This is a genomic window from Rhodocyclus tenuis, from assembly GCF_014197755.1.
In the GTDB taxonomy this organism is placed as follows: domain Bacteria; phylum Pseudomonadota; class Gammaproteobacteria; order Burkholderiales; family Rhodocyclaceae; genus Rhodocyclus; species Rhodocyclus tenuis.
On the sequence record NZ_JACIGE010000010.1, the window covers coordinates 110295 to 165382 of the forward strand.

Genomic DNA, 55088 nt, shown 5'->3' on the forward strand with positions numbered 1-55088 from the left:
TGGCCATCGCCGATCCATTCGATTTTGCCGTCGCCGACTGGGCGCGGCAACGTGCCGGCCGGCCGCTGGCGCTGCGTCTGGCGCACCGGGGCGACATCAGCGCCTTCCTCGCCTCTTACGAGGAATCGCTGCACGCCATGGACGACATCGTCTCCGACGCCGGCAACGCCGACGACGACAGCGGCGGCGAGGAAATTTCGCTGAAGAGCATCGGCGAGGACGCCAGCCCGATCGTCCGTCTGGTCAATTCGACCTTGTATGACGCGCTGAAAGCCGGCGCCAGCGACATCCACCTGGAAACCGCGCCCGGCGGCATCTTCATCAAGTACCGCATCGACGGCGTGCTGGTCAGTGTCGGCGGCGTCCAGGGGACGGAGACGGCCGAGCAGGTCATCTCGCGCATCAAGGTGCTCGCCGAGCTCGACATCGCCGAGCGCCGCGTGCCGCAGGACGGACGTTTCCGCATCCTCGGCGGCGGCCGGCGCATCGACGTGCGCGTCTCGATCATGCCGAGCATCCACGGCGAAGACGCGGTGCTGCGTATCCTCGACCGGCAGCGCATCAGCGACAGCGTCAGCGGTCTGCGCCTGGAAACGCTCGGCTACGAGGGCGCAACGCTGGCCTCGCTGCGCCAGCTGTCGAACGAGCCCTACGGCATGCTGCTGGTGACGGGGCCCACCGGCAGCGGCAAGACGACGACGCTCTACGCCGCCATCGGCGAAATCAATCACGGCCACGACAAGATCGTCACCATCGAAGACCCGGTCGAATACCAGCTGCCCGGCATCCTGCAGATTCCGGTCAACGAGAAGAAGGGCCTCACCTTCGCGCGCGGCCTGCGTTCGATCCTGCGCCACGACCCGGACAAGATCATGGTCGGCGAAATCCGCGACGGCGAAACGGCGACCATCGCCGTGCAGGCGGCGCTCACCGGCCACCTGGTGTTCACCACCGTGCACGCCAACAACGCCTTCGACGTGCTCGGCCGCTTCACGCACATGGGCGTCGATCCCTACAGTCTGGTCGCCGCGCTCAACGGCGTCGTCGCGCAGCGGCTGGTGCGCATCAACTGCCCGCACTGCGTCGAGGCCGAACAGCCGTCACGGCAACTGCTCGACCAGGCCGGCGTCGACGACATCAGCGGCTTCGACTTCCGTCGTGGCCGCGGCTGCGCCCAGTGCCGCGGCACCGGCTTCAAGGGACGTCGCGCCATCGCCGAAGTGCTGATCCTCGACGACCTGCTGCGTGAAATGATCTCGGCGCGCGAACCCGTGCGCCAGATCAAGGAGGCGGCAAGGCGCAAGGGCACGCGCCTGTTGCGCGAAGCCGGACTCGATCTGGTGCGGCGCGGCCAGACCAGCCTCGCCGAACTCGACCGCGTGGTGGCCTGAGATGAACGGCACGCTGCTCCCCGAACGCATCGACGCGCATCTGGCGCCGGACGAAATCGTCCTGCGCCGGCGCACCGGCAGCTGCCGCCTCGCCGTCTCCCCCGATCCCGACGCACCGTCCTGGTACGCCGCACTCGCCGCGCTTGATCGCGCACTGCACGCCGAAGCGCCGCGCCACCCCGGCAGCCGCCTGCCGCGGGCGCTGGCGACGGCCGTCGCGCCGCGCCTGCACATCGTTCTCGCCGGGCAATACGCGCGCTGGCTGCTGCTGCCCTGGCAGGCGGAAATCGCCTCGCCGGTCGAAGTCGATGCGCTGGCGCGGCTGCGCCTGCGTGAAATCTACGGCGACACGGCGCGCCACTGGCAGGTGAGCTGCGCCGAACGTCCGCCCGGCGAAGCAACGCCGGTCTGCGCCATCGACAAGGAACTGCTCGACGGGCTGCGCGCGCTCGCTGCACAACATGGCTGCCGGCTGGAGAGCGTCCGGCCGCTCTTCGCTGCCGCTGCCGATCACTGGCGCAAGAAGCTGCCGCGGGGTGTCGTCTGGTTCGGCCTGCTCGACAAGGCCCACCTCAGTCTCGGGCTGCTGCACGACCGGCGCTGGCTGGCGCTGCACAGCGAAAGCATCGATCCCGCGGACCACGCCGCTGGCGAGGCGATCGCCGGTCTGATGGCGCGCAGCGCCCTTGCCGCGGGCGTCGCCACCGATGCCGCCCGTCTGCTGCTCTGCGGCGACGGCGCCGGCGAGTGCGTGACGACGCTGCCCGGCGCCGCCGTCAGCCCGCTCGGTGCCGCCCTGCCCTGGTTGCCGGCAGCGGCGGCGAACAGCCAACGCGAAAGCGCCGCATGACGCCGCTCGCCATCGATTTTGTCGCCGCGCCGCGCCGTCAGATCGGCGTCGTCGGCTTTGTCCTCTTTCTCGCCGGCGCTGCCACGCTCGCCGCCGTCAGCTTCGACCTCGACGACAAGGAAGAGCAGCGGGCGTCTGCCGAAGCGCGCCTGCGCAGCCTGACGCGCGCCATCGCCGCGCACCAGCCGGTGAAAACCGCCGCCGTCGCCCCAGGACGCAGTGCCAACACCGCCGCCAGCGCCAGCGGCCCAGCCGGCAAGATCCTGCCGCAACTGAAAGCCCCCTGGCATACGCTGCTCGGCGAACTCGAGAGCGCGTCGGGATTGCCGGTAGCGCTACTTGGCGTCGACGCCGACGCGCGCAGCCGGCACCTGCGTCTGACTGGCGAGGCGAAAAGCATCGACGACATGCTCGCCTTCGTCGAACGCCTGCGCGAGAGCAAGCATCTGCAGGACGTTTTCCTGCTCGGCCACGAGGCACGCACGGTCGGTGCCGTCAGCGTCATCGCCTTCACGGTCGCCGCCAGCTGGCCCGAAGCACGGGATGGCGCCCGATGAGCAGGCCGCCGGCAAGGCCCCGTGTGCCGCTCGCCGCACAGCTGCGCTATCTGCTGCGCCGTGCCGGCTGGCCGGCGCTGGCCGGGCTGGCGCTGTTCGCCGGCGCGCTGGCCATGCATTACGCCTATGTCGAGCCGGCCGAGCAGCAGATCGGCGAACTGCGCGCGAAGATCGCCAAGGCGCGCAGCCTGCCGCCGGTGGTGAACACCACCGCCACCGACGCCGACAGCGTGCTCGCCGCGCTGCCGGCGCGCGACACGCTCGAACACGCGCTCGGCGTCATCCATCAGGCGGCGGCCGCCGACGGTTTGAGCACCGCCGTCGCCGAGTATCGCGCGCGCCAGGAAGGCGAATTCACGCGCTACGAGATCGCCCTGCCGGTCAAGGCCGCGTGGACGCCGCTGCGCCACTGGCTGGCAGCGGTCGTCGACACCCAGCCGGCACTGGCGGTCGACGAGCTCTCGCTGCATCGCGACAACGCCGAAGGCGAGCCGCTCGCCGGCCGTGTACAGCTGACGCTTTACCTGCGCAGCGCGGCCACCTCGGGCCAGTCGGGCGAAAGCACCCTGCCCGAGCGCAGCGAACTCGCGGCGAGCGCCGTCGACGCGCCGCAACTCTTCGCCGCCCGCTCCTGGCAACCGCCACCACCGCCGCCACCACCCATACCGGCACCGACCGCGCCGCCGCTGCCCTTCAAGTTTGCCGGCCGGCTGATGGAAGAAGACGGACTGAAGATATTCCTGAACCAGAGCAACAAGACGATCCTCGTCAAGCAGGGCGACCACCTCGGCAATTACGACATCGAACGTATCGACAAGAGTTCGGCCGTGTTCGTTTACCGCCCGCTACAGGAAAAACAGACCATGATTTTTGGAGGTGACGATTGACCAAGCCGCCCCGGGCCGCACGCCTGCTTGTTGCCGCCGTGCTTGCCGCGAGCCTGCTCGCCGGCTGTGCCAGCCACCCGGCGATCGAAGCCAGCCGCCAGCTGATGGCCAGCGGCAATACCGACGCCGCGATGCAGCGCCTGCTCGAAGCGACGCAACGCTCGCCCGACGACATCGAGCTGCGCGCCGCTTTCCATCGCCAGCGTGACCTTGCCAGCGCGCAGCTGCTGGCCAGCGCCGACGGCGCGCGCAGCAGTGGTCGCGAGGAAGAGGCCGAAGCGCTCTACCGGCGCGTGCAGCGTTTCGACGAGAAGAACGCCCGTGCCGCCAGCGGCCTCGCCGCCATCGCCGCCGACCGCCGGCGCAACACGCTGGTCAGCGAAGGCGAAGCGGCACTGGCCAAGGACAAGCCGGCGCTCGCCGAACGCAACGCGCGCACCGTCCTCGCCGAAGCACCGGCGCACGGCGGCGCACGCGCGCTGCTGCGTGCCGTGCAGGAAAGGCAGGCGCGGGAAGAAGCCAAGGCATTGGCGCCGAAATCGCCGGCACCCAAGCCGATTTCGCTCGAATTCCGCGATGTGGCGCTGAAGGCCGTCTTCGAGGTGCTGGCGCGCTCGTCGGGGATCAACTTCGTCTTCGACAAGGACGTGCGTTCGGACACCAAGGTCACCATCTTCATCCGCAACAGCAACGTCGATGAAATCGTCCGCCTGATCCTCGCCACCAACCAGCTGGAGAGCAAGCAGCTCAACGAAAACTCGCTGCTCATCTACCCGAAGACCGCGGCCAAGGCCAAGGAACACCAGGAAATGGTCGTGCGCAGCTTCTTCCTCGCCAACGGCGACGCCAAGCAGGCGCAGACGATGCTGAAGAACGTGCTCAAGGCCAAGGACATGTTCATCGACGAGCGCCTCGGACTGGTGGTCATCAAGGACACGCCGGAAGTGGTGAAACTCGCCGAGCGCCTGATCGAGTCGCTCGATCTGGCCGAGCCGGAAGTGATGCTCGACCTCGAAGTGCTTGAAATCAGCCGCAGCCAGCTCTACGAGCTTGGTCTCGATTTCCCTGACCAGATCGGCTACGGCAAGATCACGCCGGATGTGGTCAACAAAGTCACCGACACCAGCGGTGTCACCATCAGCCAGACGACCACCTTCGGCGGCGTTCTCGCTCCTGGCAACATCGATCTGCGCAGCCGTGTCGGGCTGACGACCTTCGTCGCCAATCCCGGCCTGCTGCTCAACCTCAAGTCGAACGGCGGCGACAGCAAGCTGCTCGCCAACCCGCGTATCCGCGTCAAGAGCCACGAGAAGGCAAAGATCCACATCGGCGACAAGCTGCCGGTGTTCACCACCACCGCCACCGCCAACGTCGGCGTTGCCGCGTCGGTGTCGTACATCGACGTCGGCCTCAAGCTCGATGTCGAGCCCGTCGTGCATATGGAAGACGAGGTGGCGATCAAGGTCGGCCTCGAAGTGAGCAGCGTGGTCAAGGAAATCGCCGGCCCGTCGAACTCGACCGCCTACCAGATCGGCACGCGCAGCGCCGCCACCTCGCTGCGTCTGCGCAACGGTGAAACGCAGGTGCTCGCCGGTCTGATCAGCAACGAGGAGCGCAACAGCGCCGCCAAGCTGCCCGGATTCGGCGACGTGCCGCTGCTCGGCCGGCTGTTTGCCAGCAACAAGGACAGCAGCAACAAGACCGAGATCGTGTTGCTGATCACGCCGCGCATCATGCGCAACCTGACGCCGCCGCAAAGGAGCGACCCGGCACTGGCCGCCGGCACCGAAAGCAATGTCGGTGCGCCAGCGCTGCGCATCAGCCCGTCGGCGCCGCGCAGTCTGGGCGTCGGCATGAGCCGCAATGCCGCTCCCGCGCCAGCGGCAGCAGCGCCCACCGGCGACGCCGGCCAGCCGCCGGCAGCGCCCGAAGCGCCGGCCGACAACACGCCCGGACTGCCGCCGCCGGAAGCGCTGTCGCCGCCCGACGAGATCAAGGTCAACGCGCCACCGCCCTTCGTCAATGCCGGCGACCCGATCAACCCGGCGCCGCCAGCCGCCAACCCGGCGCCGGGCGCCGCCAACGAAAGCCCGCCGCAGTGAAACAGCGGCGACACGCGTCCGGTTTCACGCTGATCGAACTGGTGGTCACCGTCGCCATCGTCAGCGTGCTCGCGACGATGGCGCTGCCGCTGGCCGAAACGACGATCCAGCGCAGCAAGGAAGCCGAACTGCGCAGCGCCTTGCGGCAGATCCGCGAGGGCATCGACGCCTACAAGCGCGCCGGCGAGGAAGGCCGCATCCAGCTGCGCGCCGACGCCTCGGGCTATCCGCCAAGGCTGGAAGTGCTGGAAAACGGTGTCGAGGACATTCGCCGCCCCGACCTCGCCAAAATCTATTTCCTGCGCCGCCTGCCGCGCGACCCGTTCAACGCCGACCCGAGCCTGCCGGCGGCCGAAACCTGGGGCAAACGCAGCTACGCCAGTGCGCCCGACAACCCGGCGCCCGGCGACGACGTTTTCGACGTCCATTCGCTGGCCGAAGGGCGCGGTCTCAACGGCATTCCCTACCGCCAGTGGTGAGCGCATGAAGAAACAGCGCGCCTTCACGCTGATCGAACTGATGGTGGTGATGGCCATCGTCGCGCTGCTGCTAAGCATCGCCGCACCGCGCTACTTCAATCACCTTGAGCGCGCGCGCGAAGCGACGCTGCGCCAGTCGCTGGCGGTGATGCGCGACGCCATCGACAAGTTTCACGGCGACACCAGCGCCTACCCGGAAACGCTCGAAGACCTCGCGGTCAAGCGCTACCTGCGCGCCGTTCCCGTCGACCCATTGACCGACAGCGCCGAAACCTGGGTGATCGTGCCGCCACCGCCGGCCAACGGAGCCGGCCGCGTCTGGGACGTGAAGAGCGGCGCCGAAGGCAACGGCCTTGACGGCAGCGCCTACAGCGAGTGGTGAGTTGATGCCGCCGCGAAACGCGCCGGTGCACAGCGTGATGCGAGGAGCGCGCCGCGCGCGCCAGCGTGGCTACACCTATCTGCTGCTGCTTTTTGCCGTCGCCGCGATGGGCCTGCTCACCGGTATCGCCGCCGAAAGCTGGACGACGCTGGCGCAGCGCGAACGCGAGGCCGAGCTGCTCTTCGTCGGCAACCAGTATCGCGAAGCCTTGCGCCGCTATGACGAAGCGCTGCCCGGCACCGATCTGCGCGGTCCGGCTAGGCTGGAAGACCTGCTGCGCGACCCGCGCTTTCCCGACACGCGGCGCTACCTGCGCCAGCTCTACGCCGACCCGGTGACCGGCCGCTTTGACTGGGTGCTGGTGCGCGAGGGCGGCCGCATCGTCGGCCTGCACAGCCGCTCGACGCAGGCACCGCTGAAGAGCGACGGCTTCCTTGCCCGCGACAATGCGTTGCGCGGCGGTAAAACCTATGCCGACTGGCTGTTTGGCCGCGGCGCGATCAGCCCGGCGAGCACCAGCGCGAGCACTGGCGCGGCATCGGCCGGCACGGGCGCCGCCGATAGTCCTAACGGGCTAACTCGCTAGGGCAGCGGCATAGCTTCAACGTAACAGTCGGCGTTTAACTTTCATTTACGCTTTTTCGCCCTTGCCAGACCCGACAGGTTACCCGCCATGCCAAATCAGCCTCACGCCATCCCTTGTCCGCAGCACCCGGCCGCCACGGCCTTACCTGCTGCGACAGTGCGCCGACACGTGACATGAACCTGCTGCTCGCGTCACCCGAAAAGAATCTGGTCATGCTCTCCGAGCGCGAGCGGGAATATCTCGTTCGCGCCATCGAGTCCGGGCTGTATGTGCGCAAGCGCCATCAGTTCTTTCTCTGGGCGCAGGGTCAGCTGCACGGAATCCTGCCGCACGAACTGCTCATCTGCCTGCGCCTCGACGACGACGGCCACGTGCTGCAGATGGAGTGCTTCAACAGCTGCCTGCTCGACGAAGAACGGCAGGAAGTCATCTGCCATCCGGCCAACGGCATCGCCGTCCGCCTGGCGCGCCTGTGTGGCGAGCACGGCAGCCCGCTGATCCTCGCCTGCGGCGACGAGCCGCAGCAGCTGGAACTGGGCGCCGACTTCCGCCGCTGGGGACTGCGCAACGCCATGGTCTGCGCCTCGGACTACCTGTTCGGCAGCATCTGCGTATTCGTTCTCTTCGACCTCAAGGAAGGCCCGACGCAACGCCACGCCTACCTGCTCGAACTGATGCTGCCGCACCTGCAGATCGCGCTGCTGCGCCTGCTGACGCCGAGCAGCAGCGTGAACGAACCGCGCATCGGCACCGGCAACCGGCTGATCACCGCGCGCGAAGTCGAAATCCTGCGCCTGGTGCAGCAGGGAAAGAGCAACCAGGACATCGGCTCGGCGCTCGGCATCAGCCCGCTGACCGTGAAAAACCATGTGCAGCGCATTTACCGCAAGCTCAACGTGCAGAACCGTGCGCACGCCGTCTCGCGCGGCATTTCGCTGCGCCTGCTCGACTCCGCCGCCGGACTCAACGCATGAAGCCGCCCCGCCGCCCCGCCATCCTCTGCCGCCTGGCGCCGCTGCTGCTGGCAATACTCGCCAGCAACGCCAGTGCTGACGACTCGACGCCCGACCTCGACTGGCTGCGGGACGGCCGCAGCATTGCGCCGCAAACCCGACACGGCAGCGATCTGCCGCCGGTGTTTCTCGCCGGCCTGCCGCAAAACGCGCCGAACGCGATTGAAATCAACGGCGAAACCGACGCACTGCTCGCCGCCGTGCGCGCCGGCGATCTTGCGCGCGTGAAAGCCCTGCTCAAGGACGGCGTGCTGGTCAACGCCGCCGATCTGCGCGGCGAACGCGCGCTGCCGCTGGCGGTGCGCGCCGGCCGTCTCGAACTCGTCCGGCAGTTGCTCAACGCCGGCGCCGACGCCGACCTGCGCGGCGCCGACGGCATGGCACCGCTGTCGCTCGCCGCACTGGCCGGCAATGTGGCGCTGACCCGGCTGCTGCTCAAGGCCGGCGCCGACATCGACCGGAAAAGCGCGCACGGCAACACGCCGCTGCTCGACGCCGTGCTCATGAACCGCGTCGACGTCGTGCGCGTGCTGCTGGCGGCAAAGCCCGACCTCGAACGCTACGACCGCGACGGCCTGCACGCGCTGGCGCTGGCGGCGCGCGACGGCCGCGGCGAAATCGTCGACCTGCTGCTCAAAAACGGCGCCGCAGCCGAATTCCCCGACCGCAGCGGCCGTCCGGCGCTGTTCTGGGCGATCTACCGGCAGCAGCGGCAGAGCACCGACCTGCTGCTGGCCAGCGGCGCCAACCCCGGCGCCATGTCGACCGACTTCTGAGTTGCCGGGCGCCGCCGCGGGCATGGTCCGTTCGCCGCGGACGTAGTGCTAAACGACTACGAAAAGCTGAAACCTGAAATACCAAGGACGTAAAGCGGGCCATGCAAAGTGCGAGTCAGGACTCGTGCAAGTGGCGGGCCTGCAGTACCCAACCCAACCTTCAGGAGAATCAAGCATGAATTTCAAACTCAAGATGATCGCCGCCGCCGCGGCGATGGTCGTCGCCGGCGGCGCCAACGCCGCGTTTGAGGATTTCGCCTCGGGCAACAGCTCGCTCGGCTTCTTTGCAATCGACAACACCGGCACCAACAAGTCGTCGACCTTCATCGACCTGCTCTACAACTACGAGGACTTCAAGACCGTCGCCGCGACCGCCGGTACCAAGATCGTCTGGAACTTCAACACCAACTCGCTGACGGTCAATGGCGTTTCGCAAACGGCCGGCAGCTGGTCGAGCGCCTTCACTGCCTTCCAGAACGCTGGCACGCTGGCTGGCTCCGACAAGGTGCAGTGGGGCGTCTATGGTGGTGATTCGGTCTCTTCCGGTGACGTTCCCGGCGACTATGGCTATCTGGTCACCTCGACGTCCACCTTGAGCACGATCAAGACCCAACAGCAAAACAATATGTCCAGTTTTTCGTTGGCCAACTCCTTGTACATCCCGGCGAACCAGAAAGCGGACGGCGATGCGAGCACGGCGCTGAACGGAACGGCGATCAATTTCGTCGGCGCCAGCTACAAGTTTGGCACCCAGCTCAATTTCCAGGGCAAGGCCGCGTTCAAGGTCGCCGCCAACGAAGGCGTCGACCAGTCCTTCTACCTGGTCGACAACAGCAACATCGTTGATGACAGGTACGCCGGTGTGACCCAGTTCGGCGCCGGTAGTCCGTTCCAGGCAGCGAAGTTCAGCTACTCCGCTGGCGTGCTGACTTACACGGTTCCGGTTCCCGAACCCGAAAGCTACGCGATGCTGCTCGCCGGCCTCGGCATGCTCGGCTTCATGGCGCGCCGCCGCCTCGGCAACCGCGTCTGATTTCGCTCCCGCCTTCGATCCACACCTGTACTGACGAGTCCCCGGCGCCGCCGGGGCTCGCCTGCCTTCGACCCCCCTCAAGGAAAATCCCATGAAAGTCAAATACCTCGCTCTCGCCCTCGCCGCGATGTCCGCCGGCGCCGCCAATGCCTACACCGACAATGAAACCAACCTCTACATCACCGGCGCCTCGGCGATCCGCAACAACGTCGCCGCTTCGATCAAGAAGCTGTGTGGCGATGCTGGCGGCGCCCTGACCGTCTACAAGAACGGATCGGGTGTTTCTTCGCTGGCCAACCAGATGGCCTACGTGTGCACCGAGCCCATGGCCGGCACTTCGATCACGACGGTGCTGCACACGACGACCGGCGGCTCGCTGAACTCGATCCTCGGCATGTCGTCGAGCACGACCAACAAGGCACCGGACGGCGCTTTTTATCAACAGCAGCCGATGTCGTTTTCGGGCTGCGATGCCAGCGCCAACGCCGGCACCGGCGCCCTCGCCGGCTACTCGGTCAAGGCCAACTGCGGCCTCGATACGAAGGCGGCGTCGAACGGCGGTTTCTCCGACGTCGAATACGGCCCGGCAATCGGTCTGGTCGAAGGGCTCGACGCTGACGCCGACGGTTTCACGATCGGTGATGTGAGCGCCAAAACCACCGGCGTCGCGCAGGCCTTCGGCGTCGCCGTCAACAACAGGATGTACAAGGATCTGCAGACCGCGCAGGGAATCGTCGGCAAGGCGATCAGCACGCCGACCGACATCAACGGCGACGGCGATACCAGCGACAGTTCCCCCAACGAATCCGGCACCTGCGATCTCGGCAACCCGCTTCCCGATTGCCAGCCTTCGCTGAGCAGCTTGCAAATCCGCGCGCTGATCAGCAGCAATCTGTCCACCGCCGAGAAGAAGAACGCCTCGGCGCTCGGCCTGACCGCCGGCACGCCGATCACCTACCTTAAGCGCCCCGTGACCTCCGGAACGCAGACCTCGGCGCAGGTGTTCTTCCTGAGCAAGGGCTGCGCCAACGGCCCGGCTGGCGGCGAACTCGACGTCGTCGCTCCCGGCCCCTCCTATAACGGTGGCAAGTTCATCGTGACCAACAATTCGGGCACTGGGAACGTACTCAACGCGCTCGCAACCGCGACCAACTACTACTTCGGCATCGTCTCCGCCGAGAACCGAGCCCCGGTCACGATGGGTACCGACGCCTGGCGCTTCATCAAAGTTGACGGGGCAGCGATTTCCGATGGCACGGCGACCGGCCTGAACAAGAAGACCGCGATCAAGGGCGACTATCCGTTCTTCTTCGAACCGGTCGGCTACAAGGGACCGGAAGGTAAGACCAGCACCGACGAAGCCGCGCTGATCGACGCAATCGCCGACAAGATGGCCTTGAAGCTTGCCGACGATGGCCCGACGACGGTCGGCCTGTTCATCAGCCCCGTCAACCCCAGCGGCTACGCCTACGATGGCGCCGAAGTCGGCAAGCTGGTTCGTGGCGGCTCGTCGCCGAGTTCCTGCCAGCCGCTGCAAGCGTTTTAATCCGGTATAGCCGGACCGGCAGCAAAAGGCTGACGGCCTGAAATTGCAGGCCATCCTGCCCGCAATACCCGCAACAGCCCTTCCCCGTGACGGGAGGGGCTGTTGCATTCATTTCGCGCGCCATGGCGCATCAGTCCTGCCCACGCTCACCGTTTCTTCATGGAGCGACGAGCTCCGGACCCACTCATGATCGACCCATATCGCTTCTCTGTACTTTCCGCGACGCTGGCACTGCTGCTGGCGCTGCCCGCCGTGCATGCCGCCGACCTGCCGCCGGCAAGCACTGAAGCCCCTCGTTTCGACGTTTTCGAATACGTCGTCGACGGCAACAGCGTGCTCTCGCCGCCAGCGATCGAGCGCGCGGTCTACCCTTTCCTCGGTCCGCAACTATCGCTACGCGAAGTCGAGCAGGCGCGCGCCGCGCTCGAGAAGGCCTACCAGGACGAGGGCTACCTGACGGTCAGCGTCGAATTGCCCGAACAGCGCGTCAATGCCGGCGAAATCCGGCTGCGCGTGGTCGAGGGCAGCGTCGAGAAGCTGCGCGTCAGCGGCGCGCAGTACCACTTGCCGAGCCGCATCCGCGAAGGCGTGCCGAGCCTGGCGCAGGGCAATGTGCCGCAGTTCGACGAGGTGCAGAGCGAGCTCGCCGCGCTTGGCCGCCAGCCCGACCGGCGCGTGACGCCACTGCTGCGCCCGGGCAAGGCGCCGGGCAAGCTCGAAGTCGAACTGAAGGTCGACGACGGGTTGCCGCTGCATGCTTCGCTGGAAGCCAACAACAAGCAGAGCGTGAACACCGTCGAAGGCCGCGCCGAAGCGGCACTGCGCTACGACAACCTGTTCCAGCGCGGACATTCGCTCGGCCTGAACTGGATCGTCGCGCCGCGCAACACCGACCACGCCGACATCGTCACCGCCAACTACGGCGTTCCTTTCGCCTCGGGCGACTACGCCTACGCCTTCATCACGCACTCGAACAGCAACACACCGTCGGGAATCGGCGGCAGCACGGTGGTCAAGGGCACCTCGTTCGGCGCGCGCTACCGACTCGCGCTGCCGACGCGCGGCGGCGCCTTCGCGCACGGCCTCAGCGTCGGCGCCGACCTCAAGGACAACAAGGATGACATGACACAGAGCGGACTCGTCGTTCCGCGTTCCCTGCGCTACGGCACATTCTCGGCGCGCTACGACCTGACGCAGTTCGACTCGGGCGACGGCATCAGCAACTCCTTCGACGCCACCATGACCCTCGGTGCGCGTGCGCTCGGCGAACACCGCGTCGATTGCGACGGCTTCGAAGCCGACCAGTTCGCCTGCAAGCGTTACAACGCCCGTCCCAACTTCATGAGCTGGCGCTTTGGCGCCGAGCATCGCCGGCCGCTGTTCGGCGACTGGAACCTGCGCGTGCGCGGCGACGCGCAAGTGGCGAACGGACCGCTCGTTTCGCAGGAGCAGTTCGGCATCGGCGGCAGCGACTCGGTGCGCGGCTATTACGAATACGAGCAGTTCGGCGACAACGGCGCCCTGCTCCGCCTCGAACTCGGCAGCCCGGTCGTCGCCTGGCTGGGCAGCGTCGGCATCAAGGGGCTCGGCTTTGCAGAGCGCGGCCAGGTCTGGCTGATCGACTCGCTGCCCGGTGAAAAAAGCAGCGTCGGCATGGGCAGCTTCGGCATCGGCCTGCGCGCCGAAAGCAAGCAGCTGAGCGGACGCATCGAGTGGGCGCTGCCGCAGATGGCAACGAAGAACACCGAACGCAATGACGGGAGGGTTTTCCTCTCGCTCAAGCTGCAGTTCTGAACAAACAACGCGAACGCCTGATGCCGGGCGGTCTGGAGTCGCCATGAACAAGGGAATTTTCCGGCTGGTTTTCGATGCGCGGCGCGGCATGCACGTGCCGGCGGCCGAGTGCGTGCGTGGCTGCGGCAAGCGGACGAGCCGGCAGCGTTCGCCGCGCAGCGCCGGCGCCGCCGTTGCCAGTGCGCTGGCGCTGCTGGCGGGAAACGCCGAAGCGGCACGGCCGCTGCCGTCTTCGGCGAACCTGACGCCGCAGTTCAACCTGCCGCAGGCCGCCGCCAACTTCAACCAGCTCGGGCGTGCCACGCAGGCGATCGATGCCGCCAACGCGCAGCGCATGATCGTCAACCAGACCGACCAGCGGGTGATCCTCAACTGGTCGAGCTTCGACATCGGCGCCGGCTATACGGTGAAGTTCGTCCAGCCGACCGGCGGCTCGGCATTGAACAACATCCGCAGCAGTGACCCGAGCGTGATCCTCGGCAATATCGAAGCCAACGCCGAGGTGATCCTCTACAACGCCAACGGCATGCTTTTCGGCAAGGGTGCGACGGTCACTACCGGCAATTTCATCGCCACCACGCTGAAAATCGCCGACGAGCAGTTCGAGAAGGGTTACCGCAACATCACCAGCTACACGCCGGCTTTTCAGGCAGCGGATGGCGAAACCGGCGGCTTCATCCGTGTCGAGGCCGGTGCCAGCATCAACGCGGCTAGCGGCGGCGACATCCTGATGTTCGCGCCGCGCGTGCTCAACGAAGGCCGGCTTTCGGCACCGGGCGGACAGGTGGCGCTCGCCGCCGGGCAGAAAGTTTATCTGGCGGCCTCGCTCGACCCGGCGGCGCGCGGGCTGCTGGTCGAGGTCGATCCATTCGCCACTGCCGACAAGGACTACAACACGGTCGAAAACGCGGCGACCGGCAGTACGAAAGTGACGCTCGACAGCGGCGAACTGGTGCAGCGGGTCAACGAGATCGTCACCGAACGCGGCAGCATCAGTCTGGTCGGTCTGTCGGTCAAGCAGAACGGCACGGCGCGGGCGACGACGGCGGTGAAGGGGCAGAACGGCGCGATCTACCTGCTGGCGCACGGCAAAACCGTCTTGGCGACGCATTCCGACGGGATCGAAGGGCACACCATGGCCAAGGCGGTCGAGGCTGGCGAACTGGTGCTCGGCGCCACGAGCGTGACGCGCGTCGATCCTGATGCCAGTAACGCCACCCAGCTCGACGCCGAGTACTTCTACAACTCGATCGTCCGCCTCGAAGGCAAACAGATACACCTGCTCGGCGGTGCGCAGATCATCGCCCCGGGCGCCGGCAGCGTCACTCCCGCTGCCACCGCGACCAATCAGGAGACGAAACGCGGCGTGAGCATCGTCGCCAGCGCGACGCCACTGTCTTCGGGCGTGTTCGGCACCGCGACCAGCGCTTCCGATGACAGCTGGATCGTGATCGATCCGAAGGTACTGATCGACGTCTCGGGAACGAACGTCAATTTGCCGATGAGCCGCAACGTGCTCACCGGCCGACTGTTCGCGATCCAGCTGGCCGACTCGCCGCTGCAACGCACCGGCGTTCTCTACCGGACCGAAGTCTCCTTCGACCGGCGCAAGAACAACAACACCGGCCTGAAGGTGGCCAACGTCAGCGACTTCTACGGCCAGATCGCGCGCACTGCGGCGGAAAAGCTGTCGGCGGGCGGCACCATTTCGATCAAGTCCGACGGCGCCGTTGTCGTCGGCCAGCGCGCCAGGCTCGATGTTTCAGGCGGCACCCTCAACTATGCCGGTGGCGAAATCAGGACGACGCTGCTGCGCCAGGGAAATCGTCTGATCGACATTGCCGATGCCCGCGCCGACGTGATCTACGACGAAGTGATCACCCCGAGCCAAGGCCGTTACGAAGCGGGCTATGTCGAAGGCAAGGACGCCGGCACGCTGACGGTCGCCGGACGCCGGCTGGTGCTCGACGGCGAACTGGCCGGCAAGGTCGTTGCCGGGCCTTACCAGCGCGGGGCTTCGGCCGGATCGCGGCCCTTGGCCGGCCGCTTGCAGGTCGGCATCGTCGCGGGTCCCAGCGGCACGCCCGACTACTATGTGAACAATCTGGTGCTCAGCCAGACGCGCGCGACGGCGCTGGCCGAGAGCTTCTTTGCCAGCCCGTTTGCCACCGGCCTCGGTGCTCGCGGCGAGACCGCGACGATTTCGGCCGACGCGCTTCAGGCAGGCGGCTTCGGCCGCGTCGAACTGCTCGCCAATGAGCTGTTCAGCCTGCAGACAGGAACCCGGCTCAATCTCGGCGCCGGCGGCAGCTTCTCGGCCACTGCCGGCCACATCGACATCGACGGTTCGATCAGCGCGCCAGCCGGATCGATCACGCTCACCGCGTCGCCGACCATCCTGACTGGGGCGACGCCCGCAGCCGGCGTCGCCTCGGTCGTGTTCTCCGAGGGTGCCAGCCTGAGCACCGCCGGTTACTGGAGCAACGACGGACGCAATGCGGGGGGCAACGTCGATTCGGCGCTGGCCAACGATGGCGGGTCGATCACGGTGGCCGCCTACGACTCGATCGTACTGCCGACAGGCGCTGCGCTCGACGTCTCGGCGGGCGCCTGGCGCAACGCCAGCGGCAAGCTCAGCTTCGGCAAGGCCGGCAGCATCGAGCTCGCCGCCAACGCCGGCAACAGCGACCCACTGCTGCAGGTGGGGAAGGTCACCCTCGACGGCAGCGTCAGCGGCTTTGGCTTCAGCGGCGGCGGCACCTTCAAGCTGACGACGCTCGATCTGAGCGTTTCCGACGCGGCGGCAACGGCCGGCCTCAACGTCAAACCCGGATTCTTCTCGGCCAACGGCTTCGAGAACATCACGCTCAACTCGAACCGCGACCTCACCATCGCCGAAAAAACGACCGTCAATGCGCAACTGCGCAACCGGGCGCTCAATAGCAACGCCGCAGCGCAGCAAAGCGGCAGCGCGATCGCCGCCGTCAGCCATCTGGCGAGCAGCGCCGAAGTCGACGCCGTCGCGCGCAAGGCGGTCAATATCGCTTTTGCCGCGACCCGTCAGCCCTCCGTGGTGACCGGGACCGACGGCGCCAACCTCGTCGTCGGCAAGGGAGCCACCATCGCCACCGAAGCGGGCGGCAGTCTGTCGTTCAGCGCCGGCAACAATCTGACCGTCGCCGGCACGCTGAGCGCACCGGGCGGCAGCATCGCGCTGACGGTCGAGGGCACGCGCGGTGGCGGCAGCGTGGACAACGCCGACAAGATCGGCTTCGACCCGACGCAGGCGCTGTGGCTGACCGACAGCGCGAAGATCCAGGCCGGCGGCGTCGTCGAGTACGCGAACAGCCGCAACGGCATGAAAACGGGGCAGGTCTATGGCGGCGGCACGGTCAAGCTGAACGCCAAACACGGCTACCTGATCGCCGAGGAAGGTTCCGAGATCGACATCCGCGGCTACGAGACCACGCTCGACGTCTATAAAGGCAGCGCCAGCACGCTGGTTTCGCGCGCCGCAGGAACGCTCTTCCTGAGTTCGCCGGAAGGCATCCTGGTCGATTCGACGATCAATGCGGCGGCGCCAGAGAGCGGCCGCGCTGCCGGCGGCACGCTCGAGGTCTCGATCAGCCGGCAGGGGCTCGACAACTTCACACAAGGCGACGCCTACTCGACGGCCGAACGCAGGATCGTCGTGCGCAAGGACGGCAAGAGCCTGCCGGCAGACATCAAACCCGGAGACGACCTGAACAGCGCTGTGGGCAACGGCGTGGCGGCGATCTCGGCGAAGACGATCAACGCCTTCTCGGCCGCCAAACTGCGCGCCGACGACCGCATCGAGTTCGCACACGACGTCGACCTCGCGACCACGCGTTCACTTGAACTCGATACCCGCGTCATCGCTGCGCAGGGCAATGCCGCGGTGACGCTGGCAGCGCCCTATGTCGCCCTTGGCAACATCGACATTGCGCCGATCACCGGAATGAGCACGCCGACGGCGGGCAGCGGTGCGGCCAGCTTCACCGTGACGGCGAATCTGGTCGATGTGGTGGGAACGCTCGGCCTGCAGGGGTTCGCGACGAGCAGCCTGAACGCTACCCGCAGCGGCCGCCAGGACGGCGAAATCCGTCTGCGCGGGCGGGCGTTTTCAGGCACGACGGCGCAGACCGGCGCCCTGCTCTTCGCCGGTCAGCTCAAGCTCACTGCCGGCCAGATCTATCCGACCACTTTCAGCGATTACGCGATCACCGGTCTGCCCGGCAACTCGACCATCAGCACTTTTGCGCCGCAAGGCGGATCGACCGCAGCGCTGCCGCTCTCGGCATTCGGCAAACTGAAGCTCAGCGCCAACAACATCGAGCATGGCGGCGTCATTCGCGCACCATTCGGCCAGCTGGAGCTGAATGCGACGAACAAGCTGACGCTCGACGCCGACAGCGAATTGTCGGTTGCCGGCAGCGGACTGACGGTGCCGGTTGGCAACACGGTGAACGGGACAACCTGGTACTACCGGCCACTGGGAACGGGCAGCAGCGAGCTGGTGAATATTACCGCCTTGCCGCTGGCCAAGCAGATCCTGCTGAGCGCCGGGACGCTCGACGCCTCGGCGCAGGCGCGCGTCTCCGCCGCCGGCGGCGGCGATGTCCAGGCGTCGGAATTCGTTGTCGGCGCCGGGGGTTCGACAGACTATCTCGCCAGCACCAAGGGCCTCTACGCGGTACTGCCGAACTACAAGTTCGACTACGCACCCTACGACGCCCAGATCTATGCGAACAGCGATCTGAAACCGGGCGAGCAGATCGTCGTGACCATGGCCGGATCGAAGCTGGCGCCGGGAACATACACGCTGTTGCCGGCGATCTATGCACTGTTGAGCCCCGATGCGGTGCTCGTTTCCAGGGCGGCTGACCAGGGCAGCAGCGCCCTCCCCGCGGCGATCAGTCAGACCGACGGCAGCGCGGTGGTGACCGCGTACCGCAGTGTTGCCGGAACAACACTGGCCGGTGACGACTACCAGCGCTACGTGATCGAGCCGGCAGCGACCTTCCGCGCCAAATCGTCATACACGCTGACCAGCGGCAGCGACTTCTTTGCCGCCAAGGCTGCGCGTGAAGGCAGCGCTGCCGGAAGCCTGCCCAGGGATGCCGGACGGATTTCGCTGTCTGCCGCCCACATGACCAACTGGCAGGCGCTGTTCGATCTGGCGGCACCCGCTGGCGCCAGGGGCGGCGAGTTCGATCTGGCCGTCCCCGACATTGTCGTCGTCAAGAACGGGCAAAGCGCCTCGGAAAATCACACGGCAGCCGACGGCTATACCGTCGTCAGCACGGAAAGTCTGGCGGCGACCGGCGCCGCCAGCATTCTGCTCGGCGGCACGCGCAGCGACAGCAACGGCACGACCAGTATCGCAACGAGCAGCGACAAGGTCCGCGTCGAATCGGACATGAACGGCAACGAACTGCTGTTCGCGGCGAAGACGGAAGTCGCGGTGGCCGACAATGTCACAATCAGCACCAGCGGCAGCAGCGAGACCGTGACGAATCAGCTCAAGCTCAGCGGTGACGGCGCTTTCCTGCGCGTATCGACGCGCAAGGGCGTCGACGTCGTTCGCAGCGGCGCGGCCCGCGCTCCCGGCGTCGGCACACTGACGATCGGCAGGAATGTGAAACTCGCCGGCGCGCAGGTCGACGTCGACGCCACCGGCAAGATGAGCCTCGACAGCAGCGCGACGCTGGTCGCCGATGCCTTCGGCCTCGGCGCCGGGCGCATCTCCTTTGGTGGCGCCTCGCCCGAAGGCGACAGCGTCAGCATCGACGGCAAACTGCTCGAAACGCTGGGCGCTGCCAGCAGCCTGTCGCTACGTAGCTACAGCACGATCGACTTCCTCGACAGCCTCGACCTGATTCTTCCCGGCAAGGGCAAGCTCGTTCTCGACGCGGCCGGACTGCGCGGGAGCGGTGGCACCGACAGCAAGGTCAATCTCGGTGCTGCCGAAGTATTGCTGCGCAATTCGACCGGTCAGACGGTCGCGGCGACGGGACAGGGAACGCTGAGCATCGCCGCCAAGCCGCCATTGCGCGACAGCAAGACCGGGGGCATGGAGATCGGCCCGGGTAACCAGTCGCTGGGCTTCGACAGCGCGACACTCAGTTCGACCGGCGACATGGTCTTCTCGGGCACCGGCAAGCTTTCCAGCCAGAGTGATCTGACGCTCGCCGCGCAACGCGTGACCGCTACCAGCGCGGCCGACCAGGCGGTCGCCGCCGGCGGCGTGCTGACGATCAATCGACCTGACGACGGACGCACGCTCGGCGAACGCGTCGGGCTTGGCGCCAAACTGAGCCTGTCCGGCGAGCGCGTCGTACAGAACGGAACGATCGACCTCGCCGGCGGCCAGCTGACGATCAACGCGGCAAACACCGCCACAGCCAGATATGGCGTCGAATTCGGCAGCGGATCGGTGACGCGCGCCGGCGGTTTCTCGGTCGCCGCCGACGAGTGGACGACTTACGGCGATGCCGGCTCGATCAAGGTCACTGCCGCCAAGGGCGACATCAAGGTCGACGGCATCGTCGGCGTGGCGGCGCTCGCCGGCGGCGGCAACGCCGGCAGTCTGAGCCTTTCCGCCAGCGACGGCACGCTCGACCTCGCCAGCGACGCCGTGCTCGAAGGCGCTGGTGGTGCCAAGGGCGAAGGCGGCAGTTTCAGCGCCGACCTTGGCAAGATCGCAGACGCCGAGAACGGCAGTATCGACAGGATCGCTGCGGCGACGAGCAACTTCAGCCGCAAGTTCGAGCTGCGCGTGCGCAAGGGCGACGTCGCGCTGAAGTCGCAACAGGTACGGGCAAAGAAGGTTTCGATCGCCGCCGACGCCGGCAGCCTGAGCGTCAGCTCGACCATCGACGCGCGCGCCGCAGCAGGGGGCGTCGTGCAACTGGCCGCCGGCAGGGACATGACCCTCGCCAAGGGCGGCAAGATCCTCGCCGCATCGTCGCGCGCCGGCGCCAACGGTGGCGATGTGCTGCTCGCGTCGACGGCCGGCACCGTCAGCGTCATGGAGGATTCGACAATCGACGTCGGTGGCGACGACATCCTCGATGGCCGTGTCGTGCTGCGCGCCGAGCGCGCCGGTTCTACGGTGAAGGTCGCGAAGATTGGCGGTGCGATCACCGCTGGCGAGATCGACATCGACGCGGTGCAGACCTATTCCGGTACGTCGCTGACGACCGGGAAAACCAACGGCGCTGTGCTCGGACAGGACTCGATCATCACCGACAACACCACCTTCATGCAGAACAAGGGGACGATCCTCGATGCGCTCGGTGTCACTGACGACTCGCGTTTTCATCTGCGGCCGGGCGTTGAAATCCGCTCGACCGGCGACTTCACCGTCAGTAAGGACTGGAACCTCTATTCGGCGAGCCGCCTCGGCGGTGAGGCAGGATTCCTGACCATTCGCGCCGCCGGCAAGCTCAACATCAACGGCACGATTTCCGACGGCTTCGATGGCGTCGCACGCAACTCGACGCTCATGTCGGGCGACGCCTGGTCAATGCGCCTCGTTGCCGGCGCCGACCTCGGCGACGCAAGCCTCGGCACTCCGGTCGCCGCCAATCCGCTGGCGATCAACACTGCCGGCAGCGGTGATCTCAGCATCGCCGGCGGTAAGCTGTTGCGCACCACCTCCGGATCGATTGATCTGGCCGCCGGCCACGACATCATTCTCGGCGGAACGACGGCCGCACCAGCGACGGTCATGGTCACCGGCACCCTGTCGGAACTCGACCCGGATCTGGCCGCCGCGTACACCAAGCCTGCCGACGCCGTGTTCACGAAGAACGGCGCCCACATCAGTGCCACCGCCGGGAATGACATCAAGAGTCCGGCCAGCGACCAGTTGCTGATCGACAACTGGTTCTCCCGCTCCGGGCGTCTCGATACCGACACCGGCATGTACTACGACAACGTTGCCTGGTGGAGCCGTTTCGATCTCTTCCGGCACGGTTTTGGCTCATTCGGCGGCGGCAACATCGTCCTCAGCGCGGGCGGCAACATGCAGAACGTGAGTGCCGTCGCGCCAAGCTCGGCGCGGATGGCTTCGACCACTCCAGATATGTCTAGGCTGATCGTCGAGAACGGCGGCGACATCGAAGTGACTGCCGGTGGCAACATCGCCGGCGGTGCCTATTTCGTCGGCCGCGGCGAGGGCAAGCTGAGTGCCGGCGGCAGCATCACCAAGGGAAGCTCGCCAGCCAGCAACGTAGGCCAACTCGCTCCCGTGCTGGCGATGATGGACGGCAGCTGGACGTTGCGCGCGCAGAGCGACATCGGTATCACGACTGCCTTCAACCCGACCATCTTCAACGCCAGGAAGGGAACATCGTTCTACACCTATGGCGACGCTGCGCGCCTCGACGTGGCGAGCACGGCGGGCTCGATTTCCTGGCCGAGCGTCGCGCAGAACGTCTTTTCATCGCTGGCGAAACTGGCGACCGCAAGCGCCGAAAAAATGACGCTGATCGATACCGATTACCTGACGCTGAATGTGCTCCCGCCCAATGTCAGGCTGACCGCGTTTGAAGGCGGAATCAATCTCAGCGCCAACAGCACCAATGCGCTCGGCGTCTCGCTCTTCCCGTCGGCGACCGGCAACCTGGAGCTGTACTCGGGCGGCGACACGCTGATCAATACCTCGGTGCGCATCATGGACAACGATCCCGCCAGCCTGCCGGGAATCGTGAATTTCACTGAAGGAACTGCGGCCACCCTGTTCGTCGGCATGCCGGGCGGAATTACCAGCTACGACATCAACAAGCTCGTCCTCACCGACCTGCACGCCGGCGACAACGATCCCGTGCGCATCCATGCCGACGGCTCGATCACGGTCACCGACGGCAGGCTGATCCTCTCGCCTAAGCAGACACGGATCAGCGCCGGGATGGATATCATCAACCTGAGTCTGTACGGGCAACATCATCGGGCGAGTGACGTCACGCAAATTTCCGCCGGACGCAATATCCTCAGCACCACCATCGTTCCGACGCGCGGACTGATCTCGCTGGCGGGCCCCGGCACCCTGGAAATGACGGCCGGACGACAGCTCAGTCTCGGCGCCTCGGCCGGGGTTGAAACAACCGGTAATATCTACAACCCATCACTATCGGCCGAGGGCGCCTCGATACGCATGGCGGCAGGCCTTGCCGCCACGCTCGATGCCGACGGTTTCAGCAGTTTTGTCACGAACTATCTGGGAGCCAGCGGCGCCCCCAGCGGTAGCAGTTACCGCCAGGCGTTGGTCGACTATGTGAAGAAGACGCTGAATCAGGGCGCCAGCGCCACTTACACCGACGACGAAGCCCTGGCAGTGTTCAGCGGCTTCTCGTCGGCGGGGCGGATCGCCTTCGTCAAGACGGTACTGGCCGAGGAATTCGGTCGCACCTACCTGGCCGCCGGAAAACCGTACGCGACGGCGTGGGCGCAGGCCGCGGCAAAAGCCGGCGTCACCAGCGACGTCTATGGCGGCGAGACCTTCGAGTGGATGCGCAACGAGGTGCTGTTCGCCGAACTCAAGCTCGGCGGCATTGCCGGATCGAGCGCCAAGGGCGCCACAGCCAAGGAGGCGGGATATGCCCAGGGCTACAAGGCGATCGATCTGGCCGGCTACGGCTCGCCATTCGATTTCGTCGGCAATATCGATCTGATCCAGAGCAAGGTACAGACGAAGAGCGGCGGCGATATCGAGTTCATCGCCCCCGGCGGCGGCGTCAATGTCGGTCTCAGCGCTGATGTCTCCAATGCCGTCGGTGGCAAGAAGACCTCGGACAAACGCGGTGTGGTCGCCTACGCCAACGGCAACATTCGTTCTTTCTCGGACGGCAATTTCCTGGTCAACGCCCAGAAAGTCTTCGTCATCGGTGCCGGCGATATCCTGCTGTGGAGTTCGAACGGCGATATCGACTCGGGGAAAGGCTCGAACAACACGGTGACGGTACCGCCACTGGTGCCGAAGATTGACCCGAAGGACGGCAGCATCAGTTTCGAACTACCTTCGCTGGCCACCGGCAGCGGCATCGGCATCCTCGACGCGTCGGACGGCAAGGCCGACGGCGCCGCCTACCTGTTCGCTCCGCGCGGCGAGGTGGTCGCGCTCGACGCCTTCATCCGTGCGCCGGTGGTGTATTTCGACCCGGACAAGATCCGCGGCGCCGACAACGTCATCGGCACTGCCGTCAACCCCGTAAGCACACCGCCCTCGGTGTCGGTCGGCGGGCTCGGCAGCGTGACGGCGAATCCCGCCGACAACCTCGCTACCGCCAGCGTTGCGCCGAAGAGCGGCGAGAAGGAGAAGAACTCGATCCTGACGGTCGAGGTGCTGGCGATGGGCGATGGCGCCAGCGGCTCGACCGGCAGCAAGGCGAACGAGGAATCGGCCGACGAGAGCGACGAGAAGAAGGCCAAGCGGCGGAAATGCCGTGCCAACGAGCCCGAAAGCGACTGCGTCACAAAGCTGTAGTCCTTTCAGTCTATGTGCGGCGCCAGCGCCGATCGGTGCTGTAACACCGCGTCCCTATACTCGGGTTTTACCTTTTTCAAGCCTCGTGCAATGAAGCTCAGACCTCTCTTGTTGCTTGCCGCCGCTTTTCCGCTTGCTGCCCACGCCTGGTGGAACGACGCCTGGAGCGAACGCCGCGTGCTCGTTGTCGACACTTCGGCTACGGGGGTCGAAACGGCGTCGACGGTGTCCGGCGCGACGGTGCCGGTGCGACTGCACAGCGGTAATTTCGACTTTCTCGCCGCCAGCAAGGATGGCAGCGACATCCGTTTCGTTGCTGCCGACGACAAGACGCCGCTCAAGTTTCACATCGAGCGCTTCGACGGCGTCAATGAACTCGCCGTGGCCTGGGTGCAGCTGCCGCAGATTGCCGTGAAAACCGCCGGGCAGAAGGTCTTCGTCTATTTCGGCAATGCCGCTGCGCCAGCGGAACTGACTCCTGCTGCAGCGAGCTACGACGCCTCGACCAGCGCGGTGTTTCATTTCCGCGAAGGTGACGACAGGCCGCTCGACTCGTCGGCCAATGCCAATCATGCGATTGCGCCACTGGCGGTGGAAAAGGCCGGACTGCTCGGTAGCAGTGCCCGGCTCGAAGGCGCGACGCTGGTGCTGGCACCTTCGCCAAGCCTGCAACTGACGAGCAATGGCAGTTTCAGCTTCGCCGCCTGGGTACGCCTGAACGACTCCGGCCCGAACGCCACGATCTATCGCCAGGGACCGCTGGCATTGACGCTTGAAGGCGGCACGCTGAGCCTGAGCGGTGCCGGCAAGCAAGCGATCAGCGGCGGCAATCTGCTGCCGAATGTCTGGCAGCACGTGGCGCTGACCGTCGGTGCCGGCCAGGCGACGCTTTACCTCAACGGGGCCAGGGTTGGTGGCGGCGAAGCCGTCCTGCCGGACACGCAGAGCGAGGTCAGGATCGGCGACGGACTGGTCGGGCTGATCGATGAGGTGCAGTTGGCAAGTGTCGCCCGCTCGGCTGACTGGATCCGGATCGCCGCCAGTGCGCAAGGCGCCGAAACGAAGCTGCTGAGTCTGACTACCGACGACGAGGCTGCCGGTGACGGCGGCAGCTCGTCGTATCTCGGCATTCTCGTCGGCAACCTGACCGTCGATGCGTGGATCGTCATCGCCATCCTGATGGTCATGTTTGCCGTCGCCGTCGCCGTGATGATCGGCAAGGCACGCCTCGTCATCGCCACCGACAAGGACAACCGCAGCTTCCTGCAACGTTTCCGCCATGCCAGCGAGGACATTCTCGATCTGGAAAAAGGCGCTGCGCATCCGAATTCGTCGCTTTACCGTCTCTATCAGGCCGGTACCCGGGAAATCCAGAGGCGTACCAACGCCGCCGGCGAAGTGAATCTGAGCGCGGCTTCGATCAACGCCATCAAGGCGGCGGTTGATGCCGATCTGGTGCGCGAAACGCACAAGCTCAACGCGCAGATGGTGCTGCTGACCATCGCCATTTCCGGCGGCCCCTTCCTTGGCCTGCTCGGCACGGTGGTCGGTGTGATGATCACCTTCGCCGCCATTGCCGCCGCCGGCGACGTCAACGTCAACGCCATTGCGCCGGGTATCGCCGCCGCCCTGCTCGCCACCGTTGCCGGCCTCTCGGTCGCCATTCCGGCACTGTTTGGCTACAACTACCTGGCTTCGCGCATCAAGAACATCTCCGCCGACATGCAGATCTTCGTCGACGAGTTCATCACGCGCGTGGCTGAAAGCTACAGCCGCTGATTCGTCGCCCGTCTTTGTCCGGCCTCTTGAAGAGCCCTTCACATGTCAGGCGATATCCGCGAAGACAACCAGCCGTATGACGAGATCAACATCACGCCGATGCTCGATCTGGCCTACGTGCTGCTGGTCATCTTCATCATCATGACCACGGCCTCGGTGCAGGGCGTCAAGGTTCAGCTGCCGAAAACCGCCGTTGCCTCGAGCCTAGCCAAGCCGCAGACGCGCGCCATCACGGTCACGCGCGAAGGCAACGTCTTCCTCGATGCCTATCCGGTCGACATGGAACAGCTCGAATCGCGTCTGGCGCAGCACAAGGCGATCAATCCTTCGCTGCCGGTGGTGCTCAAGGGCGATGGCGACGCCGAGTACGACAAGGTGATGCAGGCGCTCGACATCTGCAAGCGGCTCGACATTGTCGACGTCGGCCTCGTCACCAAGCGGGAACTGTGAGCCATGCAGGTCCACAACGAAACCAAGCCCTACGACTCGATCAACGTCACGCCGATGCTCGACCTCGCCTACGTGCTGCTGGTTGTCTTCATCCTGATGACGACGGCGACGGTACAGGGCTTGACGATGTCGCTGCCCAAGCCGAGCGAGAAACCCAGCACGGAAAAACACGACATCAAGATCGTGCAGATCACTGCCGAAGGATCGCTGCTGATCAACGGCGTCGGCGTCAGCATGGGCGAGCTTGAACAGCAGCTAGCAGCCGCCAAGGCGAAAGACGCCAAGGTATCGGTGATGATCAAGGGCGACCCGCACAGCAGGTATGCGCAGGTGATCGCCGTGGTCGACCTGGTCAATGCGCTGGCGATCGACGGCGTCGGCCTAGTCACGGCGCGCATCGGGAACTGAGATGAGCGGACTGGCCGAAGACGACATCGAAAGCGCAGCCGGCTCGCGCTGGCTGCGCATCGCCGCTGGCGCCGTGCTGCTGCTTGCCGCGGTCGGCATCGTCACCTATCTGCTCAAAGGGCTTGGCGACAGCGGCCCGGTCGCCAAAAAGCAGGTGACCAAGATCAGCGTGCTGCCGGACACACCTCCGCCGCCGCCAAAGGAGCAGCCGAAAGAGACGAAGGAGATGAAGCAGGAGCAGCCGAAGCCGGTTGAGCAACCGCAACAGGCAGAGCCGTTGAAGATGGAGGGAGCTGCCGGCGCCGGCGAGAGTCCTTTCGCCGCCGGACAGGTATCGCGCGACTACATCGGTGGCACGCCGGGTAACGGCGGCGGCATGCAGTTCGCCTTCTTCTCGAACGCCTTGCAGCGGCATGTCCAGGATGAGCTGGCGCGCAATCGCAAGATCAAGCTCGGCGATTATCGCGTCCAGGTCAATCTGTGGATCGGCAAGGACGGCAGCATCAGCCGTGCCGAACTCGCCAGCTCAAGCGGCAACGCCGACACCGATCGCGCCTTGCGTACGGCGCTGAGCGAACTCGGGCCGATCCGGACAGCGGTTCCCGACAATCTTCCGCAGCCGATCAAGCTGCGCATCACCAATCGCATGACGGGCTGACCGGCCCCACCCAACCGCAGGAAACAACCCCGACATGAACTTCCAGCAGAAGACCCTGAGCCTGTTGATCGCGGCCATCGTCACGGCCGGTCCCGCCTACGCCGACGACGAGCGCGCCTCGCTCGAAGCGCTGCGCCAGACGACGCTGAGCCTGATCGAAGCGCTGGTCGACAGTGGTGTGCTGCCACGCGACAAGGCCAACGCCCTGATCAGAAAGGCCGAGCAGGATGCGGCGAAAAAGCTCGCGCAAAAAGCGCCCGCAAGCACGAGCGTTCGCGTGCAATACGTTCCGGAGATCGTCAAATCCGAGATCCGCGAACAGATCAAGCAGGAAGTGCTGGCGCAGGCGAAGAGCGAACGCTGGGCCGAGCCCAACGCAATTCCCGGCTGGCTCGACAACATCAAGTGGGAAGGCGATGTGCGCCTGCGTTACCAGACCGACAGTTTCGGCAAGGACAACGCGACGCCATTCGATTACGCCTTTGCTGCAGGAACGTCTTACGCCTCGGCAAGAACCGTGAATTCGCAAACTCGCGCCGCCGACCTGGCCAAGGTCAACAGCATGGGCGAGCCGACGGCCAATACCGGTGAGCAGCGCGAGCGATTCCGCGTGCGCGCACGTCTCGGCATGCTGGCCAAGATCTCCGACACCTGGAGCGGCGGCATCCGTCTGGCGACCGGCAATACCAACGACCGCGTGTCCACCAATCAGACGCTCGGTCAGGACTGGAACAAGTACAACCTGCTCGTCGATCAGGCTTTCATCAAGTACGACCCGGCCGAATGGTTTTCGATCACCGGCGGCAAGATTCCCAACCCGTGGTTCTCGACCGATCTGGTATGGGATATCGACCTCAACTTCGAGGGCGTCGCCGCCACCTTCAAACCCTCGTTCGCCAACAACACGGTCAAGCCCTTTCTCACCGTCGGCTACTTCCCGATCAAGGAGCAGAACCCGCCGGCGAGCAAGGGGCGCTCGATGGTCGGTGTGCAGGGCGGCACGCAGTGGGATCTCAGCTCGAATACGCGCTTCAAGGTCGGCCTGGCCTGGTACGCCTTCAGGAATTTCGAGGGCAAGGTCGAAAGCGACGATTCGCTTGACTACTCGGGCGGAAATCTCGTTCCCTATACCGCCAACTATGGTCAGTACGAGTACGGTAGCGGGCTGCGCCAGAAAGGCAACTCGTTGTTCGTTACCAATGCGACCAGCGATACCGCCGCCACCACCTACTGGGGGCTCGCCTCGCGCTTCCGCCCGCTCAACCTGACCGCTTCGCTCGACCTCGCCAACTTCGACCCGGTGCACATCGTGCTGACCGGCGACTGGGTACGCAACACGGCCTTCGACCGCGGCGAAATCTACTCGCGCACGCAGGGCCGGGTCGATCTCACCGATGGCTCGAATACGGGCTACCAGTACAAGCTCACCGTCGGCATGCCGCAGATCAAGGACGCGCGTGACTGGCAGGCCTTCGTCAGCTACCGCCGTCTTGGTTCCGACGCCGTACTCGATGCCTTCACCGATTCCGACTTCGGCGGCGGCGGTACCAACCTCAAGGGTTACATCCTTGGCCTGCAGTATGGTCTGGACCGCAACGCCGCGCTGGGCCTGCGCTGGTTCTCCGCCGATTCGATCGATTCGTTCTCGCTCAACCCGGCGCATCGTTTCGCGCAGGATGTCTTCATGGCAGACGTCAATGTCCGCTTCTAAATCCGCTTGCAAATTGAGACCACTCGTCGCCTTGCTCGCACTGGCGGGCGCCCTGGCCCTGCCGGCGTTTGCCGCCGACAAGAAGAACGATCCAGCGAAGGAGCAGGCCCGCCGCATGCAGCAGATGCAGCGCAAGTTCGAGCAGGAGAAGTCGCAGCTGACGCAGGAAAAGGCCGAGCTGGAAGAGAAGTTCAAGGAAGCCAGCGGCGAACTCGAAGAAACGCGCAAGCAGGCCACGCGCAAGACCTCGGCGCTGGAAAAACAGCTGGCGGCGACGCGCAACGAGAAGGAAGCACTCGGCAGCAAACTCGCCGAAACCGAGCAGCGCCTTGCCGCACTCACCGAACAACAGCGAAACACCGAAGCCGAACGCAAGCGACTCGAAACGCTTGCCGCCGAGCAGAAGAAATCGCTCGCCGACTGCGCGGCGCGCAACGAAAAACTGCATGAACAAGGCGTCGAATTGCTCGAGCGTTACGAACAGAAAGGCTGCTTCTCCGCGGCCTTGCAGGGTGAGCCTTTTACCGGCCTGAAGCGTGTCGCTATCGAAAACTTCGTGGAGGATAACCGTGAACGTCTTGACGAACAGAAGCTGCAACGCTGAACGGGCGAACGCAATTCCGGAACGGCGACGAATGCGGTTCGGCGTCGCCGCACTGATCACTGCCCTCGGCCTGGCGCTCGTCGCGCCAGCGCAGGCTTTCGAGAAAACGGCCCATGCCGACGGCAGCTTCGAGTACTTCTTCGCCGGGCAGTCGCTGACGATCAGCGGCCCCGGCTCGCTCGACCTGAGCGGGCTGAATTTCATCGAAGGCGTCGACAACGGCTTCCGCGTCGGCGCGCTGTTCATGCTCGATTCACTGGGCGGCGAGTTGGCGGTCGATTCTTCCGGCAATCGCTGGAGCAGTCTTGACCTCGCGCCGCGCCGTCTCGACATCAGCGCCGCCGGTGATCTTGATCTTGGCACAGCGCGCCTCTCGCTGCCCGGCGGAACAATGCTGCTCACTGCCGGCGGCGTAATGAATCTTGCCGGCGCCAGCTTCGCCGCGGGAGGCGCGGCAACTGGCGGCGCCCTGGGCAGCATCATCCTTGGCGAGACGCTGCCGATCCGCCCGGGAACGCTGCCCGGTGGTGGCGGCACACTGCAGCTCGATCCGGGCGGCAACATAACGCTCGTCGGCACAGCGCCGGTCCCGGAACCTGCGACGAGCACGATGCTACTCGCCGGCATGCTGCTGCTTACCGGACTTGCGCGCCGCCGCACCCGCTGATGGCCGATTCCGCGCCGGCCGTCAGCTACCGGCGCCGTCAAGCGCTGGCGCGCATTGTCCCTTTCGCGCTCTACCTCGCCTTTCTCGCCGCCCTGCCCTGGCTGCGCACCGCCCTGCCCGACAGCTGGGACGCCCGCTGGCTGTATGGCGTGCAGATCGGCGCGGTAATGGCGGCGCTGATCTTCTGCGCGCGCCACTATGACGAACTGTGTCCCCTGGTGCTGGCAAGGCGCGCGGCGATCGAAGCCATTGCCAGCGGCGGCGTGGTCTTCGTGCTGTGGATCAATCTCGATTTTTCCTGCGCGCTGCTCGGCCCCGCCGGCGCCGGCTTCGACCCGCGCACGCCCGACGCCACGATCGACTGGGCGCTGGCGCTGACCCGGCTGTTCGGCGCCGCTGCCGTCGTGCCGATCATGGAGGAACTGTTCTGGCGCTCGTTCCTCCTGCGCTGGATCGATGCGACGGACTTCCGGCGCCTCGCGCCGGCGCTCGCCAGCGGCCGCGCGCTGCTGATCAGTGCTGTCCTCTTCGGTGTCGAGCACAATCTGTGGCTCGCCGGCATCGTCGCCGGGCTGGCTTATGGCCAGCTCTACCGGCGTCACGAAAACCTCTGGTCGCCAATCCTCGCGCACGCCACGACCAACCTGCTGCTCGGCTGCTGGGTGCTGGCGACCGGCGCGTGGAGCTTCTGGTAAGCAGCGGGCGGCGCGGCAGCCCGGGCGAAAATGTGTGCCGATTTACCCCATGAAACGCGAAAGCATGGGGTAAGCGTCATGGCGCGAAGAGCGGCTGCCGGAATCCCGACGTGGACGCCCCCGCGTCGGCAAGGCGCGAGCTCAGGTTAAACTCGCGCCTTGCCGATCGCCACTTCCTCCAGTTGACGTATTCGTAGCGCCCACCTGGCAGCACGGCGCACCTCAGGATTCCCCGATGATCATCCGCGAACGCCCCGCCGCCTGGCGTCTGTTCTTCGTCCTGCGCGGCTCGATCCTGCACCGAATCAAATGGGAGGTGGCGACCACCGTCACCATCTCGCTGCTGGTGACGCTGCTGCACGGCCGCGTCTTTGAAACCAAGATCACGCTGACGCCGATTCCGTTCTCGCTGATCGGTCTGGCGCTGGCGATCTTTCTCGGCTTTCGCAACAGCACCACCTACGACCGCTGGTGGGAGGGGCGCCGGCTGTGGGGCGATCTGGTCATCCTGAAAGGGAGTGAGATAAACGGGGGATGAGGCGTGAGATAAATCCGGGATGAGGCAGGACTTATCGGGAGGATTCGGGACGGTGATTGTAAATCGTTTGCGAGGCGTGAAAACGACGGCCGCCGCCGAATCTGCTACAGGAGGGGTTGTTGCCGAGTCCTCACATCGTCGGCGCGGCACTTGGCGACGATCTGCCGAATGCGCATCTCGGACTTGTCGTAGCGCCGCGCGAGCTCGGCAAAGTTGTCACCGGTGAATTGCGCGTAGATCTCGCGATCGCGCATCGAAAGCTCCCACGCCTGCCCCTTCGACAGGTAAATCATGCAGCCGCCGATATCGGCTCGCACTTTCTCGGCCAGCGCGAACGACGCCTCGGCCGCCACCTGGTGATCCAGGCTGAGGCGCTCGGTCATAAACGCATACGCCGACGTCGCGATCGCCGCGAGGATCTCCGGATAGTTGTCATCAATCTGCAGAGCCATCACCGGACTCCTTTTGCTGACCGACCTCGTTGAGCAGCTCCCACGCGGAGAGCATCGGGTCGAAGGTTTTGCGTGACTGGGCGAGACCAACGGCAACGCCCAGAGCGTTGATGATCTGAGGCTCGAGCTGCAGCGAGCCGGTACGTATTGCCGCCGAGACTTCTTCGGCGCGCGACTTCACGGCCGCCGGAAGAAACCGCATCGCCCACTTTTTCAGGCTCTCGATCAGCTTGAGCGACTGAGCGCCGTTGATCCACTGCAGCGCATCGACGCCGGTAAGCCTTTTGACGTATGCGGCCAGCGCCTCTTCGGATGGATTTTTGACCGCGCCAAGCTGGTGCAGCAACAGCCACAGAGCGCGGATCTTCTTGTCCTCGGCGTGCTGTGCCAGAGGCCTCGACGACTGCCGTTTTTTGCCGTCCGCGGTCTTGGTGACGCGCACCTTGAAGCCGGCCTTCTTCATGTGCTCGAGCACGCGATACAGATCAGTCACGGACAGCTCGGACGATGATGATTTGCTGGCCACGCTCATCAAAACGCCGCGATAGGTGTCGTCGGCCATCTGCAGATCGCGCTTTGCAACGTGCAGTAGCCGGATAAGGCGAGCGCGGTCCTGTGGGTTGCCCAGCGCCGAGGTTTCGGCGGCGCGCACGCGCGAGCTGTGGAATGGGCTGGTTTTCATGGCGCCTCCGCAAACATGTCGAGGGTGTGTTCGCAGCGCGGCGAGGGAATGGGGTCTCCGGCCGGCACGAACGCCGTGCAGCACGGCTGGCCGTCGTCGCCGATCTGCCATTCCTTCGGGTACTGCTCGGCGTCGACGTCGTAGCACATCGTGTTGCCGACGATGTCGCAGCGCTCGTTGTCGTCGCACTCGAATACGTCTCGGTCTTCGCGCAGCGCCTTGTCGCGCTGGCACGCAAAGCACCAGTGCGAAATGAAGATTTCGCCTTCGGTGCCGTTGCTCGGGCGGTACTTTTTGCCGGCGCTGGCGACGAGCATGGCCGCGAGGGGGGCTGGGTAGATGGCTTGGGGCATGGCGCTACTCCAGCGCCAGCGGCGCAGGCCCGCCGCTGACGCCACGGTTGAGTTCTGCCTGACGGCCGGACAGGAGACCGGCCTGCGCGTCGTCGTATTCGCGTTGGCTCAGCTTTCGGCCGTCGTTTCGATCGCGGGCATCGCCGTCGCGCAAGGCTGGGTAGTGCTTTGCCAGATAGGCGCCGATTGCCCGCTTTTGCTGGTCAGTCTCGGCGAACGCGGTGATGGTGCGGGAGACGGCAAAAACCCACCCTTCGCAGAAAAGATCAGCGCGCCGGGTTTTGGTCGCCTGCTTGCAACGCTTCAGGCTGGTCTTGATGTAATCGGCCCGCGCCCGCTTGGCCTGCCGCAGCAACACCGCGAAGGCGTACTGCGACACCTCTGGCGCCGCGCCGCAGCCGATGAATACCCATTCGCCAACGATGCAAAGTGCGCGGCCATCCCATCTGCGGGAGAAGATCACCTGGCAGCCAAATGCTTTCGCGATCTTGTTGGCCAGCGCCGTCTCCCAGTTGGCCGGAGAAGCCGTAGCTCCGGCCTTGGTGCGCCGTTCTTCCGCCTCTGCCGCCTGGATGTCCAGATCGGCAACGCCGTGCGCTTCCATCAGCTTGCGCGCCTGGCGCAACGCGGCCTCGGCTTCGTGCTCGTTGGCGCTGGCCGACAGGGCGAGGCACTTGCGGATTTTGGCGATGATCTTGTCGCGTTCGTTCATGGTGTTCCCCGTTAAATCTCGCTGGCTTTCTCCCGAAGCCGCCCGGCGCTTAACGCGGGCGGCTTGAGGCGAGAGCCGCTATGCATTGAGCCCGCTGAGAACCGGCGTATCGGAGCCGATCAGCGAAAAGTAGCGATCGACGAAGGCAAAGGCGGCCTGACCGGGCGGTAGCGGAACGATGGGTTCTGCCATTGGCGTAACACCGGCAATGAGCGACCACTCGTCATCGTGTTCTGGCATCAGATCTCGCTGTTCTGTCGCGAGCAGGATCAGATCTGCCGTCTTGACGGACGCCGGCATGGCATCAATGCCGAAGCGCGCCAGAACGGCCTTCTCGACGCGTTCTTCGATGAGCCTGTAGTCGGGCAGCAGCTGCTTCAGGGGACGCGAGATATCGCCGATGAAGGCTTCTGCCGCGTCGTGCAACAGGGCTGCGAGGGCGTCTTCCGGCGGTACCAGGTAGGACGCGAGCGTGGAGTGCTGCGCCACGCTGTAGAACTCTCTGGTGTGGCCGGCGAAGCGGCAGATGTGCGAGAGAGCATGCGCCACCTCGCCGATACCGAAAGAGCTTTTCTCCGGCTGCAGAAAATCGAAGTAGTGGCCGGAAACCGTAAGGATGTCGGGGCGGATGCTGTGTCTCACGATGCCTCCCCGCGAATCTGCGCAACCGCCTTCTTGCTATCGGCCTCGCTGCCGTGCGCGATGGCCAGCAGCAAGCGGATCGGCTTCGGCAGGTTGCGGCCGTTTTCGTAGCGGCTGCCGCCAGACTGAGTAACGCCGATTGGCCCCCAGAACTGCGCTTGGTTGAGCTTCTTCTCCCGGCGCAGTGCGAGCGCGTCGGCGCCGGAAACCGTCTTTGCGTTGATGCTCTTCATGCTGATACTCCCTTGCGTTTGGTTTTTGCCTTCGGTTTCTCGTCCTCGCCTTGGCGCTTGGCGGCGTCGGCAAGGATCGCCTTCACCAGCTTTTCGACGTCGGTGTCGGTAAAGCTGATGAACGAGGCGTCGGCGCCGCTGACCGAGCGGATGCCGATCTGGCGACGGACGGCGCTGTCGAGCTGGGCGACGGCCTCGACGTTGATGGATTCTTGCGAGCGCACCAGCAGATCCGACTGATCGGGCAGCAGCGCCTTGATGCGCTTGATCACGGCGGCTTCGTCGTCGTAATCGATTCCATCCTCGGCTTTTCGGTAGCCGCACTTCACGCCATCGACGAGGATCGAGCGCGGGCGGGCAAACAGCTGCGGCGCGCCGTCGATGAGCGCCTGCAGCTCGGCCTGGCACTCGGCCTCGTGCGCTGCCGCCTCGTCGATCGCCGGGCGGTGAGCGGCGTAGATCGGCGCCGCGGCTTCGGACAGCGCGTGCTCAAGCGCCGTGGCACGGGTGACCGACTGGCGGTGCGCGTCGGCCAGGCGCTGTGCTGCGGCGCGGATTTCGGTGATTGTTGCGGTGGTCATGTGACGTCCTTTCTGGCTACTTGAGCCGGTGAGTGATCTTTGTGCCGCCGGGAACGTGCTCGATGGTCTTCGTGCCCGTTGCTGTGGATTGGCTCTCACTCGTGCCGCCGGGCAGCGCCGGCTTGTACGTCGGGATGAAGCCGGAGCCTTCCGCAGCGCCGGTGACGCGCAGAAAATTGACCTCGACCTTGGCGGTGTCAGTGATGTTCTTCGCGGTTTCGTTGATCGCCTTGACGCGATCGAGATCGATGGTTTTCGCCGGATCGCGCAGGTCGTCGAGCGTGGCGAAGAGCGCAGAACGGAGTCGTGTGATGTCGCTCATGTCGTTTCCCCTATGCGGCTTTGTCCGGGATCGTGGCGACGATTTCGCTATCGGTTGCCACCTTCCAGTAGATCGTTTCGCAGTGCGGGCAAGTTGCCAGCGTGTCCCATGTTTCACCGGCGTGCGCGGCCATATCCTCGACCGTCTTTCCACAACACGGCGTAACGAAGGTCAGCGTCTTTGCGCCCTTCGCCTTGACTCTGGCGAGATACTCTTCGTGCTGCTGCTTGAGCGTTTTCATGGTCTATTTCCCTTCTCGGCGATTGATGTGCCGGGTGATCTGGCTGCGAAGCAACACGCATTCAGCAAGCTCCGGCGGATAGTTGTGCAAGGTGTGTCGCCGCATGTGCTCCGCCCGCGTGATCAGCTCAAGGTTGTCCAGGGCGATATGGGCGCGGTTTCCGTCACGAAAGACGAGCATGTGTCCGGCTGGTATCGGCCCGTTCGCCTCTTCCCACATCAGGCGATGGACGAATTTCCAGTCCTTGGGCGGATAGCCGGTATCGGTCATTTTTCGCTGCAGGTAGCCGTCAACGAGGCGCTCGCTGCCGATCGGAACCCAGTTGAACGGCTTGTGCCCCGGAGGGTACTGAGTCGTTCTTGAGCCGAGCGCCAGCCCTTTCATGCCCTTTTTCCGGGCAACCTGACCCCGGCCGAACCGGGTTTCCGCGCCGCGGATTCCGTCGAGCCGGCCAGACTTCGCGCTCGCCTTGAACGCCTCACTCTTTTTCAGGCCCATCCGCGCTACGGCTGAATAGATCTGACCAATGCTGACCCCGAGTTCTGCCGCGCAAAAGGCGGCGGTGTTGTCGGGATAGATCTCGATCAACCGCTTACGCATCGGCTCGACCCAGAGACTGGGGCTGTTGTCGCGCCTACCAGATGCCGGGCCCGCATAGAACGCGGCGCTTTTCTGCAGCCCAAGGGCCCGCGCCTGGCGATAGATTTCCGGGACGGTTTTCCCCAGTTGTTCGGCACAAGCTGCAGCGGTCTGATCGGGGTAGATCTCGGCAAGTCGGGAGAGCTTCTCCTGGGGCCAGTGGCGGCTCATGCTGCGGCTTCCTTTCTCGCCATAACCCAGCCGCGAGCAGGACGGGTGAGCAGGCCGCGCTCGGCAGCACGCGTGATTTGCGGATAGATCGACGAGCGACCTACATCGGGCAGCGCGGCGCAGAGTTGTTCTGCCTTCATGCCGTCTGGACCGGCCGTTTTGAGCACGGCGACGAGGCGCAGCATGATCGATTCCGGGTCGTGTATGCGACGAGCCGGTTTCGGTGCGGGCGCTGGCTTGCGCTTCTCTGCCGCCAGTTTGGCCGCGCTGCCGTCACGCCCTGGCAACGTGTAGGTGGCGACGGTCTTGCGCGGCATGTCTGCCGGAGCATCCTTTTCGCCAACGCGCTCAATGCGACGCTCGTGCAGCAAGCGCCGGATCTCGTCGCAGAGGTTCGGAACCTCGTGCGTCAGCCGCACAGCGATATCGCGCACGCTGTATGGCTCGCTGGCCTCACGCAGGATGTCGATGATTTGTTCGTCGAGCGTCTTGGTGGTGAGCAGCGATTGCAGCTGCAGGGAGAGAAGACTGGCCATGATCAACTCTCCCTTCGCGCGCTGGCCCATGCGCGACGAGGCGTATAGCCCAACGCCCTGGCGTAGCGGAGGGCAAGACGTAGACGTGCGATGGCGACGATCGCGGCGCGCCACTGCGCGGAGACGAGCGCATTCATGACCATGCCCTCCCGAGTTCGAAAGCCGCGCCGATGACGAGCACGAGCACGAAGGCGCCGATCTGCCTAGCGGTTTTGCCAATGAGCGCGTCTTCGCCGGCGATCTCGAAGCACGCTGCAGCGAACGCCGCTGCGATGCAGACCATGCAGACAGCTGAAAAGAAGATGGGAAGGCTCATTGCCGTGCTCCCGGCCCCGAAGGCATGGCGGACCATGCCTTCGGCGGATCAATCGGGAAGCCGTCAGCATTCCGCCATTGCTCGCCGTCGAAGTAACCCGGCCAGACGTCGCCCGGATCATCATTCGCGGTCAGCACTGTCTCGTCTGCGTCCGGCAGATCGTCCGGTCCGGTGTGCCAGGTGATGGTTTCGGGGATCAGAGGCATGTCACTTCCTCCCACTCCACGCGGCAGCCAAAACGGTCGGCAAACCATGTGTAAATCGTCAGTTCGCCATCCGGCCGGCGCTGGCGCCAAGCGCAGTCTTCGCCAAAGATGGCGTGCAGTCGCGGACTGGGGGCGACAACGATCACGATGTTGTCGCCGCCAATGTCGCGATAGCCTCGGAACGAAATGACGCTGAGCCGGTTCTTGATGAGGAAGAGCACGCAGCGCAGGAGATTCATGATCAGCGTGGTGGCCATCGATACCGACGTTGCGCGCGTCTGTTCGGCTGCTGCCGAGTCAATCATCGGCAGCGCATGAAGATGATCGGCGGATTTCATCACACCATCCCCAGGCTCTTGACGGCGCCGGCCGTGACGATCGGGCTGCCGATTTCGGCGGCGACGTTCATCGCCGCAGTCATGATGTTGCCGATCGCCAGCGGGTAGAGCAGCGAGAGCGTTTCGGTACGATCGGCGCGCCGGGAGGAGATCGTCAGCTTGGCGCGCACAGCATCGATACCGCCTGCATCGATCACATCGGCCAGCGATTTGCCAACCCGCTCGAACTTGAACTTCAGGTATTCATCCAGCCGACCGCCATCCAGTGGAGCCAGCTCAACGACTTCGCAGCGTTGCACCACTTCCCGCACGTCGCCATTACGCTCGGACAGTTTCGCCTTCAGCTCCGGCTGGCCGATCAGGATGATCGACAGCAACTTCTTGAAGCCGAACTCGAGTTCGAAGAAGCGCTTCAGGTGCTTTAGCGTTGCGATCGGCATCGCATGCGCTTCGTCGATGATCAGGCAGTGGCGGAAACCGGCCGAGTGGCTTTCCTTCAGCGACCGATGCAGTTGCGCAAACCGCGCCTGCGGGCTGGAGACAGGCTTTTCAAGCGGCGCGACAGCCCCCATGATCGCTTCAGCGATGTGCGACGCTTTCAGCGTCTTCCCCTTGGTGTCGTTGTCTTCCATCCCCAAAACGTACGGACGGATGAGCACAACCGGCTGATTCTCACGGCTGATGCGGTCTTCGAGATCGCGCAGCAGCGTCGTCTTGCCCGCGCCCGACTCGGCAACGACCGCCAGCAGGCCGCCATGTTTTGCCGTCGCCAGCATGGATTCGCGCACGTAACGAATATCCGGAGAGACGAACATGTCCTCATCGCTCTGGATCGCATCGTCGGCAAACGGATCACGAAAGATCCCGAAGTGCTTCTTCGTTGCTGGCAGCAGGGTTTGTTTACGCAGTAACATCATCTTCTCCTTGAGTGATTCGTCAGTGGCTTGCTTCGGGGAGACCGGGGAATCCGTGTTGGCGCACGGATTCCCCTCCTCATTGGCGGCGAAAGCGTCGGTCAGCTCGCTGTCGGTGGCACCCGACTCGGCGAGGAACGCGCGGATGCGCAGTTCCAGCGCCGGCCGCGGCAAACTCTTGGGCCACGCGTCGTGATTGACGATTTGCGCCACGGTTGCGGTCGATACTTCGATTGCCCGCGCCAGATCGGCTTGATTGCGACCAATGCGGGCGAGCACTTTTTTCAGGGTGAGCATTTGGCACCTCAATTCGCGCGCACGATTTGCAACGGATGGCCTGCGCGCGGGGCGGCCAGTTCGGCGGCGATGTCCTTGACCTGGTCGGGTTGAGCACCGTCCGGATAACGCTGGCTCAGCCAGCGGTAGCGGTCGACAGACCACTCGCCACCATCGGCTTCCACCAGCTTCTTGAGCTGCCGAGCGAGCTCCTCGACCGACAGCGGCTGCACTTCGACCCGCGCTTTGCGCGCTGCCGCGATTTGCGGCGTTTCCAGCGTTTGCGGCGGCGGAAGGATCCGCTCCGGAAGATCGCACTGCCCGAGGTGCGAGTGAGCAACGACGCCGCGCCCGCCGTTCATGTGCGCAAACGGAGTGACCTGCTTCGCGCGTAGCGCGTCAGCGTCATCGGCCGTGACGCCTTCGCCGTAGGCCGCCTGCTCGAGCTTGCGCGCGATCGCCTCATCAGCGGTTTGCTTGGCGCGGGAATACTCCTCGCCGATCACGGGCGACGACTCGCAGCGGCCATAAGCGTCGAAGTCCCGCTCCGGCTCGACCTCGACGATCAGCGGCTCGTCGCCCATGCGATCGATTTCGACCCGCAGCAAGCCATTTCGCAGCAGAACCGGCGCTACGCGGACGGTGACATTCCTGCCGAGCAACTCGGCCCACGCCGCGAGCTTGTAGGTTGCCGTCTTGCCGATTTCCGGATGGACGAACGTGATCTGCAGATCGCGCACCTGCCGCGTCGCCTCCTGTCCGCGCAGAAACCACTGGCAGACCTTGCGCTCAGGCATTTCGACGAGTGCGCCCGGGTGCCGAAGAATGGTCTGCCACAGATCGTCGCGCACCATCGGCTCGCCAGACGCCCGCCGCAGGCGGCAGTCCACGTGTTCGATGGCGTTGGCGTTGTAGTCACGGGCCCAGCGCTCTGCTGCCGCGTTGAGTTCTTCCACCGATTCCACCGGCTCGAAGCGCAGACGGCTTTCGAACTGCGTTTCGACCAGGTTGTTTGCCTGCTCGACACCGCCCTTCACCCAGGCATGTCCTGCAGCATGCGTCCTGTGATCGACGCCCAGCGCGTCGAGCAGATGCTTGATCGCGTGCGAGGTGTTGGCGCTGCCCTTGTCCCACAGCAGGATCTTCGGCACCCCGTAGGAAAGCCGGTTTGGCTGCTTGCTCCACGTGTAGAGCAGGAACTCGAACAAGCAGTGCTGAGATTCGCCGGCGGACTCAAAGTAGCGGACATCGAATACGCCACTGGCGTGTTCGTAACGCGTGTAGCGCCAGACCTTCAGCTTCACCTTGGCGATCTTGTCCAGCTTGTTCTTGTAGAACTCCTCAGCGCGCATGCACATTTGCCGCCCGCCGATGTAATAGATCAGGCACAGCGAAGGGTCGATTTCGTGCACGTGATTCGGGTACAGACTGCGCAGCTCGATGTGATTCCGTGCCGCCATCACCGTTGCTGCATCCATCCGCCGCTGGCGCAGCAGCGTGGCCACGCGCGACTTCGATACCGGAACCTCCAGCCCATTTGCCGCTGCAACGTTCATGGCAACGCCGAGCGGCATCGTGTCTTTGCCGTTGGCGCGAAACGCCTCGCGCTTGGCGCCGGCGATGAACGTCAGCGTGGTGTCGTCGATGCGCGTTGTCCCGGCGTCGGCCCGACGCTTACGATTGGTCTTGCGGCCGGCGTGATCTTTCAGCCAGCGATGCACGGTTCCGATATGCGTACCGTGCAGTGCGCAGAATTCGCCAACGATCGCACCTTTCTGCCCGTGCGCAGCTGCGTCAATGCGATCACGCAGCGCGAACAGCTTCTGCAGCATGTCCGGAGTGAGTTCGGCGGCCATGTCCATGACCCTTACTCGCCGACCAACGCGCCAAGCGTCTTTTCGAAGATGTTGCGCACCTTGGCAAGGCATTCGTCGCCGCGTGTGAGCGCATCGACGAGCGCAATGCCCAGGGCTTCGCGGGCCTTTTCGAGGCCGTCTTCTTCCCCCGGCTGCGGATCCAGCAGCATGGCGTCGCGCCGGATGATGTCGAGATCGGCGATCGCCTTTTCCATCGATCGGCGCGCCGCGGCAACCTGATCGAGATAGCCGGTAAAGGCCTCAGGCCAATCGGTCAGCGAAACCACACGCTTATGCAGCGTGCGGTGCATTTCATTGATCTTCGCGTCTTTGTCCGCGATGACGCGCTCGGTCGCATTGGCGTTGGCGCGCGCCTCGCGCAGCTTGGCGCGGAGTTCTTTGACCGACATCGTGGCGATGTCGTCGAGCTTCAGCTCGCCGGTCTGGCCGGTAAGCTCGAGCTCTTCGAGCTGCTCGTCATCGAGGATGAGCATCTCGAAGAGCTTGGTCTGGTTTCCGAGCGCGGCAGTCAAATGTCTCGTTGACGAGACATTTGAGAATTTCACTGCCGACTGCATGAACTTGGCAGCCACCTTACGATCGATCCCGAGGACATCGAGGCGGGAGATGAATTGCCCGTGCTCGCAAGCGGCCTTGAGCACCGCGAGTCCGCGACCGACTTCGATGCAGGCTTCGACGCTGCGGCGCATGCTGCTGCTGATATCGCGCTGGATCAGGTCAGGATCGGTGTAGTCGCCCGGCAGCTGATAACCGATCTGCGCGGCGACGGCGCGCACATGCGCATCGAGCTGCATTTCGAGCACTGCACGCTGATTGCACTCTTCGCGCAGCGCCGGCAATCCGGGGGCATCGGCTTCGGCAATGGCGTGACTGATGGGGGTTGTGATGCTTGGCTTACGGGCCATGACGACTCCTAGATTTTCGTGTTCAGGCGAGCGGAAAGTTCGTCGAGCCGGCCGCGGGCGGCGTCGACAGAGCGCATGATCGACATCGCTTGCAAAGCGAAGCGCGTCGATGGGCGGATGCGACCGGTTTCGGGGATTCGCTCAGCGAAGCCGGCCTCGATCAGCGTGGCAACGTAGCGGGTGATGTTCGGCGGCGACAAGTCAGTCGCCTTTGCCAACTCGCTCGGGCTCAGGCCGTGCGCGAAGTGGCCCATCAACACGTTGAGCACGTCGAGCACCTTGCTGCCGGCGGCCATCGTCTTCGGCTGGCTCATTGCGCCTCTCCCAGCTCGAGCTCGGGTTGGCTGGCCCGCCGAACGTTTTCGCGATGCCAGGCCAGCGCGCCCATTGCATGCAGTAGCGCGGCCATTGCGTCGTCGGCCGTCGCCTCACCTTCGCTGAACTTCAGCAGCGTGCCGATCGCTTCGTGCGTGACGCGCTGCAGACCCTGCACGTCGCACGTCACCAGCGCGCGGCCGCGAGGAATGTCGATGAGCAGGCGACCGCCTTGCGAGCTGAGGTAACGCATGACGCTGCTGCCGCCGGTGGCGTGCTCCCAGGCCGGCAGCGCATGCACTGGCATGCGTACTTCATCGATCCAGTCGTACAACGTTGCCGGCTTGACGTTGTTCATGAGTTCGGCAATGCGCTCGATGCCGCGGCGGTGCTCAATGATGGCCGTGCGCTTGTCCTGCTCGAAGGCTGTTCGGAGTGACGTGGCTGGGGCCACCGAAATACGTCTAGACATTCGGGGAACCTCCTTTCTGGCGATCTAAAAATGGTTGGCGTTTGTTACTATGCAAATCCGTTGCGTGTATCTAAATTGGGAGCGTCGCAACGGAGGGCAAAACCATGAACAGCAGAGACTTCAACGAGCTGGCAGGGCGCATCGATGCGCTGGTGTGGATGACGGGGGCGGTGATCGCGGATCTGGAAGACGCCGCGCTCATCGATGGGGAAAAGTTGACCGAGAACATGAGGGCGAGCGCGCTTGCGAAGTCGCGGGTCAGCTCTGCAGCTGCGTCTGCAGAGATCCTGCAGACATCTGGACGCGTGCTGGGCGAACTGGCCGGGTGGATCGATGACGCGCGGGCCCGCCGGCAATAACAGGGGAAAGCTCGTGCCGACCGTAGGCGTCGAGAGCCTGTTCTGCATGCCGGCGGAAGAGCGTGTGCCCCTCCTGCGTGCCGGCATACCAGGCATCGGATTCCGCCGTCGCGACCGGATAGGGGTTGGTCATGCGCGCGCCATCAACGCGATAGCGCAGTGCGGCGAGCACGCCTGCTTTGTAGGGAACGCTGCGCGGATCGCGCGGGCCCGAAAACGCGGCGTCGAACAGTGTTTTGGCAAGGTCTCCCACGGCCGTTACTCGGCAATACGGGGGATGAACCAGCCGCCATCAGCTGACGATGTGATGGTGAGCGTGCGGTAACGGCGGAAAGGAAGAAGGGAGCGGAGCTTGGTGAGCGAGATGCAGTGCATGGCAGGCCTCACGCGGCAATGCGGCGATCGCTGCGCAGATCGAGCGCGCGAGTGGGGTCGGTGCAGACGACACCGTCTTTCATGCCGAGCTTGACGGCAATGTTGTGCGCCTGGCCGCGCAAGCACTTCTTGCGGCCGCCAAGGACTTCGAAGACTAGGCCGGTCGAGAAGCCATTTGCGACGGCCCAGGCGGAGATGGAAAGACCCTGACGCTTCAGCTCGGCGCGGGCCTCGTCGGCGGTACGTAGATTCATTGATGTCGCTCCCTCAGGGGTGGTTGGCGCTCTTTCGAGTGCCGGTTAGGTTGCTGTCGGTGTTCTGACGGTGTGTGTTGATTATAGGTAACGATTTCGTTACCTGTCAAATAGTTTTAGGGGATAGTTTCGTGTCTATCGGAGACAGGCTAAAAGGCGAGCGCGGTCGACTTGGGCTCAATCAGGCCGACTTTTCCGCGGTGGCCGGGACGACGAAGAAGAGCCAGATTGGCTACGAGAAAGATGTCGTTGCGCCAGATGCTGCTTATCTGGCTGCGATCGCCGCGGCCGGCGCCGACATCCGCTTCATCGTCACCGGGCAACGCAGCGGCGACGGTATAGGGCAGGCCGCCGTGCACCAGGCTGTACTCGACGCTGTCGATCTGCTCTCGCTCGACAAGAAAGTCGACGCGCAGCAACTGGCCCGTGCGGTCGTCAAGCTTTGCCCGCGCGCTGAGCCGCTGCCGTCACCGCTGACCTCTGGACAGACGATCATCCACGGTGATGTTGGTCAGCAGATGAGAGACAACTCCGGTGAGATCACCGTCAACATGGGTAGAAAGAAGTGAGCTCGAGCGGCCGGGGGACGCATATTCACGGCAGCGCCGGCGCTGTGGTGCGCAAGAACAACGGCACGGTAATCGTTGGCTGTCCGGGCGAGGAGCATTGCCCTCGCATGCTTGATGAGGCTGCCCGGCAAAAACGCTTCGAGCAGAACACGGGCATTAGCTGCGGCTGGCCGGAGCGCGAAGCTCTTGACTACCTACTTGCCCGCGAGGGGTTTGCCGTGAAGGATCTGGCGCTGGCGCGCAAGATGAGCTCGTTGCGCCTGAATGTCGAACAGCAGCGCCTCGAGGCGCTGCCGTCTCGACTGGAGCTCTGGTACGGGAGGTCGTTGGTGATGTTGGCGACCGGGTCGATTGCTCTTTTCACCTTCGCCGCCGTTCTTTCGCGGGATCTGCCGTTGCTTACCGTGCTGCAGATCGCGCTGGCCTTGAGCGCTTTTTCCTTCATGGCGTACGTAGCGCAGCGCTTCATCGTGCAGCCAGTCAGAATCGCCGAGCGGGTCAAGCCGGCGCTGGAGCGTTATTACTCGGAGTTTCAACAACAGTAGTCAATCGGGGAGAAACCATGGAATTCGCGGAACGAATGAAGTCGCACATAGCACACGTGAGAAACGTATCCGAGCACTGCGACTCTGAAGAGACAACAAAGCAGGCACTGATTCTTCCGGTGCTTGATGCCCTCGGGTTTTCCCCTTTTGACCCGCTCAAGGTCCGCGCCGAGTTCGCTGCCGACTTCCCCGGGGTGAAGTTCAACGAGCGCGTTGACTACTCGCTGTTCTGCAACGGCGTACCGGTGATGTTCATCGAGGCCAAGAGCGTCAAGGAAAACCTGACCAATCACGCTCCGCAGCTGTCGCGCTATTTCAACTCGGTACCGGAGGTGACGATCGCCGCGATTACCAACGGTCGGGAGTGGCGCTTCTTTACTGACCTGGTGGCCAAGAACGTGATGGACAAGGAGCCGTTCCTGGTTGTCGATTTCTCCCGTATCTCAAACGGAGATATCGAGCAGCTGGCGCGTTTCCGGCATGACCAGTTCCAGCCGGACGCGCTGCGAACCCTCGCTGAAGAAAGCGTCTATCTTGCTGCGTTCAAGGACGTCATCAAGAAAAGCGTGCTCGATTGTTCCGATGACTTCGTGCGCTTCGTGGCCAACCATTCGAGCATCCAGCGCACGCTGACCGTGCGCTTTGTCGAGGCGATTACTCCGATCGTGAAGCAGGCCGTCGCGCAGTCGATGTCGGAACGCGTTGCACATAGCTTTGCCGAGCCGGTGACGCCAGCGGCTCCTGACCAGCCAGCCGCCGCGAGCAGCGTGGAAGTGTCTGCAACCGACGACTACGTCGACCCGCACAATCCGCGGATCGTGACAACGGAAGCGGAGCGGCGGATCTTCGCGATCGTGTCCGATATCGTCGGCGACGCGGCGGAACTGGTCGGTAAGGACACCGAGACTTATTACTCTGTGCTCTACCAGGGCAAGGTCAATCGCTGGCTCTTGCGTTACTTCGGTGCGCGAAAGAATCCTGGCGTGCAGTTTTGTGTCCCTCTGACTGATGTGCGCTTGAAGGAAGTGGCCCGAGCCGGATTGCAGGTTGGTCCGGGAGACGCAATTTTGCTGGCCTCGCCGGAACATTTGTCGCGGATACCGGGAATCGTGTTCGACGCGCTCGAGCACGCACGAAACGACGCGAATTTCAAACGCGCCGGAGGCGACCATCAAGGCGCCTGAGTAACCGCTGGACAGGCGGATGTGACGTGCGGGCGGCGTTGCTTCCGCCTGCGCGTTTATAAATGCCTTCATCGGGCAATTGAAGGCTGGTGAAAAGCTCGCCGGCCGGGGTGTTTCGTCAGCGCTGTCGCTGCGAACCTAAAACCCTTTAATCGATCGGCCTGCGCGCGCGCGCGAAACTGCGCGCATGTCACGCCAGATCAACCTCATCGTCATCCACTGCGCGGCCACGCCCAACGGCGACAGCCTGTTCCGGGGCTCGCCAGGCACGCCGAGTCAGCGCACGCCCGTGCAGGCCATCGACGCCATGCATCAGGCGCGCGGCTTCCGGCGCTCCCCGAAAGTGCGCCAGGCTTGGAATCCTGATCTGGTCGCCATCGGCTACCACTTCTTGATCTACACCAACGGCGCCGTCGTCACCGGCCGCGCCCCGGCCGAGATCGGCGCGCACGTCGCTGGCTTTAACGCCAAGAGCCTCGGCATCTGCCTGATCGGCACCGACCGCTTCACGGCCCTGCAGTGGGATGCGCTGCGCGTCCTCGTCGCCGGGCTGCAAAAGACCTACCCGGAGGCCGGCGTCGTCGGCCACCGAGATCTGTCGCCTGACACCGACGGCGACGGCAAGGTCGAGCCGCACGAGTGGCTGAAGATCTGCCCCGGCTTTTCGGTGGCCGATTGGCTCGCCGGCGGCATGGCGCCGCTGTCAGACCACCTGTGGGAGCCGGCATGACGCCCATCCAGATAGTCAATCACTACGGCGTCATCCGTCGGCTGGTGCTCGCCGTCGCCATCTGCATGACGTGGGAGGTGTCCCGCTGGTCGATGGCCTACGCCACCGGCAACGCCGCCCGGCCGGGGCTGGAGACGGCCGCCGTGTTGGCCGCCGTGCAGGCGCCGATCACGCTTTTTGCGGGGTCGGTATTCCGCGCCTACCTCGCCAGCCGGAGCGCCGCATGATCAGCCTACCCAACACCGCCACCGTCGGCATCGTTGCCGCTGCCATTGCCGGGCTGGTCGGCGCCGCCGCCGGCTACCGCTACGCCGACGCCCAAGGCATCGCCGCGCTGGAGCGCGTGCAGCGTGCCGAAGCCAACAAGCGCGCGGCGGTCGTTGAGGCCGCCGCTACCCGACTCATCGCCGCCAACCGGCAGGCCGACGAGCTTACCGAACGCGTCGCCGCTGCCGACGCTGCCCGCGACACCGCTGCCCAGGAGAGAGATCGTGCGCTCAAGTCGCTTACCACTGGCCGTGCTTGTCTCGACGGCAATGTTGTCCGCCTGCTTAACCAACCAACCGGCGCTCGTGTCGGGCAGCTGCCCGCTGCCGCCGATGAGCCTGCTGACGGCGCTGCCGGCGCTGCCACCGATACCGACGTCGCAGGCTGGATCGGCGACGCGCGCGACGCCTACGACGCCTGCCGCGGGCGCATCGACGCCCTTCGCGAGTGGCGAAACACGCAAGCCGGAGTGATCGATGAGCGTTAAGTGGATCTGGGCGGCGCCGGCCGCGATCACCCTCGGCATGCTCCTGCGCGCCTGTTTGCGCTGGAGCGATGGCGGCATGGTCGGGGCCATCGGCGCCTCGCTGGCGCTGGCCGACGCGCTCATCGTCACCGCAGCGGCGTGGAGCATCGCCGGCGCCATCTACCTGCTCCGACGCAAGTGATGGCCAGCAACTGCCTGCTCTACGCGCTGCGCCTGTGGCGCTACGGCACGCGCGATCACCTGGTGATCCGTCGGTCGCACTGGGGGTGGTTCCCGCACTTCGCCGTGTTCTTCGAGTTGCAGGACGGCTCGATCGTGAAAAAAGAGTACGTCCCGGATGCGCCCCGACCGCGCTGGATTCCGCCGCTGCTGTTCAAGGGGCGAGAAATTACAACCACCTATCTCAAACAGGAGACCCACGCATGAAATCGCTCTTCCGCTCAACGCTCACCGCCGCACTGTTGCTGGGCTCCGCCCTGGCGAACGCCGGCGCGATCACCGACGTCGGCGAAAACAAGATCGTCGATGCGCTGTTTCGCGGTCAGGCGCTCGCCGCGCCGGCCACCTGGTATGTCGGCGCCGGCACCGACGTCTGTGCCGATGCCGGCAACGGTGCCGAGCCCTCGGGTAACGGTTATGCGCGCGTGGCGGTGTCGGCGAGCCTCGCCGCTTGGGCAGGCACGCAGGGCGCCGGCACGGCGGTTGCCAGCTCGGGCATCTCCGGTCTGACAAGCAACAACGCGACGATCACCTTCCCGGTGTCGACCGGCGCCTGGGGCACCATCCAGTCCGTGCGCTGGTACGACGCATCGACGGGCGGCAATGCCTGGGTGTGCGCCAATCTCGGTCAGCCGTTCCAGGTGGATCGTGCCGGCGTGACTGTTTACTTTTCCGCCGGCCAGCTCACCGTGCGGGTCGACGACTGATCATGAGCCTGCGCGACGCTCTGCTGGCGCTGCCGCAGTCGCTGCTGCTCGCCCGTAACGATGCTGCGCTGGCGGCGATGTTGTCGGTCGACCGCACGCGGCGAGGCCCGCGACTGATCGGCATCGGCACCATCCTCGACACGCTCGGACCCGAGCCGGGCGCGGCGCTGCTCGACGCGCTGTATGCACTGCGTGACACGGTGCCGGCCATCAAGTGGGCGTGGGTGCTGATCGACCGCGGCGAGCTTGATGTGTCGCTCGACAGCGTGCGCGGGCAGATCGATGCGCTTGTCTCACAGGGCGTGATGACCGCCGCACAGGCCGGGGCGATCAACTCGCTGGCCGAGGTGGCCGATCCCGTCTCCGTATCGGACGTGAGCGCGATTCTTAACGCCGAGGGCTACTGACATGGCGACTCCCGTCGCACAAATCCACATCGGCGCGCTCGTCGAGCGCATCATCGCCACGCAAATCGCCAGCGGTGCTTATGCCGCTCAGGCCGACTGCCTCACCGTCGACAACAGCGACGGGCTGGCCTTGCTCGCGGACTTTGAGCTGACGCATCCGACCACGGGCGCCGCGCCGGTCGCCGGATCGATCCAGATCGTCGCGGTTGATTGGTCGCTTGATGGCGCCACTCAGCCGCCGGCGCCTTTCGCCGGATTGCTCGGCACGCCGGTCGGCGCACTTGCGCCGTCGTTTGGCTCGACCAACACCGTCAAGCCGCCTGTCTTTTCGCGCCCCCGAGTTCCGCTCCGCAAGGGTAAGACCGACTACTACCTGTTCAACGCTGGCACTGGCCAGCCGATCCTCGCTGGCGCCGTGTTCCGTGCCCGCAAGTGGTCGCCGGGTGCGCCGTAGGGGCTGACGTGGGCGCTCCGATTGACTTGACGCCGTATCTCTGGCCCGAGATTGAGGATGGTCGGCCGCTGTCGACCATCCCTGAGATCGCGTGGGACGATCCGATTACCGATGGTCTGATCCTCGCCGCGCCGCTGGGCGTGATGGGTGATGCGTTACGCAATATTGTCGACGGCAAGCCCCCAGCATATCTCGGCGTCGGTGGCGCCGGAATGACGGATTACGGCATCGCGCGCAAGTGGGCGCGAGTTACCGACGGCAGCACGCGCATCGTGTTTGACGTGCCCCCGATTGCTGGCGACAACGCCGGCGCCGTGATTTGCAGCGCTGGCTCGACCACGACTGCCGGCCGCGTGCTTGCGGGCGCATGGGGGCTCGGCAGCGGGAACAATCCGGCGCACTACCTGGGCATCGAGTCTGGAGGGCAAGTCGCAGCCATCTCGACCAACAATGGCAGCTGGCAGGTGGCCGGCGGCGACAACATTGCCGTTTACGGCTACGACGTCCGTCATGTGGTCGCCGGCAACTTTTCGCCAGCGTCTCGAGAGCTGTTTGTCGACGGTGTATCCGCTGCCGTCAATGGGGCGGCCGTATCCATGTCCAGCCCCGACAAGATCATGATCGGCAGTTATTGGTATGGCCCCGGCAACAGTTGGGATAGCGGCTGGGATGGTTACGCCGGACTGGCCCTGTGGTGGGCGCGCAAGCTGTCGCCGGCCGAGCACGAGCGAATCAAGGCCACGGCGGGCAATTGCGTGCTGCGCGCGCCGGCGCGGATTTTTGCCTTTGTAGGCGCCGACCTTGGCGCCTCGCTCTCCGCCGCGGCCGCAGCCTCCGCTAGCGCCACCGCCACGCCGTCCGCGCAGATCGCGCTCGCCGGAATCGCCGTCTCCAGCGCCAGCGCCGGCGCTACCCCGTCGGTCTCGATCCCGCTCTCCGCCGCCGCGCTCGCGGTCTCCAGCGCCGGGGCGGCTTCGTCGGCGCGCGTCTCGATCGGCGCCGTCGCCCTGGTGCAGGCAGCGGCGTCGGCCGGCGTGTCGTCGTCGGTGCTGATGGCGGCCAGCGCTGCCGCGCAGGCGTCGGGCAATGCGGATCTCGCTGCTCGGATCGCGCTCGCCGCCAACGCGCTGGCCAGCGCCACCGCTACCGCTGCGCCGCAGGCGCTGGAGGCCGGCGGCATGGCTGCTGTGGCCGAGGCGCATGCGTCCGCTGGCGCGCTGCTTTCGGTATCGGTTGCGCTCGCCGCTGGCGCCAGCGCACATGCCGACGCCTGGGCGAGCACCTCGCTGCGGGTGGCCATCACCGCCGCCGGCTTTGCCCAGGCAGTGGCCGAGGGCCAGCTGCGCATCGAAGTGCCGCTCACCGCCGCAGCCGAGGCGCACGCCAGCGCCGGCGCCGTGCTGTCGGTGCGCACGCCAGACGCCGCCGGGCACGCATACCGCCTCACCGCGGCTGTCGCTCACGCAACGCGCACCAGATCTGTTGCCTCTCGCGCAACGATTTGCGCGCTGGCCACCAGCCGCGCCACGCGCCTCAACACTGGAGTGAGCCGTGTCTGACTTTCTGCCGGGCGAGGTCGCCCGCCTTTCGCTCACCGTCACCAACGCCGCCGGCGCGGCGGTTGATCCGGGCGCCGTGGTGCTCAAGGTCAAGCCGCCGGCCGGCGCGGTGACGGATTACGCCTACGGCGTGGCGCCCGAGATATCGCGCACCGGCGCCGGCGAGTACTTCGCCGAGATCCTGCTCACCGCCGCCGGCAGATGGGCCTATCGCTGGGAGCTCGCGGCGCCAAACGCCGGCGCGGCCGAGGGCTCGATAGTCGTCGCGAAGTCTGCAGTGCTCGGTTGATTGATGGTTTTACTTAACGCAAGGCAGGGTGACGCATGACAGATATTTGCGATCAGGTTCCTGAGCGCGATGTGGGTGACTGGATCGACGCAGCGGTGCGGTGCGAAGAAGATTTTCTCGCCGGCGCCCGCGAGGCTCAGCAACGTGCGGACCAGACGCAGGGCAAGACGGTCGCGGACTCGGCGGAAAACTGTTCGTCTTGCGGTGCGGCCATTCCGCAGGCACGCCGGGAAGCTGTTCCCGGCGTCGATCTCTGCGTGGCATGCAGAACGCGGGTTGAGCTTTACAACAAGCAAAGGGGCATCCGGTGAGCATAACGGTCGATTTCTGGCAGCTAGTGACCCTGTTATTGGCGTTCTTCGGGTTCGTGGCTGGCGCCGCCAAGCTGTTCTTCGACCAGGTCGAGAAACGCATGGGGGAGCGCTTTGAAACGGTCACGCGCGCACTCGGTTCCCACATGGCCGAGGAGCGCGTCAATGCCGCTGCAGTGGTCGAGCTGGAAAGGTCTTTCCTCAAATGGCAGGCCGACATGCCGCTGCAGTACGTCCGCCGGGAAGACTACGTACGGGGACAGTCGGTGATCGAGGCGAAGCTCGACAAGCTCTACAGCAAGTTGGAAATCGTGCAAATCAAGGGAGCGGGACATGGTTGATCTGGTGAAGGTGCGGCGCGAAGACATCCGCTGGCAGGTGTTGCTGACGCTGAACAATGCGCGCCCGATCGGCGCTTATGAAGAGCTCGTACTCAGCGTGATCCGCGCGACCTACCCCGACGCGACGCCGCTCGAGCTGCGGCGGGAGCTCGACTATCTGGCTGATCGCAAACTTGTCGATCTGCGGAAAGAGCCCAGCGGTCGCTGGTTTTCCGATCTCACGCGCTACGGCACCGACATCGCCGAATACACGATCGACTGCGATCCCGGTATTGCGCGGCCGGCGAAGTACTGGGCTTGATCATGGCTCGGCGATCGAAGATATCCGAGCTGCCGGCGGATCTTCGCCAGGCGCTGGACAAGCTGCTCGCTGACCAGGCGTTTGGCGACTACGAGGGGGTTGCCGCCTACATCAACGAGCAGCTCGCGGCGCGCGGCATGGCGCTGACGCTTTCGCGTACAGGTGTGCATCGCTACGGCCAGCAGCTCGAGCGCCGGATGGAGCAAGTGCGCGCGGCAACCGAGGCCGCGCGCCAGATTGCGAGCTGCTCCGAGGACTCGGCCGACGACCGCTCGGCGGCAGTCATTGCGATGATTCAGTCGCAGGCCTTCGACGTGATGATGAATCTCGAAGATGCAGAAAAGGAAGAAGACCGCGAGGCACGGCTCGTCTTGATGACGAAAGCCGCGCGCGCAATGTCGCAGCTGGTGCGGGCGTCAATCGTGAATAAGAAGTATGCCCGGGACGAGTCGGCCCGCCTGCAGGCGATGGAGGCTGACGCTCGCTCCGGAAAACGCTCTCTCGACGCCGAAACGCTGCGCATCGTGCGCGAAGAAATCTACGGGATCGTCTGATGCCGGCGATATCGCTCTACCGATATCAAAAGCGCTGGCTGGCTGACCGCTCGCGCTTCAAGATCGGTATGTTTGCCCGCCAGACCGGCAAGACGTTCACGACGACGCTGGAGCTGGTCGATGACTGCTACGAGGTCGAGGCTGCCGGCGGCCGCACGCGCTGGGTGATCCTCTCGCGCGGCGAGCGCCAGGCCAAGGAGGCGATTGAAGAAGGCGTCAAGAAGCACTGCAAGGCGTATTCGCTCGGCGTGCAGACGATCGAGGGCGAGTTCCGCAGCGAGTCGGGTGAGCGTTACAGCATGCTCGACGTGGTGCTGCCCGGCGGGTCGCGGATCACGGCGTTACCGGCGAACCCGGACACGGCGCGCGGCTTCTCGGCGAACGTCTTTCTCGACGAGTTCGCCTTTCATGCCGACAGCCGCAAGATCTGGACGGCGCTGTTTCCGGTGATCTCCAACGGCTGGAAGCTGCGCGTCACGTCGACGCCGAACGGCAAGGGAAACAAGTTCTACGAGCTGATGACGGACGCCAAGCTTGCCGAGGTGTGGTCTCGCCACCAGGTCGATATCTATCAGGCCGTCGCCGATGGGTTGCCACGCAACATCGACGAAATGAAGCTTGCGCTCAACGATGACGATGCCTGGTCGCAGGAATTCGAGCTCAAGTGGCTTGACGAGGCGTCGGCCTGGCTGTCGTGGGATCTGATCGATGGCGTCGAGCACGATGGCGCCGGGCGGCCAGAGGCTTATACCGGCGGGCCGTGTTACGTCGGTGTCGATATCGCCGCGCGTAACGACCTCTTTGTCATTTGGGTGATCGAGCTGGTTGGCGATGTCTACTGGACTCGGGAGGTTATTGTCCGTCGGCGCATCAAGTTTGCCGAGCAGGACGCGCTACTCGATGACGTGTTCGCCCGCTACTGCGTGTTGCGCTGCTGCATGGACCAGACGGGCATGGGGGAAAAGCCCGTCGAGGATGCAAAGGCTCGGCACGGATCGATGCGCGTCGAAGGCGTGCTGTTTACTGCCCCCGCAAAACTCTCGATGGCCACCCGCGGCAAGGAGTCGTTCGAAGACCGCAAGATCCGCATCCCGCTCGGCGATCGCGAGATGCGCTCCGACCTTCACAAGCTGCAGAAGATCAGCGGGCCAACCGGCGCGCCACGCTTTGTTGCCGACTCCGACGCCGCCGGCCACGCTGACCGCGCCTGGGCGTGCTTTCTGGCGCTTACCGCGGCGGATGTTGCAACGCCTCCGCCGGCCGGAGATACGGTCGAGGCTGATGAAGACACTTATCGGTCGGAGCGCGCTGCGCGTAGCAAGTCCTCGCGGCGGCGGTGATGCGTCCTGCGCGCCATCGGCGGGCGCCAGCTGCGCCGGATGCCCACGCCGTTCGGTGGTCGATGGCTGTAAATGTTTATAAATCGTTCTGAGTAGCATCCGGAGGCAAGGCAGATGGGTCTGATACAGGGGTTGATCGATATCTTGAGGCGGTCACGGTCGAGCGAGGGTGCAAGCGACGAAAAAACCGTCGCCCTGCGCGAGGCCGCCGGCGCGACGATCGATGACGAGGAAGATGGCTGGCGCCGCCTGTCCGGTGACGCGCAGCGCGATTTGTCGCCACTCAGCCAGGCTCGCATGCAGGAAACGGCCGTTTATCTGTGGGACGGCAATCTGCTCGCCAATCGCATCGTCGAATTGCCGCTGGCGTATCTACTTGCAGGAGGCGTGAAATTGCGCAGCGAGGATTCAGGGCTGCAACCGGCTATCGATCGCTTTTGGTCTGATCCGATCAACAGCATGGACCTGAAGCTGCCCAAGAAGGTGCGCGAGTTGGCTCTGTATGGCGAGCAGTGCTGGCCAGCTTTCGTCAATGAGGTGGATGGGCATGTGCGGCTCGGGTATCTCGACCCGTCGCTGATTGCCACTGTCGTCGTCGATCCGGACAACCCCGAACAGGCGATCGGCATCGTCACCGTCAAGGACAAGCGCGGCGCCGCTCGCCGCTACCGTGTGATTGTGAACGGCCCGGAGGATGTCTTTACCGAGCGCACACGCGAGATACGCGCCTCATTCACCGACGGCGACTGCTTCTTCTTCACGGTGAACGATCTGTCAAACGGTCGGCGGGGCCGCTCTGATCTGCGCGCGCCGGCGGACTGGGTCGATGCATACGATCAGTTTTTGTTCGGAGAGCTCGACCGGGCAAACTTCCTGCGGGCATTCGTGTGGGACGTCGAGCTCACTGGCGCGGACGCCGACAAGGTAAAGCAGCGCTCGAAAGAGATACAGGCGCCACGGCCCGGCAGCGTGCGCGTGCACAACGAGTCGGAAAAATGGAGTGCGGTTTCGCCAAACCTGCAGGCGGCAGACTCGGGTGAGGCCGCCCGGCTTTTCCGTAACCACGCACTTGGCGGCGCCACGATCCCCGAACACTGGTTTGGCGGTGGCGGTGACGTCAACCGAGCAACAGGCGAGTCGATGGGCGAGCCGACATTCAAGATATTTTCGATGCGCCAGCGGACGCTGAAACACATTCTTGAATGCGTCGGTCGTTACGTCATCCGGCAGAAGATCA

63 protein-coding genes (2 of these 63 cut by a window edge) are annotated in these 55088 nt (G+C 64.9%); 43 read left to right on the plus strand and 20 right to left on the minus strand.

Going from position 1 to position 55088, the window contains the following annotated elements; genetic code table 11:
* The 23 genes from GGD90_RS13395 to GGD90_RS13505 form a co-directional block, all read left to right on the plus strand.
* A protein-coding gene (locus tag GGD90_RS13395) for a GspE/PulE family protein (protein WP_221227776.1) crosses the window boundary here: on the plus strand, positions 1-1391 show its 3' portion. 280 nt of this gene lie to the left of the window's left edge; the window shows 1391 of its 1671 coding nt (coding positions 281-1671); its start codon lies beyond the left edge, outside the window; the stop codon is at positions 1389-1391.
* A gap of 1 nt (position 1392) precedes the next feature.
* Positions 1393-2241, plus strand: a complete 849-nt coding sequence (locus GGD90_RS13400; protein ID WP_153117432.1) for a hypothetical protein — start codon at positions 1393-1395, stop codon at positions 2239-2241.
* Entirely contained in the window at positions 2238-2798 is a 561-nt protein-coding gene (locus tag GGD90_RS13405) for a PilN domain-containing protein (RefSeq protein ID WP_153117431.1), read from the plus strand. Before GGD90_RS13400 ends, GGD90_RS13405 begins: the two co-directional genes overlap by 4 nt.
* Entirely contained in the window at positions 2795-3685 is an 891-nt protein-coding gene (locus GGD90_RS13410; protein WP_153117430.1) for a GspMb/PilO family protein, read from the plus strand. Before GGD90_RS13405 ends, GGD90_RS13410 begins: the two co-directional genes overlap by 4 nt.
* Entirely contained in the window at positions 3682-5787 is a 2106-nt protein-coding gene (locus tag GGD90_RS13415) for a secretin N-terminal domain-containing protein (RefSeq protein ID WP_153117429.1), read from the plus strand. Before GGD90_RS13410 ends, GGD90_RS13415 begins: the two co-directional genes overlap by 4 nt.
* On the plus strand, positions 5784-6266 hold the full coding sequence (locus GGD90_RS13420) for a type II secretion system protein (protein ID WP_153117428.1): 483 nt from the start codon (positions 5784-5786) through the stop codon (positions 6264-6266). Before GGD90_RS13415 ends, GGD90_RS13420 begins: the two co-directional genes overlap by 4 nt.
* Before the next feature lie 4 nt (positions 6267-6270).
* Positions 6271-6648, plus strand: coding sequence for a type IV pilin protein (locus GGD90_RS13425; RefSeq protein WP_153117427.1), 378 nt, complete (start codon positions 6271-6273; stop codon positions 6646-6648).
* A 4-nt stretch (positions 6649-6652) separates the two neighbouring features.
* The gene (locus tag GGD90_RS13430; RefSeq protein ID WP_153117426.1) at positions 6653-7234 is read left to right on the plus strand and encodes a type II secretion system protein; all 582 of its coding nucleotides are present in this window, start codon (positions 6653-6655) and stop codon (positions 7232-7234) included.
* A 173-nt stretch (positions 7235-7407) separates the two neighbouring features.
* Positions 7408-8208: an XrtB/PEP-CTERM-associated transcriptional regulator EpsA gene (gene epsA, locus GGD90_RS13435; RefSeq protein WP_153117425.1), complete on the plus strand. Its 801-nt coding sequence runs from the start codon at positions 7408-7410 to the stop codon at positions 8206-8208.
* The gene (locus tag GGD90_RS13440) at positions 8205-9023 is read left to right on the plus strand and encodes an ankyrin repeat domain-containing protein (RefSeq protein ID WP_153117424.1); all 819 of its coding nucleotides are present in this window, start codon (positions 8205-8207) and stop codon (positions 9021-9023) included. Before epsA ends, GGD90_RS13440 begins: the two co-directional genes overlap by 4 nt.
* A 175-nt stretch (positions 9024-9198) precedes the next feature.
* Positions 9199-10056 (plus strand): PEP-CTERM sorting domain-containing protein, encoded by an 858-nt coding sequence (locus GGD90_RS17840; RefSeq protein ID WP_221227777.1) that lies wholly within the window; start codon positions 9199-9201, stop codon positions 10054-10056.
* 91 nt (positions 10057-10147) lie between these two features.
* Positions 10148-11602: a hypothetical protein gene (locus GGD90_RS13450; RefSeq protein ID WP_153117423.1), complete on the plus strand. Its 1455-nt coding sequence runs from the start codon at positions 10148-10150 to the stop codon at positions 11600-11602.
* A 186-nt stretch (positions 11603-11788) separates the two neighbouring features.
* Positions 11789-13396 (plus strand): ShlB/FhaC/HecB family hemolysin secretion/activation protein, encoded by a 1608-nt coding sequence (locus GGD90_RS13455; protein ID WP_184415180.1) that lies wholly within the window; start codon positions 11789-11791, stop codon positions 13394-13396.
* A gap of 43 nt (positions 13397-13439) precedes the next feature.
* The gene (locus GGD90_RS13460) at positions 13440-23906 is read left to right on the plus strand and encodes a two-partner secretion domain-containing protein (protein WP_184415182.1); all 10467 of its coding nucleotides are present in this window, start codon (positions 13440-13442) and stop codon (positions 23904-23906) included.
* Between the two features lie 90 nt (positions 23907-23996).
* Complete coding sequence (locus GGD90_RS13465; protein ID WP_153117420.1) at positions 23997-25685, plus strand: DUF2341 domain-containing protein; 1689 nt, start codon at positions 23997-23999, stop codon at positions 25683-25685.
* A 42-nt stretch (positions 25686-25727) separates the two neighbouring features.
* On the plus strand, positions 25728-26135 hold the full coding sequence (locus GGD90_RS13470) for an ExbD/TolR family protein (protein ID WP_153117419.1): 408 nt from the start codon (positions 25728-25730) through the stop codon (positions 26133-26135).
* 3 nt (positions 26136-26138) lie between these two features.
* Positions 26139-26543 (plus strand): ExbD/TolR family protein, encoded by a 405-nt coding sequence (locus GGD90_RS13475; protein ID WP_153117418.1) that lies wholly within the window; start codon positions 26139-26141, stop codon positions 26541-26543.
* A 1-nt stretch (position 26544) separates the two neighbouring features.
* On the plus strand, positions 26545-27201 hold the full coding sequence (locus GGD90_RS13480; RefSeq protein WP_153117417.1) for a TonB C-terminal domain-containing protein: 657 nt from the start codon (positions 26545-26547) through the stop codon (positions 27199-27201).
* 34 nt (positions 27202-27235) lie between these two features.
* The gene (locus GGD90_RS13485; protein ID WP_153117416.1) at positions 27236-28912 is read left to right on the plus strand and encodes a putative porin; all 1677 of its coding nucleotides are present in this window, start codon (positions 27236-27238) and stop codon (positions 28910-28912) included.
* Positions 28913-28925: 13 nt separating this feature from the next.
* The gene (locus GGD90_RS13490) at positions 28926-29516 is read left to right on the plus strand and encodes a hypothetical protein (protein WP_153117415.1); all 591 of its coding nucleotides are present in this window, start codon (positions 28926-28928) and stop codon (positions 29514-29516) included.
* Positions 29517-29547: 31 nt separating this feature from the next.
* On the plus strand, positions 29548-30183 hold the full coding sequence (locus tag GGD90_RS13495; protein ID WP_153117414.1) for a PEP-CTERM sorting domain-containing protein: 636 nt from the start codon (positions 29548-29550) through the stop codon (positions 30181-30183).
* Positions 30183-30878, plus strand: a complete 696-nt coding sequence (locus tag GGD90_RS13500; protein WP_153117413.1) for a CAAX prenyl protease-related protein — start codon at positions 30183-30185, stop codon at positions 30876-30878. Before GGD90_RS13495 ends, GGD90_RS13500 begins: the two co-directional genes overlap by 1 nt.
* Positions 30879-31113: 235 nt before the next feature.
* On the plus strand, positions 31114-31416 hold the full coding sequence (locus GGD90_RS13505) for a bestrophin family protein (RefSeq protein ID WP_221227778.1): 303 nt from the start codon (positions 31114-31116) through the stop codon (positions 31414-31416).
* 104 nt (positions 31417-31520) lie between these two features.
* Here GGD90_RS13505 and GGD90_RS13510 read toward each other — a convergent pair whose 3' ends face one another.
* The 19 genes from GGD90_RS13510 to GGD90_RS13600 form a co-directional block, all read right to left on the minus strand.
* Complete coding sequence (locus GGD90_RS13510) at positions 31521-31868, minus strand: Mor transcription activator family protein (protein ID WP_153117412.1); 348 nt, start codon at positions 31866-31868, stop codon at positions 31521-31523.
* On the minus strand, positions 31852-32550 hold the full coding sequence (locus GGD90_RS13515; RefSeq protein ID WP_153117411.1) for a gp16 family protein: 699 nt from the start codon (positions 32548-32550) through the stop codon (positions 31852-31854). The genes GGD90_RS13510 and GGD90_RS13515 overlap by 17 nt, the downstream gene beginning before the upstream one ends.
* Entirely contained in the window at positions 32547-32903 is a 357-nt protein-coding gene (locus GGD90_RS13520; RefSeq protein ID WP_153117410.1) for a hypothetical protein, read from the minus strand. The genes GGD90_RS13515 and GGD90_RS13520 overlap by 4 nt, the downstream gene beginning before the upstream one ends.
* Before the next feature lie 4 nt (positions 32904-32907).
* Positions 32908-33615 carry a DUF2786 domain-containing protein gene (locus GGD90_RS13525; RefSeq protein ID WP_153117409.1) on the minus strand — a complete coding sequence of 236 codons (708 nt, stop codon included), beginning with the start codon at positions 33613-33615 and terminating at the stop codon, positions 32908-32910.
* A gap of 78 nt (positions 33616-33693) precedes the next feature.
* Positions 33694-34257, minus strand: a complete 564-nt coding sequence (locus GGD90_RS13530; protein WP_153117408.1) for a hypothetical protein — start codon at positions 34255-34257, stop codon at positions 33694-33696.
* Positions 34254-34490 (minus strand): helix-turn-helix domain-containing protein, encoded by a 237-nt coding sequence (locus GGD90_RS13535; RefSeq protein WP_153117407.1) that lies wholly within the window; start codon positions 34488-34490, stop codon positions 34254-34256. Before GGD90_RS13535 ends, GGD90_RS13530 begins: the two co-directional genes overlap by 4 nt.
* A complete protein-coding gene (locus GGD90_RS13540; protein WP_153117406.1) occupies positions 34487-35071 on the minus strand; it encodes a hypothetical protein in 585 nt (194 codons plus the stop codon). The genes GGD90_RS13535 and GGD90_RS13540 overlap by 4 nt, the downstream gene beginning before the upstream one ends.
* A gap of 16 nt (positions 35072-35087) precedes the next feature.
* Positions 35088-35393, minus strand: coding sequence for a hypothetical protein (locus GGD90_RS13545; protein WP_184415184.1), 306 nt, complete (start codon positions 35391-35393; stop codon positions 35088-35090).
* 10 nt (positions 35394-35403) lie between these two features.
* A complete protein-coding gene (locus tag GGD90_RS13550) occupies positions 35404-35634 on the minus strand; it encodes a hypothetical protein (RefSeq protein ID WP_153117405.1) in 231 nt (76 codons plus the stop codon).
* 3 nt (positions 35635-35637) lie between these two features.
* Entirely contained in the window at positions 35638-36444 is an 807-nt protein-coding gene (locus tag GGD90_RS13555; RefSeq protein WP_221227779.1) for an HNH endonuclease signature motif containing protein, read from the minus strand.
* On the minus strand, positions 36441-36980 hold the full coding sequence (locus tag GGD90_RS13560) for a hypothetical protein (protein ID WP_153117404.1): 540 nt from the start codon (positions 36978-36980) through the stop codon (positions 36441-36443). The genes GGD90_RS13555 and GGD90_RS13560 overlap by 4 nt, the downstream gene beginning before the upstream one ends.
* Before the next feature lie 133 nt (positions 36981-37113).
* Positions 37114-37296: a hypothetical protein gene (locus GGD90_RS13565; protein WP_153117403.1), complete on the minus strand. Its 183-nt coding sequence runs from the start codon at positions 37294-37296 to the stop codon at positions 37114-37116.
* The gene (locus tag GGD90_RS13570; RefSeq protein WP_153117402.1) at positions 37293-37502 is read right to left on the minus strand and encodes a hypothetical protein; all 210 of its coding nucleotides are present in this window, start codon (positions 37500-37502) and stop codon (positions 37293-37295) included. The genes GGD90_RS13565 and GGD90_RS13570 overlap by 4 nt, the downstream gene beginning before the upstream one ends.
* The gene (locus GGD90_RS13575; RefSeq protein ID WP_153117401.1) at positions 37493-37840 is read right to left on the minus strand and encodes a hypothetical protein; all 348 of its coding nucleotides are present in this window, start codon (positions 37838-37840) and stop codon (positions 37493-37495) included. Before GGD90_RS13575 ends, GGD90_RS13570 begins: the two co-directional genes overlap by 10 nt.
* Complete coding sequence (locus tag GGD90_RS13580) at positions 37840-39051, minus strand: ExeA family protein (RefSeq protein ID WP_153117400.1); 1212 nt, start codon at positions 39049-39051, stop codon at positions 37840-37842. The genes GGD90_RS13575 and GGD90_RS13580 overlap by 1 nt, the downstream gene beginning before the upstream one ends.
* A gap of 8 nt (positions 39052-39059) precedes the next feature.
* Positions 39060-40892: a DDE-type integrase/transposase/recombinase gene (locus GGD90_RS13585; RefSeq protein WP_184415186.1), complete on the minus strand. Its 1833-nt coding sequence runs from the start codon at positions 40890-40892 to the stop codon at positions 39060-39062.
* A 5-nt stretch (positions 40893-40897) separates the two neighbouring features.
* Positions 40898-41701 carry a hypothetical protein gene (locus GGD90_RS13590; RefSeq protein WP_228273782.1) on the minus strand — a complete coding sequence of 268 codons (804 nt, stop codon included), beginning with the start codon at positions 41699-41701 and terminating at the stop codon, positions 40898-40900.
* A gap of 119 nt (positions 41702-41820) precedes the next feature.
* On the minus strand, positions 41821-42126 hold the full coding sequence (locus GGD90_RS13595; protein ID WP_153117398.1) for a helix-turn-helix domain-containing protein: 306 nt from the start codon (positions 42124-42126) through the stop codon (positions 41821-41823).
* Complete coding sequence (locus tag GGD90_RS13600; protein ID WP_153117397.1) at positions 42123-42599, minus strand: hypothetical protein; 477 nt, start codon at positions 42597-42599, stop codon at positions 42123-42125. The genes GGD90_RS13595 and GGD90_RS13600 overlap by 4 nt, the downstream gene beginning before the upstream one ends.
* 104 nt (positions 42600-42703) lie before the next feature.
* On the opposite strand from GGD90_RS13600, the gene GGD90_RS13605 reads away from it, so the two are divergent.
* A complete protein-coding gene (locus tag GGD90_RS13605) occupies positions 42704-42958 on the plus strand; it encodes a hypothetical protein (RefSeq protein ID WP_153117396.1) in 255 nt (84 codons plus the stop codon).
* A gap of 383 nt (positions 42959-43341) precedes the next feature.
* Here the strand turns inward: GGD90_RS13605 and GGD90_RS13610 are convergent, their stop codons facing one another.
* Positions 43342-43587 carry a DNA-binding protein gene (locus GGD90_RS13610; protein WP_153117395.1) on the minus strand — a complete coding sequence of 82 codons (246 nt, stop codon included), beginning with the start codon at positions 43585-43587 and terminating at the stop codon, positions 43342-43344.
* Positions 43588-43718: 131 nt separating this feature from the next.
* Here GGD90_RS13610 and GGD90_RS13615 point away from each other — a divergent pair, with 131 nt between their 5' ends.
* The 19 genes from GGD90_RS13615 to GGD90_RS13705 all read left to right on the plus strand — a co-directional run.
* The gene (locus GGD90_RS13615; protein WP_184415190.1) at positions 43719-44156 is read left to right on the plus strand and encodes an XRE family transcriptional regulator; all 438 of its coding nucleotides are present in this window, start codon (positions 43719-43721) and stop codon (positions 44154-44156) included.
* 47 nt (positions 44157-44203) lie between these two features.
* The gene (locus GGD90_RS13620) at positions 44204-44701 is read left to right on the plus strand and encodes a hypothetical protein (RefSeq protein WP_153117394.1); all 498 of its coding nucleotides are present in this window, start codon (positions 44204-44206) and stop codon (positions 44699-44701) included.
* 17 nt (positions 44702-44718) lie between these two features.
* Entirely contained in the window at positions 44719-45885 is a 1167-nt protein-coding gene (locus tag GGD90_RS13625) for a type I restriction endonuclease (RefSeq protein ID WP_153117393.1), read from the plus strand.
* Positions 45886-46072: 187 nt separating this feature from the next.
* Positions 46073-46615: an N-acetylmuramoyl-L-alanine amidase gene (locus tag GGD90_RS13630; RefSeq protein WP_153117392.1), complete on the plus strand. Its 543-nt coding sequence runs from the start codon at positions 46073-46075 to the stop codon at positions 46613-46615.
* On the plus strand, positions 46612-46842 hold the full coding sequence (locus tag GGD90_RS13635) for a hypothetical protein (RefSeq protein WP_153117391.1): 231 nt from the start codon (positions 46612-46614) through the stop codon (positions 46840-46842). Before GGD90_RS13630 ends, GGD90_RS13635 begins: the two co-directional genes overlap by 4 nt.
* Entirely contained in the window at positions 46839-47369 is a 531-nt protein-coding gene (locus GGD90_RS13640) for a hypothetical protein (protein ID WP_153117390.1), read from the plus strand. The genes GGD90_RS13635 and GGD90_RS13640 overlap by 4 nt, the downstream gene beginning before the upstream one ends.
* Positions 47359-47550, plus strand: a complete 192-nt coding sequence (locus tag GGD90_RS13645) for a hypothetical protein (RefSeq protein WP_153117389.1) — start codon at positions 47359-47361, stop codon at positions 47548-47550. The genes GGD90_RS13640 and GGD90_RS13645 overlap by 11 nt, the downstream gene beginning before the upstream one ends.
* Positions 47550-47795: a hypothetical protein gene (locus tag GGD90_RS13650; RefSeq protein WP_153117388.1), complete on the plus strand. Its 246-nt coding sequence runs from the start codon at positions 47550-47552 to the stop codon at positions 47793-47795. The genes GGD90_RS13645 and GGD90_RS13650 overlap by 1 nt, the downstream gene beginning before the upstream one ends.
* Positions 47792-48295: a phage tail fiber protein gene (locus GGD90_RS13655; protein WP_153117387.1), complete on the plus strand. Its 504-nt coding sequence runs from the start codon at positions 47792-47794 to the stop codon at positions 48293-48295. Before GGD90_RS13650 ends, GGD90_RS13655 begins: the two co-directional genes overlap by 4 nt.
* A 2-nt stretch (positions 48296-48297) precedes the next feature.
* The gene (locus GGD90_RS13660) at positions 48298-48702 is read left to right on the plus strand and encodes a hypothetical protein (RefSeq protein WP_153117386.1); all 405 of its coding nucleotides are present in this window, start codon (positions 48298-48300) and stop codon (positions 48700-48702) included.
* Between the two features lies 1 nt (position 48703).
* Entirely contained in the window at positions 48704-49156 is a 453-nt protein-coding gene (locus GGD90_RS13665) for a hypothetical protein (RefSeq protein WP_153117385.1), read from the plus strand.
* Between the two features lie 8 nt (positions 49157-49164).
* Complete coding sequence (locus GGD90_RS13670; protein ID WP_153117384.1) at positions 49165-50715, plus strand: hypothetical protein; 1551 nt, start codon at positions 49165-49167, stop codon at positions 50713-50715.
* A complete protein-coding gene (locus tag GGD90_RS13675; RefSeq protein WP_153117383.1) occupies positions 50708-51004 on the plus strand; it encodes a hypothetical protein in 297 nt (98 codons plus the stop codon). The genes GGD90_RS13670 and GGD90_RS13675 overlap by 8 nt, the downstream gene beginning before the upstream one ends.
* Before the next feature lie 35 nt (positions 51005-51039).
* Positions 51040-51315, plus strand: a complete 276-nt coding sequence (locus GGD90_RS13680; protein WP_153117382.1) for a TraR/DksA C4-type zinc finger protein — start codon at positions 51040-51042, stop codon at positions 51313-51315.
* Positions 51312-51656: a hypothetical protein gene (locus GGD90_RS13685; RefSeq protein WP_153117381.1), complete on the plus strand. Its 345-nt coding sequence runs from the start codon at positions 51312-51314 to the stop codon at positions 51654-51656. The genes GGD90_RS13680 and GGD90_RS13685 overlap by 4 nt, the downstream gene beginning before the upstream one ends.
* Positions 51649-51957 carry a hypothetical protein gene (locus GGD90_RS13690; RefSeq protein ID WP_153117380.1) on the plus strand — a complete coding sequence of 103 codons (309 nt, stop codon included), beginning with the start codon at positions 51649-51651 and terminating at the stop codon, positions 51955-51957. Before GGD90_RS13685 ends, GGD90_RS13690 begins: the two co-directional genes overlap by 8 nt.
* A gap of 2 nt (positions 51958-51959) precedes the next feature.
* Positions 51960-52511 (plus strand): phage protein Gp27 family protein, encoded by a 552-nt coding sequence (locus tag GGD90_RS13695; RefSeq protein WP_228273781.1) that lies wholly within the window; start codon positions 51960-51962, stop codon positions 52509-52511.
* Positions 52511-53851 (plus strand): phage terminase large subunit family protein, encoded by a 1341-nt coding sequence (locus GGD90_RS13700; RefSeq protein WP_153117378.1) that lies wholly within the window; start codon positions 52511-52513, stop codon positions 53849-53851. Before GGD90_RS13695 ends, GGD90_RS13700 begins: the two co-directional genes overlap by 1 nt.
* A gap of 114 nt (positions 53852-53965) precedes the next feature.
* Positions 53966-55088, plus strand: partial view of a hypothetical protein gene (locus GGD90_RS13705; RefSeq protein ID WP_153117377.1) — the 5' portion only. The gene runs 302 nt beyond the window's last position; the window shows 1123 of its 1425 coding nt (coding positions 1-1123); its start codon is at positions 53966-53968; the stop codon falls past the right edge of the window.

Coding starts and splice junctions, on each gene's coding strand:
- GGD90_RS13645 (WP_153117389.1), top strand. CDS start 47,359: ATGAGCGTTAAGTGGATCTGGGCGGCGCCGGCCGCGATCACCCTCGGC.
- GGD90_RS13515 (WP_153117411.1), bottom strand. CDS start 32,550: ATGAAAACCAGCCCATTCCACAGCTCGCGCGTGCGCGCCGCCGAAACC.
- GGD90_RS13595 (WP_153117398.1), bottom strand. CDS start 42,126: ATGAGCCAGCCGAAGACGATGGCCGCCGGCAGCAAGGTGCTCGACGTG.
- GGD90_RS13560 (WP_153117404.1), bottom strand. CDS start 36,980: ATGGCCAGTCTTCTCTCCCTGCAGCTGCAATCGCTGCTCACCACCAAG.
- GGD90_RS13480 (WP_153117417.1), top strand. CDS start 26,545: ATGAGCGGACTGGCCGAAGACGACATCGAAAGCGCAGCCGGCTCGCGC.
- GGD90_RS13475 (WP_153117418.1), top strand. CDS start 26,139: ATGCAGGTCCACAACGAAACCAAGCCCTACGACTCGATCAACGTCACG.
- GGD90_RS13655 (WP_153117387.1), top strand. CDS start 47,792: ATGAAATCGCTCTTCCGCTCAACGCTCACCGCCGCACTGTTGCTGGGC.
- GGD90_RS13575 (WP_153117401.1), bottom strand. CDS start 37,840: ATGAAATCCGCCGATCATCTTCATGCGCTGCCGATGATTGACTCGGCA.
- GGD90_RS13540 (WP_153117406.1), bottom strand. CDS start 35,071: ATGACCACCGCAACAATCACCGAAATCCGCGCCGCAGCACAGCGCCTG.
- GGD90_RS13495 (WP_153117414.1), top strand. CDS start 29,548: ATGCGGTTCGGCGTCGCCGCACTGATCACTGCCCTCGGCCTGGCGCTC.
- GGD90_RS13455 (WP_184415180.1), top strand. CDS start 11,789: ATGATCGACCCATATCGCTTCTCTGTACTTTCCGCGACGCTGGCACTG.
- GGD90_RS13660 (WP_153117386.1), top strand. CDS start 48,298: ATGAGCCTGCGCGACGCTCTGCTGGCGCTGCCGCAGTCGCTGCTGCTC.
- GGD90_RS17840 (WP_221227777.1), top strand. CDS start 9,199: ATGAATTTCAAACTCAAGATGATCGCCGCCGCCGCGGCGATGGTCGTC.
- GGD90_RS13600 (WP_153117397.1), bottom strand. CDS start 42,599: ATGTCTAGACGTATTTCGGTGGCCCCAGCCACGTCACTCCGAACAGCC.
- GGD90_RS13610 (WP_153117395.1), bottom strand. CDS start 43,587: ATGAATCTACGTACCGCCGACGAGGCCCGCGCCGAGCTGAAGCGTCAG.
- GGD90_RS13485 (WP_153117416.1), top strand. CDS start 27,236: ATGAACTTCCAGCAGAAGACCCTGAGCCTGTTGATCGCGGCCATCGTC.
- GGD90_RS13555 (WP_221227779.1), bottom strand. CDS start 36,444: ATGAGCCGCCACTGGCCCCAGGAGAAGCTCTCCCGACTTGCCGAGATC.
- GGD90_RS13425 (WP_153117427.1), top strand. CDS start 6,271: ATGAAGAAACAGCGCGCCTTCACGCTGATCGAACTGATGGTGGTGATG.
- GGD90_RS13585 (WP_184415186.1), bottom strand. CDS start 40,892: ATGGACATGGCCGCCGAACTCACTCCGGACATGCTGCAGAAGCTGTTC.
- GGD90_RS13565 (WP_153117403.1), bottom strand. CDS start 37,296: ATGAGCCTTCCCATCTTCTTTTCAGCTGTCTGCATGGTCTGCATCGCA.
- GGD90_RS13630 (WP_153117392.1), top strand. CDS start 46,073: ATGTCACGCCAGATCAACCTCATCGTCATCCACTGCGCGGCCACGCCC.
- GGD90_RS13635 (WP_153117391.1), top strand. CDS start 46,612: ATGACGCCCATCCAGATAGTCAATCACTACGGCGTCATCCGTCGGCTG.
- GGD90_RS13695 (WP_228273781.1), top strand. CDS start 51,960: ATGGCTCGGCGATCGAAGATATCCGAGCTGCCGGCGGATCTTCGCCAG.
- GGD90_RS13690 (WP_153117380.1), top strand. CDS start 51,649: ATGGTTGATCTGGTGAAGGTGCGGCGCGAAGACATCCGCTGGCAGGTG.
- GGD90_RS13500 (WP_153117413.1), top strand. CDS start 30,183: ATGGCCGATTCCGCGCCGGCCGTCAGCTACCGGCGCCGTCAAGCGCTG.
- GGD90_RS13460 (WP_184415182.1), top strand. CDS start 13,440: ATGAACAAGGGAATTTTCCGGCTGGTTTTCGATGCGCGGCGCGGCATG.
- GGD90_RS13525 (WP_153117409.1), bottom strand. CDS start 33,615: ATGAACGAACGCGACAAGATCATCGCCAAAATCCGCAAGTGCCTCGCC.
- GGD90_RS13465 (WP_153117420.1), top strand. CDS start 23,997: ATGAAGCTCAGACCTCTCTTGTTGCTTGCCGCCGCTTTTCCGCTTGCT.
- GGD90_RS13580 (WP_153117400.1), bottom strand. CDS start 39,051: ATGCTCACCCTGAAAAAAGTGCTCGCCCGCATTGGTCGCAATCAAGCC.
- GGD90_RS13510 (WP_153117412.1), bottom strand. CDS start 31,868: ATGGCTCTGCAGATTGATGACAACTATCCGGAGATCCTCGCGGCGATC.
- GGD90_RS13700 (WP_153117378.1), top strand. CDS start 52,511: ATGCCGGCGATATCGCTCTACCGATATCAAAAGCGCTGGCTGGCTGAC.
- GGD90_RS13570 (WP_153117402.1), bottom strand. CDS start 37,502: ATGCCTCTGATCCCCGAAACCATCACCTGGCACACCGGACCGGACGAT.
- GGD90_RS13405 (WP_153117431.1), top strand. CDS start 2,238: ATGACGCCGCTCGCCATCGATTTTGTCGCCGCGCCGCGCCGTCAGATC.
- GGD90_RS13650 (WP_153117388.1), top strand. CDS start 47,550: ATGGCCAGCAACTGCCTGCTCTACGCGCTGCGCCTGTGGCGCTACGGC.
- GGD90_RS13430 (WP_153117426.1), top strand. CDS start 6,653: ATGCCGCCGCGAAACGCGCCGGTGCACAGCGTGATGCGAGGAGCGCGC.
- GGD90_RS13665 (WP_153117385.1), top strand. CDS start 48,704: ATGGCGACTCCCGTCGCACAAATCCACATCGGCGCGCTCGTCGAGCGC.
- GGD90_RS13545 (WP_184415184.1), bottom strand. CDS start 35,393: ATGAGCGACATCACACGACTCCGTTCTGCGCTCTTCGCCACGCTCGAC.
- GGD90_RS13605 (WP_153117396.1), top strand. CDS start 42,704: ATGAACAGCAGAGACTTCAACGAGCTGGCAGGGCGCATCGATGCGCTG.
- GGD90_RS13440 (WP_153117424.1), top strand. CDS start 8,205: ATGAAGCCGCCCCGCCGCCCCGCCATCCTCTGCCGCCTGGCGCCGCTG.
- GGD90_RS13640 (WP_153117390.1), top strand. CDS start 46,839: ATGATCAGCCTACCCAACACCGCCACCGTCGGCATCGTTGCCGCTGCC.
- GGD90_RS13520 (WP_153117410.1), bottom strand. CDS start 32,903: ATGCCCCAAGCCATCTACCCAGCCCCCCTCGCGGCCATGCTCGTCGCC.
- GGD90_RS13505 (WP_221227778.1), top strand. CDS start 31,114: ATGATCATCCGCGAACGCCCCGCCGCCTGGCGTCTGTTCTTCGTCCTG.
- GGD90_RS13535 (WP_153117407.1), bottom strand. CDS start 34,490: ATGAAGAGCATCAACGCAAAGACGGTTTCCGGCGCCGACGCGCTCGCA.
- GGD90_RS13450 (WP_153117423.1), top strand. CDS start 10,148: ATGAAAGTCAAATACCTCGCTCTCGCCCTCGCCGCGATGTCCGCCGGC.
- GGD90_RS13680 (WP_153117382.1), top strand. CDS start 51,040: ATGACAGATATTTGCGATCAGGTTCCTGAGCGCGATGTGGGTGACTGG.
- GGD90_RS13590 (WP_228273782.1), bottom strand. CDS start 41,701: ATGCAGCTCGATGCGCATGTGCGCGCCGTCGCCGCGCAGATCGGTTAT.
- GGD90_RS13470 (WP_153117419.1), top strand. CDS start 25,728: ATGTCAGGCGATATCCGCGAAGACAACCAGCCGTATGACGAGATCAAC.
- epsA (WP_153117425.1), top strand. CDS start 7,408: ATGAACCTGCTGCTCGCGTCACCCGAAAAGAATCTGGTCATGCTCTCC.
- GGD90_RS13410 (WP_153117430.1), top strand. CDS start 2,795: ATGAGCAGGCCGCCGGCAAGGCCCCGTGTGCCGCTCGCCGCACAGCTG.
- GGD90_RS13550 (WP_153117405.1), bottom strand. CDS start 35,634: ATGAAAACGCTCAAGCAGCAGCACGAAGAGTATCTCGCCAGAGTCAAG.
- GGD90_RS13400 (WP_153117432.1), top strand. CDS start 1,393: ATGAACGGCACGCTGCTCCCCGAACGCATCGACGCGCATCTGGCGCCG.
- GGD90_RS13625 (WP_153117393.1), top strand. CDS start 44,719: ATGGAATTCGCGGAACGAATGAAGTCGCACATAGCACACGTGAGAAAC.